The organism is Phycicoccus sp. M110.8, assembly GCF_032464895.1.
GTDB lineage: Bacteria > Actinomycetota > Actinomycetes > Actinomycetales > Dermatophilaceae > Pedococcus.
Window position 1 is genome coordinate 1,925,356 of sequence record NZ_JAWDIC010000001.1, and the last position, 57,378, is coordinate 1,982,733.

46 protein-coding genes and 4 tRNA genes (1 of these 50 only partly in view) are annotated in these 57,378 nt (G+C 73.4%); 24 read left to right on the forward strand and 26 right to left on the reverse strand.

The features are described 5' to 3' along the window. Nucleotides 1-87: 87 nt before the first annotated feature. Complete coding sequence (locus tag RKE38_RS09195; protein ID WP_316007133.1) at nt 88-927, reverse strand: hypothetical protein; 840 nt, start codon at nt 925-927, stop codon at nt 88-90. A gap of 327 nt (nt 928-1,254) precedes the next feature. On the opposite strand from RKE38_RS09195, the gene RKE38_RS09200 reads away from it, so the two are divergent. Then, nucleotides 1,255-1,605, forward strand: a complete 351-nt coding sequence (locus RKE38_RS09200) for a VOC family protein (RefSeq protein WP_316007134.1) — start codon at nt 1,255-1,257, stop codon at nt 1,603-1,605. 296 nt (nt 1,606-1,901) lie between these two features. Continuing rightward, nucleotides 1,902-2,429, forward strand: coding sequence for a DUF1062 domain-containing protein (locus tag RKE38_RS09205; protein ID WP_316007135.1), 528 nt, complete (start codon nt 1,902-1,904; stop codon nt 2,427-2,429). 237 nt (nt 2,430-2,666) lie between these two features. Here the strand turns inward: RKE38_RS09205 and RKE38_RS09210 are convergent. Then, nucleotides 2,667-2,737, reverse strand: a tRNA-Gly gene (locus tag RKE38_RS09210). Between the two features lie 95 nt (nt 2,738-2,832). On the opposite strand from RKE38_RS09210, the gene dcd reads away from it, so the two are divergent. Further along, complete coding sequence (dcd, locus tag RKE38_RS09215) at nt 2,833-3,408, forward strand: dCTP deaminase (protein ID WP_316007136.1); 576 nt, start codon at nt 2,833-2,835, stop codon at nt 3,406-3,408. Between the two features lie 76 nt (nt 3,409-3,484). Then, nucleotides 3,485-4,123 carry an alpha/beta hydrolase gene (locus RKE38_RS09220; protein WP_316007137.1) on the forward strand — a complete coding sequence of 213 codons (639 nt, stop codon included), beginning with the start codon at nt 3,485-3,487 and terminating at the stop codon, nt 4,121-4,123. On the opposite strand, the gene RKE38_RS09225 is transcribed toward RKE38_RS09220, so the two are convergent. Continuing rightward, a complete protein-coding gene (locus RKE38_RS09225) occupies nt 4,120-5,592 on the reverse strand; it encodes an aromatic amino acid ammonia-lyase (protein ID WP_316007138.1) in 1,473 nt (490 codons plus the stop codon). The two genes, RKE38_RS09220 and RKE38_RS09225, sit on opposite strands and share 4 nt — an antisense overlap. Nucleotides 5,593-5,721: 129 nt before the next feature. On the opposite strand from RKE38_RS09225, the gene RKE38_RS09230 reads away from it, so the two are divergent. The 6 genes from RKE38_RS09230 to RKE38_RS09255 all read left to right on the forward strand — a co-directional run bounded on the left by RKE38_RS09230 (nt 5,722) and on the right by RKE38_RS09255 (nt 12,770). After that, nucleotides 5,722-6,840: an ABC transporter ATP-binding protein gene (locus RKE38_RS09230; RefSeq protein ID WP_316007139.1), complete on the forward strand. Its 1,119-nt coding sequence runs from the start codon at nt 5,722-5,724 to the stop codon at nt 6,838-6,840. Next, nucleotides 6,837-7,484, forward strand: a complete 648-nt coding sequence (locus RKE38_RS09235; protein WP_316007140.1) for an ABC transporter permease — start codon at nt 6,837-6,839, stop codon at nt 7,482-7,484. Before RKE38_RS09230 ends, RKE38_RS09235 begins: the two co-directional genes overlap by 4 nt. Further along, complete coding sequence (locus RKE38_RS09240) at nt 7,481-8,266, forward strand: ABC transporter permease (RefSeq protein ID WP_316007141.1); 786 nt, start codon at nt 7,481-7,483, stop codon at nt 8,264-8,266. Before RKE38_RS09235 ends, RKE38_RS09240 begins: the two co-directional genes overlap by 4 nt. Nucleotides 8,267-8,299: 33 nt before the next feature. Next, nucleotides 8,300-9,229, forward strand: coding sequence for an ABC transporter substrate-binding protein (locus RKE38_RS09245; protein ID WP_316007142.1), 930 nt, complete (start codon nt 8,300-8,302; stop codon nt 9,227-9,229). Between the two features lie 257 nt (nt 9,230-9,486). Further along, nucleotides 9,487-11,913, forward strand: a complete 2,427-nt coding sequence (locus tag RKE38_RS09250) for a LuxR C-terminal-related transcriptional regulator (RefSeq protein ID WP_316007143.1) — start codon at nt 9,487-9,489, stop codon at nt 11,911-11,913. An 86-nt stretch (nt 11,914-11,999) separates the two neighbouring features. Beyond that, a complete protein-coding gene (locus tag RKE38_RS09255; RefSeq protein WP_316007144.1) occupies nt 12,000-12,770 on the forward strand; it encodes a lysophospholipid acyltransferase family protein in 771 nt (256 codons plus the stop codon). A gap of 18 nt (nt 12,771-12,788) precedes the next feature. On the opposite strand, the gene RKE38_RS09260 is transcribed toward RKE38_RS09255, so the two are convergent. Genes RKE38_RS09260 through RKE38_RS09270 form a run of 3 tightly spaced genes read right to left on the reverse strand, consistent with a single transcriptional unit; the run spans nt 12,789 to nt 16,508 of the window. After that, on the reverse strand, nt 12,789-15,164 hold the full coding sequence (locus RKE38_RS09260; protein ID WP_316007145.1) for a (Fe-S)-binding protein: 2,376 nt from the start codon (nt 15,162-15,164) through the stop codon (nt 12,789-12,791). Between the two features lie 10 nt (nt 15,165-15,174). Continuing rightward, nucleotides 15,175-15,795: a sigma-70 family RNA polymerase sigma factor gene (locus tag RKE38_RS09265; RefSeq protein ID WP_316007146.1), complete on the reverse strand. Its 621-nt coding sequence runs from the start codon at nt 15,793-15,795 to the stop codon at nt 15,175-15,177. After that, the gene (locus RKE38_RS09270; RefSeq protein WP_316007147.1) at nt 15,792-16,508 is read right to left on the reverse strand and encodes a hypothetical protein; all 717 of its coding nucleotides are present in this window, start codon (nt 16,506-16,508) and stop codon (nt 15,792-15,794) included. The genes RKE38_RS09265 and RKE38_RS09270 overlap by 4 nt, the downstream gene beginning before the upstream one ends. A gap of 196 nt (nt 16,509-16,704) precedes the next feature. On the opposite strand from RKE38_RS09270, the gene cysK reads away from it, so the two are divergent. Further along, the gene (cysK, locus tag RKE38_RS09275) at nt 16,705-17,631 is read left to right on the forward strand and encodes a cysteine synthase A (RefSeq protein ID WP_316007148.1); all 927 of its coding nucleotides are present in this window, start codon (nt 16,705-16,707) and stop codon (nt 17,629-17,631) included. 17 nt (nt 17,632-17,648) lie between these two features. Continuing rightward, entirely contained in the window at nt 17,649-18,251 is a 603-nt protein-coding gene (gene cysE / locus RKE38_RS09280; protein WP_316007149.1) for a serine O-acetyltransferase, read from the forward strand. Here the strand turns inward: cysE and RKE38_RS09285 are convergent. The 6 genes from RKE38_RS09285 to RKE38_RS09310 form a co-directional block, all read right to left on the reverse strand. Further along, the gene (locus RKE38_RS09285) at nt 18,212-20,863 is read right to left on the reverse strand and encodes a CHAT domain-containing protein (protein ID WP_316007150.1); all 2,652 of its coding nucleotides are present in this window, start codon (nt 20,861-20,863) and stop codon (nt 18,212-18,214) included. The genes cysE and RKE38_RS09285 overlap by 40 nt on opposite strands. 29 nt (nt 20,864-20,892) lie before the next feature. After that, nucleotides 20,893-21,411, reverse strand: coding sequence for a hypothetical protein (locus RKE38_RS09290; RefSeq protein ID WP_316007151.1), 519 nt, complete (start codon nt 21,409-21,411; stop codon nt 20,893-20,895). Beyond that, entirely contained in the window at nt 21,411-22,001 is a 591-nt protein-coding gene (locus RKE38_RS09295; protein ID WP_316007622.1) for a sigma-70 family RNA polymerase sigma factor, read from the reverse strand. The genes RKE38_RS09290 and RKE38_RS09295 overlap by 1 nt, the downstream gene beginning before the upstream one ends. Beyond that, the gene (locus RKE38_RS09300) at nt 22,001-23,614 is read right to left on the reverse strand and encodes a S8/S53 family peptidase (protein ID WP_316007152.1); all 1,614 of its coding nucleotides are present in this window, start codon (nt 23,612-23,614) and stop codon (nt 22,001-22,003) included. Before RKE38_RS09300 ends, RKE38_RS09295 begins: the two co-directional genes overlap by 1 nt. 610 nt (nt 23,615-24,224) lie before the next feature. Then, nucleotides 24,225-24,557, reverse strand: a complete 333-nt coding sequence (locus tag RKE38_RS09305; protein WP_316007153.1) for a YtxH domain-containing protein — start codon at nt 24,555-24,557, stop codon at nt 24,225-24,227. Nucleotides 24,558-24,604: 47 nt separating this feature from the next. Further along, nucleotides 24,605-25,516, reverse strand: coding sequence for a DMT family transporter (locus RKE38_RS09310; protein ID WP_316007154.1), 912 nt, complete (start codon nt 25,514-25,516; stop codon nt 24,605-24,607). An 88-nt stretch (nt 25,517-25,604) separates the two neighbouring features. Here RKE38_RS09310 and RKE38_RS09315 point away from each other — a divergent pair. Then, a tRNA-Ser gene (locus RKE38_RS09315) sits at nt 25,605-25,691 on the forward strand. 492 nt (nt 25,692-26,183) lie between these two features. Here the strand turns inward: RKE38_RS09315 and RKE38_RS09320 are convergent. Next, entirely contained in the window at nt 26,184-27,530 is a 1,347-nt protein-coding gene (locus RKE38_RS09320; protein ID WP_316007155.1) for an aminotransferase class I/II-fold pyridoxal phosphate-dependent enzyme, read from the reverse strand. A 61-nt stretch (nt 27,531-27,591) separates the two neighbouring features. On the opposite strand from RKE38_RS09320, the gene RKE38_RS09325 reads away from it, so the two are divergent. The 3 genes from RKE38_RS09325 (at nt 27,592) to RKE38_RS09335 (ending at nt 31,966) form a co-directional block, all read left to right on the forward strand. Continuing rightward, a complete protein-coding gene (locus RKE38_RS09325) occupies nt 27,592-29,082 on the forward strand; it encodes a CoA-acylating methylmalonate-semialdehyde dehydrogenase (protein WP_316007156.1) in 1,491 nt (496 codons plus the stop codon). Beyond that, on the forward strand, nt 29,082-30,452 hold the full coding sequence (locus tag RKE38_RS09330; RefSeq protein ID WP_316007157.1) for an aspartate aminotransferase family protein: 1,371 nt from the start codon (nt 29,082-29,084) through the stop codon (nt 30,450-30,452). Before RKE38_RS09325 ends, RKE38_RS09330 begins: the two co-directional genes overlap by 1 nt. Nucleotides 30,453-30,529: 77 nt before the next feature. Then, nucleotides 30,530-31,966 carry an NAD(P)/FAD-dependent oxidoreductase gene (locus RKE38_RS09335; protein WP_410055438.1) on the forward strand — a complete coding sequence of 479 codons (1,437 nt, stop codon included), beginning with the start codon at nt 30,530-30,532 and terminating at the stop codon, nt 31,964-31,966. A 109-nt stretch (nt 31,967-32,075) separates the two neighbouring features. On the opposite strand, the gene RKE38_RS09340 is transcribed toward RKE38_RS09335, so the two are convergent. Then, nucleotides 32,076-33,113 carry a phosphotransferase family protein gene (locus RKE38_RS09340; protein WP_316007158.1) on the reverse strand — a complete coding sequence of 346 codons (1,038 nt, stop codon included), beginning with the start codon at nt 33,111-33,113 and terminating at the stop codon, nt 32,076-32,078. After that, nucleotides 33,110-34,381, reverse strand: coding sequence for an acyl-CoA dehydrogenase family protein (locus RKE38_RS09345; protein ID WP_316007159.1), 1,272 nt, complete (start codon nt 34,379-34,381; stop codon nt 33,110-33,112). The genes RKE38_RS09340 and RKE38_RS09345 overlap by 4 nt, the downstream gene beginning before the upstream one ends. 114 nt (nt 34,382-34,495) lie before the next feature. On the opposite strand from RKE38_RS09345, the gene folP reads away from it, so the two are divergent. Then, nucleotides 34,496-35,389, forward strand: coding sequence for a dihydropteroate synthase (gene folP / locus RKE38_RS09350; protein WP_410055456.1), 894 nt, complete (start codon nt 34,496-34,498; stop codon nt 35,387-35,389). A gap of 89 nt (nt 35,390-35,478) precedes the next feature. Here the strand turns inward: folP and RKE38_RS09355 are convergent, their stop codons facing one another. Continuing rightward, nucleotides 35,479-38,421 (reverse strand): HYR domain-containing protein, encoded by a 2,943-nt coding sequence (locus RKE38_RS09355; RefSeq protein ID WP_316007160.1) that lies wholly within the window; start codon nt 38,419-38,421, stop codon nt 35,479-35,481. A 424-nt stretch (nt 38,422-38,845) separates the two neighbouring features. On the opposite strand from RKE38_RS09355, the gene RKE38_RS09360 reads away from it, so the two are divergent. Further along, the gene (locus RKE38_RS09360; RefSeq protein WP_056915917.1) at nt 38,846-39,049 is read left to right on the forward strand and encodes a cold-shock protein; all 204 of its coding nucleotides are present in this window, start codon (nt 38,846-38,848) and stop codon (nt 39,047-39,049) included. 104 nt (nt 39,050-39,153) lie between these two features. On the opposite strand, the gene RKE38_RS09365 is transcribed toward RKE38_RS09360, so the two are convergent. Continuing rightward, on the reverse strand, nt 39,154-41,076 hold the full coding sequence (locus RKE38_RS09365; RefSeq protein WP_316007161.1) for a penicillin-binding transpeptidase domain-containing protein: 1,923 nt from the start codon (nt 41,074-41,076) through the stop codon (nt 39,154-39,156). Nucleotides 41,077-41,271: 195 nt separating this feature from the next. Between RKE38_RS09365 and RKE38_RS09370 the strand changes: the two genes are divergently transcribed. After that, nucleotides 41,272-42,861: an LCP family protein gene (locus tag RKE38_RS09370; protein WP_316007162.1), complete on the forward strand. Its 1,590-nt coding sequence runs from the start codon at nt 41,272-41,274 to the stop codon at nt 42,859-42,861. Nucleotides 42,862-42,950: 89 nt separating this feature from the next. Continuing rightward, nucleotides 42,951-43,043: transfer RNA gene (locus RKE38_RS09375), tRNA-Ser, on the forward strand. Between the two features lie 325 nt (nt 43,044-43,368). Here RKE38_RS09375 and RKE38_RS09380 read toward each other — a convergent pair. After that, nucleotides 43,369-44,739, reverse strand: a complete 1,371-nt coding sequence (locus tag RKE38_RS09380) for a bifunctional glycosyltransferase family 2/GtrA family protein (protein ID WP_316007625.1) — start codon at nt 44,737-44,739, stop codon at nt 43,369-43,371. Next, complete coding sequence (locus tag RKE38_RS09385) at nt 44,739-46,847, reverse strand: glycosyltransferase family 39 protein (protein WP_316007163.1); 2,109 nt, start codon at nt 46,845-46,847, stop codon at nt 44,739-44,741. The genes RKE38_RS09380 and RKE38_RS09385 overlap by 1 nt, the downstream gene beginning before the upstream one ends. A gap of 117 nt (nt 46,848-46,964) precedes the next feature. Between RKE38_RS09385 and RKE38_RS09390 the strand changes: the two genes are divergently transcribed. After that, nucleotides 46,965-47,777 (forward strand): maleylpyruvate isomerase family mycothiol-dependent enzyme, encoded by an 813-nt coding sequence (locus tag RKE38_RS09390; RefSeq protein ID WP_316007164.1) that lies wholly within the window; start codon nt 46,965-46,967, stop codon nt 47,775-47,777. A gap of 54 nt (nt 47,778-47,831) precedes the next feature. Here the strand turns inward: RKE38_RS09390 and RKE38_RS09395 are convergent, their stop codons facing one another. Beyond that, nucleotides 47,832-49,298: a HAMP domain-containing sensor histidine kinase gene (locus RKE38_RS09395; RefSeq protein WP_316007165.1), complete on the reverse strand. Its 1,467-nt coding sequence runs from the start codon at nt 49,296-49,298 to the stop codon at nt 47,832-47,834. Next, the gene (locus tag RKE38_RS09400; RefSeq protein ID WP_316007166.1) at nt 49,295-50,029 is read right to left on the reverse strand and encodes a response regulator transcription factor; all 735 of its coding nucleotides are present in this window, start codon (nt 50,027-50,029) and stop codon (nt 49,295-49,297) included. Before RKE38_RS09400 ends, RKE38_RS09395 begins: the two co-directional genes overlap by 4 nt. Before the next feature lie 163 nt (nt 50,030-50,192). Between RKE38_RS09400 and RKE38_RS09405 the strand changes: the two genes are divergently transcribed. Then, nucleotides 50,193-50,846 (forward strand): hypothetical protein, encoded by a 654-nt coding sequence (locus tag RKE38_RS09405; RefSeq protein WP_316007167.1) that lies wholly within the window; start codon nt 50,193-50,195, stop codon nt 50,844-50,846. Continuing rightward, nucleotides 50,843-50,992 (forward strand): hypothetical protein, encoded by a 150-nt coding sequence (locus tag RKE38_RS09410; protein ID WP_316007168.1) that lies wholly within the window; start codon nt 50,843-50,845, stop codon nt 50,990-50,992. Before RKE38_RS09405 ends, RKE38_RS09410 begins: the two co-directional genes overlap by 4 nt. Nucleotides 50,993-50,997: 5 nt before the next feature. Here the strand turns inward: RKE38_RS09410 and RKE38_RS09415 are convergent, their stop codons facing one another. Further along, entirely contained in the window at nt 50,998-52,464 is a 1,467-nt protein-coding gene (locus RKE38_RS09415) for a hypothetical protein (RefSeq protein WP_316007169.1), read from the reverse strand. Between the two features lie 75 nt (nt 52,465-52,539). Further along, entirely contained in the window at nt 52,540-54,372 is a 1,833-nt protein-coding gene (locus RKE38_RS09420) for a phosphoenolpyruvate carboxykinase (GTP) (RefSeq protein ID WP_316007170.1), read from the reverse strand. Nucleotides 54,373-54,757: 385 nt separating this feature from the next. Between RKE38_RS09420 and RKE38_RS09425 the strand changes: the two genes are divergently transcribed. Next, nucleotides 54,758-54,830: transfer RNA gene (locus RKE38_RS09425), tRNA-Arg, on the forward strand. Between the two features lie 114 nt (nt 54,831-54,944). On the opposite strand, the gene RKE38_RS09430 is transcribed toward RKE38_RS09425, so the two are convergent. The 3 genes from RKE38_RS09430 to RKE38_RS09440 form a co-directional block, all read right to left on the reverse strand. Continuing rightward, complete coding sequence (locus RKE38_RS09430) at nt 54,945-56,426, reverse strand: DUF2252 domain-containing protein (protein WP_316007171.1); 1,482 nt, start codon at nt 56,424-56,426, stop codon at nt 54,945-54,947. A 322-nt stretch (nt 56,427-56,748) separates the two neighbouring features. Further along, nucleotides 56,749-57,033 (reverse strand): SHOCT domain-containing protein, encoded by a 285-nt coding sequence (locus RKE38_RS09435; RefSeq protein ID WP_316007172.1) that lies wholly within the window; start codon nt 57,031-57,033, stop codon nt 56,749-56,751. A gap of 97 nt (nt 57,034-57,130) precedes the next feature. Continuing rightward, a protein-coding gene (locus tag RKE38_RS09440; RefSeq protein WP_316007173.1) for an SDR family oxidoreductase crosses the window boundary here: on the reverse strand, nt 57,131-57,378 show its end. Its footprint extends 616 nt past the window's final position; 248 of the gene's 864 nt are visible here — the last part of the coding sequence; the start codon falls outside the window, past its right edge — the gene reads right to left on this strand; it ends in the stop codon at nt 57,131-57,133.

The following is a 57,378-nucleotide window of genomic DNA, read 5'->3' on the forward strand; positions in this document are numbered from 1 at the left end:
CCGCCCCACACCGGACACGGCAAGGCCGAGGGGGCCGGTGGGGAAGCCGGCCCCCTCGGGTGGGGGTGCGTGTCGTGCGGGGAGCGGTCAGTCGGCCGCGATGGAGACCGACGCGGTCGACGGGCTGCCGCCGAGGATGCCGGTGTACGCCGAGGAGCAGGACGGCCGGTTGGCGGTGACGTTCGGGATGGCGGCCGGGGAGTTGCACTGGGGCAGGTTGACGGTCAGCGTCGCGTTCGCGAAGCCCGTCTTCCCGGTGATGCGCCAGGCGTCGCCGAGGAGCCCGACCAGCACGATGCTGCCCGAGGGCCGCGCCAGGGTGACGTTGCAGGACGCCGTGCCCAGGGTGACGACCCCACCCGGCCAGTGCGAGTCGAAGTCGTTGTCCTTGATGCTCGTGATGGTGTTGGTCAGCGTCGTCGCCGAGCACATGGGCGGCGGGGGCGTGGTCCCGCTGCAGACGAGCGCACCCGCGGCCGAGAAGCCGGTCACGTACTGCCCGGCCGGGCACGACTTTCCGGCCAGTCCGCTGATCCCGGAGGGACCTTGCGGGCCCTGCGGTCCGGTCGCGCCGGTGTCGCCCTTGGGTCCGGCAGGTCCGACGGGTCCGACTGGTCCGGCCGGCCCGGTGGCGCCCGTGGCACCGGTCGCACCGGTGTCACCCTTGGGTCCGGCCGGTCCCTGGGGACCGGCGGGGCCCTGGATGCCCTGCTGGTTCCAGCTGATCGCGACCTCGGACGGACGGCACCGCTCGCTGCCGACCAGCAGCCGCAGCATCCCCTGGTTCTTCTGGTAACAGGCGTTGATGACGGTCGGGGCGGTGGCCGAGACCGCCGACGGCTGCGCCGCGACGACCTGGGCGCCGGTGACCAGCAGGACGGTCGAGCCGAGTACCACCAGGGGTGCTCGCCAGTTGGGTCGTGACATCGTGCTCCCTTTCTGTCCCGGGCCCGTGTGGCGGCGCCGGCGACGTTGCCGGATGCGTTCCGATGCCCGCGTTGGACGGTAGGCAGAAGTCATGAGCACGTCTTCGAGCATCTGGGGCGTGACGGCAGCCTTCGCCCGCTGCTAACTTGTGATGGCCTGCGAATGCCGTTGGGTAACGCAATCGTCAAGGCGATGTGGGTGGTTTCGCCCGGTCGTCGCCGGTTCGCGCACGTGCAGGTACCGGCCCTCCCCGGAGCCCCTGGCCCTCCCGGCGCCGGGCTCGTCGAGTCCGCCCTCCAGCCCCGTCGTGTGCGTAAGGTCCGGATCGTGGACCTCCCCAAGCTGACGCACGTGCGCGTGAACGTACGGCACCTCGCGGCATCCATCGACTGGTACGAGCGTCTCCTAGGAGTGCCTGCTCGTGGCCACTGGCCGCCGCAGGCCCCGACATATGTCCACTTCGACCTCGGGCCGACCCAGTTCGCGCTCGGCCAGTACGAGCCCGCGCCGGCAACGGGAGCTCGATTCAACGTCGAGGTGGACGACGTCGACGGGTGGTGGCGGAGGCTGGGGGAGGACGTCGATGTCCTCGAACCCCTGATGAACACGCCCTACGGAACGCGCAAGTTCACGATCCGTGACCCCGACGGCAACGAGCTGGGGTTCGTCCAGGCGTAGTGGGGCGTGGCGAGCCGGGTCTGGGTGCCCGGGAGCTCCATGGATGGCGTGGTGATCTCCACGACGCCCGGCCGCCTTCGCCTCTTCGAAAACCGGTGGAGCCCGAAGTCCGTGGGTCGTTACCGTGCTCTCGGCCCTGTCCCCGGGTGAGAGCCGTTGAGGATCTGTCCTTGTACACCACGTGAGAACCGTCGAGCGCTGATTTCGTCGCGCGTTGCGCCTGTGCGCCGCGCTCTTCTCCGCTGTGAACTTCTCACTGGGACCGGTGTATCTCTGTGCCACAACCCTGGGCCGTCGTGCCCACCTGCCTGCCTGTCATCCTCCGCCGTTGCCACGCCTGTAGCTCGGGGCGCTTCCGGGCGAGCGGCACGTTCCGTGTCAACGCACACCACAAGCTCCTCGACGCATGGCTGCTCGCGCTGTGCACCAGGTGCGGGGACACCACCAAGCTCACGGTCGTCGAGCGGATGAACGTGCGCGTGTTTCCCCCTGACCTGCTGGACCGGCTGCACCGCAACGACCCCGGCCTGGTGGCCGAGCTGCTCCAGGACCCGGTCGTTCTACGCCGCAATCGGCTCGCCCTCGACTGGGACGATGCCTGGCGCCTCGACACCGGCGACCCCATTGCGCTGGGACACGAGGCGATCGACATCTCGGTCCACTTCGCGGCGCGGATCCCTGTCCGACCCGTGCGACTGATAGCCGAAGGCTTCGGCCTCTCACGAGCCGAGGTCGAGAGGCTGCTTGCGGAGGGGAACCTCGTATCGGGGGTGCGCCTGACGGGAAGGCGCTCGAGTGACTTCGCGTTCACGCTCAAGCGTTGAACCCGCAGGTTCGTCGCGTCTGCGCGGGGACGGGAGCCGTCGCGCGGGGACGCCGCGCGCCGGCGCCGCGCGCTCCGCCGTGGTGGGCAGCGTGCGCTCGTCGCGGGCGCCGATGCCGGGAGCCGTCGCGATGGGGGCGCTTCGCGCCGAGGGGGCTCCTCCCGATTCCCGCCGTGCCTCCAAGTCAAAAGAAGGAATGCCCCGACGAAAAAGCGTGTCGGGGCATTCCTTCTTTTGAGCCGATGACGGGAATCGAACCCGCGTGTCCAGCTTGGGAAGCTGGCGCTCTACCATTGAGCTACATCGGCGTGCACCGCCGGAACCGGCGGTGCGGCAGGAGTCTAACCGACGCCGCGGGCCGGACCGACCGCCCCCGCCACAGCCCTCGCGTTACTCTTCCCCCGTGCTGCTGAGCGACCGCGACATCATCGCCGAGATCGACGCCGGGCGGGTCGTCCTCGACCCCTGGGACCCCGAGATGGTCCAGCCGAGCAGCATCGACGTGCGCCTCGACAAGTACTTCCGGCTGTTCGACAACCACAAGTACCCCTACATCGACCCGGCCGAGGACCAGCCCGACCTCACCCGCCTCGTCGAGGTCAGCGACGGCGAGCCGTTCGTCCTGCACCCGGGCGAGTTCGTCCTCGGCTCCATCTACGAGACCGTGACGCTGCCCGACGACGTCGCCGCCCGGGTCGAGGGCAAGTCGAGCCTGGGCCGCCTCGGGCTGCTCACCCACGCGACCGCCGGCTTCGTCGACCCCGGCTTCACCGGCCACGTCACCCTCGAGCTGAGCAACGTCGCGACCCTGCCGATCAAGCTGTGGCCCGGCATGAAGATCGGCCAGCTCTGCTTCTTCCGCCTCTCCAGCCCGGTCGACAACCCCTACGGCTCGGCCAAGTACGGCTCGCACTACCAGGGCCAGCGCGGCCCCACGGCCAGCCGCTCGTTCAAGAACTTCCACACCAGCAAGGTCTGACCGGTCGGCCCAGGCCGACCAATCCAGCGGGAGGCCGACGGCGAATCCGTCGTGCCCGTCCCGACCCAGGAGTTCCATGCCCGCCTCCCGCCTGCTGTGGCCCACCGAGCTCGCCCAGCCCGACGCCGTCGTCCTCGTCCTGCACGGAGGCCGTGAGCACGGCCACGACGCCGTGCGCGACTGGCAGGCCGCCGTGTGGCGGATGCGGCCGTTCGAACGGGCCGTCGCGCGCGCCGGCCGGGGCCGCGTGGCGGTGGCGTCGATCCGGTATGCCGTGCGCGGCTGGAACGCGGACGAGGCGAGCCCGCTCGTGGACACCCTGCTGGCGCTCGAGCAGATCGAGGCCCGGCACCCCGGCGTGCCCGTGGGCCTCCTCGGCCACTCGATGGGCGGCCGGGTCGCCCTCCACCTCGCCGGCGACGAACGGGTCCGCGCCATCGCGGCCCTCGCGCCCTGGGTCGAGGCGCAGGACCGTGCCCGCTGGCACCGCGGCCTGCACGTCCTGTTCATGCACGGCACCCGCGACCGGATCACCTCCCCCCGGCGCTCACGAGCGATGGCCGACGCCATGGCCGCCATGGGGGCCGACGTCACCTACCGCGACGTGCACGGCGACGTCCACGGGATGCTGCGCCAGCCGGGCCGCTGGCACCGCGAGTCCGCCGAGTTCCTCGCCACCCACCTGACCGGGCCGCAGGCCCGGGCCCAGGCCTAGGAGGCCGGACCGCCGCCCGCGCTCGGCACGGGCTCCGCGGCATACGCCTCGAGCACCCGCTCGGCCACCTCGAAGTCGCCGGCCAGGTCGCGGTCGGCGAGGTCGGCGGGCAGCTGGTCGCACCGCGCCAGCGCCTCGGCGAGCGGCCCGACGGGACGCTTGCCCGACTGCCGCACCGCCCGCACGGCGCACACGAGCTCGACCGCCACCAGCCGCCGGTAGGCCTGTGCGGCCCGGGTGAGCCGCTCCGCGGCGGCGGCCGCGAACGACGCATCGTCCTCGATCCCGGCCGAGACCTCGGCGGTCTGCACCGCCGACGGCGCCGCCGCGGACTGGCGCACCACGGAGACCGCCGACGCCGCGACGTACTCGGCGATGAGCAGGCCCGAGGACCCCGAGACCTCGTCGGCGAGGAAGAGGGGCAGCCCCTCCCGGCCGGTGAGCAGGTGGGCCACGCGCGACTGCACGGCGGCGGCGGAGCGCGCGAGGGCCAGCAGCGTGGAGTCCGCCCCGAGGGCGAGGTATGCCGCGTGGAAGCCGCCGTGGTGCGCGACCTGCGGACCGTCCGGGCCGGGGGTGAAGACGGGGTTCTCCGAGGCGGTGTTGACGGCCGTCTCGACGACGGTGCGCAGGTTCGCAGCAAAGTCGAGCAGCGGTCCGTGGACCTGCGGCCAGGTGCGCAGGCCGAAGAAGTCCTGGATGTACGCGGGACGGCCCGGCTGTCCGGTCACGAGGGCGCGGACGTGCCCCGCGACCTCGGCTGCGCCCGGGAACGGGGTGGCGTGCGCTGCTGCCTCGCTGAACGCCTCGGGGTTGCCCCGCAGGGCGACGAACGTGAGGGCACAGACGGTGCTGGCGGCTCGGGCCGTCCGCGCCACCGAGCGGGTCGCCAGGGCGGACTCCCCGAGCGCGAACGCGTTCGAGGACAGCAGGGGGAGGGCGTCGCCGGCGTCGAGGTGCAGCACCCGCCGGCGGGGGCCGCGCGCACGGTCCCGCTCGCCGATCAGGGTGAGGCCCACCTCGGCCAGGGCGGTCAGGTCCGCGGTGCCGAGCGACCCGTGACGGTGCACGACGGGCAGGTCGTCGGCCGGCATCCCCGCGAGGTCGGCCAGCGCCACCGCGAGCTCGGGCCGCGCGCCAGAACCGCCCACCAGCAGCTGGTTCGCGCGGATCGCCAGGGCCGCGCGCACGACCGGCTCCGGCAGCGGGTCGCCCCACCCCGCGGCGTGCGTGCGCAGCAGCCGCCGGCCGTGCTCCTCGTCCGTACCGGTCAGCTCCTCCCGCGCGGCGCCGACGCCCGTCGTGTGGCCGTACACCTCGCGCCGCTCGGCGACCACCGCCGCGTCGTGGTGGGCCCGGGCGGCCCGGGCGACGGAGTCCGGGTGCGCTGCCACCGATGCGCCGCGGGCGAGGACGGCGATGGACTCGAGGTCGAGGTCCGCCCCGGTGAGTTCGACGGTCTGTGCCACGGGCCCCAGTATCGCGACCGCCGGCCGGCCCCGGACGCCGGATCCGCGGCCTGCGCACGCTCACGTCGTCACGGGTCGGCGGGCCCAGTGGATCGGCGGCTGTCACCGACAGGGTTTAGGTTGAACGGCATGATCGTCTTCGACGGCGTGACCAAGGAGTACCCCGATGGCACCGTCGCCGTCGACAAGCTGAGCTTCGAGGCGCCCACCGGCAAGATCACCGTGCTGGTCGGGCCGTCCGGCTGCGGCAAGACGACGTCCCTGCGGATGATCAACCGGATGATCCAGCCCACCTCGGGGACCATCTCCCTCGACGGTCGTGACACCGCCCGGATGAAGGAGTCCGAGCTGCGGCGCGGCATCGGGTACGTCATCCAGCACGCGGGCCTGTTCCCGCACCGCACCGTCCTGGACAACGTCGGCACCGTCCCGCGACTGCTCGGGCGCGACAAGCGCGAGACGGAGAAGCGCTCCATGGAGCTGCTCGAGCGGGTCGGGCTCGACCCGGCCTTCGCCAAGCGGTACCCCGCCCAGCTCTCCGGTGGCCAGCAGCAGCGCGTCGGCGTCGCCCGGGCGCTCGCGGCCGACCCGCCCGTCATGCTCATGGACGAGCCGTTCAGCGCCGTCGACCCCGTCGTGCGCGAGCAGCTGCAGGACGAGTTCCTGCGGCTGCAGGGCGAGCTCGGCAAGACCATCGTCTTCGTCACCCACGACATCGACGAGGCGATCAAGCTCGGCGACCAGGTGGCCGTGCTCCAGGTGGGCGGCCACCTCGCCCAGATCGCAGAACCCGCCTACCTGCTGGCCCACCCGGTCAACGACTTCGTCGCGGACTTCGTGGGCCGTGACCGCGGCTACCGTGCGCTGTCGTTCCAGCCCACGCCCAAGCTGCCGCTGCGCCCCGAGCGCACCATCACCGTCGGGGAGTCGACCAAGGACATCGACGCCGACTGGCTGCTCGTCGTCGACGAGCAGAACCACCCGCTCGGCTGGGTCGAGCCCCGGCGCGTCGACGGCGAGGTCGCCAGCGAGCACCTGCACCGCGGCGGCACGGTGGCCCGTGCCAGCGGCCCGCTGCGCTCGTCCCTCGACGCAGCCCTGTCCAGCCCCAGCCGCCGCGGCGTCATCGTCGACGACTCCGGCTCCCTCGTCGGCACGGTGCGGGCGCACGAGGTGCTCACCGCGATCGAGGACGCCGACCGGCCCGAGCTGGAGGACCGCGACCGCCCCGGGGCCCCGGTCGCATGACCTGGTTCCTCGACCACGTCGGCGACGTCCTCGACCTGGCCGTGCAGCACGCCTACCTCGCCGGCATACCGCTCGTCGTGGGACTGGTCCTCGCGCTCCCCCTCGGCTGGCTGGCGCGGCGCTACTCGTGGCTCTACGCGCCGTTCACCGCGGGCTTCGGCCTGCTCTACACGATCCCCAGCCTCGCGCTCTTCGTGATCCTTCCGCTCGTGACCGGCTACGGCATCCTCAGCCCGGTCAACGTCATCGTCGCCCTGTCGCTCTACACGGTGGCGCTGCTCGTGCGCACGGTCGCCGACGGGCTGGGTGCCGTGCCCGAGGCGGTCGAGAACGCCGCCACCGCGATGGGCTACACCCGCGGCAAGCGGTTCTTCGCGGTCGAGCTGCCGCTGGCCGTGCCGGTCATTGCGGCCGGCCTGCGCGTGGCGGCGGTGAGCAACGTCAGCATCGTCAGCGTCGCGACCGTGATCGGGGTGCAGCAGCTCGGCCTGCTCTTCAGCGACGGCTTCAACCGCGACTTCTACGACCCGCTCGTCGTCGGCATCCTCGGGTGCGTCGCGCTCGCCCTCCTCTTCGACGGCATCATCATCACGGCCGCCAGGGCGCTGACCCCGTGGACCCGCGCGACGGGGGCACGGGCATGAACGGCGTCCTCACCTGGCTCACCGACCCGATGAACTGGTCGGGCCCGGCCGGCATACCCGCCCAGACGGTCTCCCACCTCTGGTACTCCGGGCTGTCCCTGCTCGTCGCCGCCCTCATCGCGATCCCGGCCGGGCTCGCCGTCGGGCACACGGGCCGCGGCCGCTTCCTCGTCGTCGGCCTCGCCGGTGCCGCGCGCGCCATCCCCAGCCTGGGCCTGCTCTACCTCATGGTGCTGTGGCTGTTCCCCCGGCTCACGGGCGACTCGGCGTTCCTCGTGCCGTGCCTGGTCGTGCTCGTGGTCCTGGCGATCCCCCCGATCATGGCCGGGGCGTATGCCGGTGTGGAGGGTGTCGACCCGGCGGCCCGGGACGCTGCGCGCGGCATGGGCATGACGGGCGGCCAGGTCCTGGCCAAGGTCGAGGTCCCCAACGCGATGCCGCTGATCTTCTCCGGCTTCCGCTCGGCCACCCTGCAGGTGATCGCCACCGCGACCCTGGCCGCCGTGGCGGGCACGGGTGGGCTGGGCCGGTTCCTCATCGACGGCCAGAAGGTCCGCGACTACCCGCAGATGGCGGGCGGGGCGCTCCTCGTGGCCGTCCTCGCCCTGGTGGTCGACCTGGTCCTCGCCGTCGTGCAGCGCTACGTCGTGTCGCCGGGACTGACCGGCCGCGGGACGGGCGGGGGCCGACGCGGGCGGCGCCGGCTCGCCCGCCGAGCAAATACCCCACAGGATGTAGAGATTCGCGAGCCGCGGCGTACCGTGGACGCCCAAGCCAGTTGACGACCTGTCGACCGAACCGAGAGGCACGACCAAGTGAAGCTGACCAGAATGACCGTGACCGTGGCCACCGTGGCCGCGCTGCTGGGGACGGCCGCCTGTGGCAGCTCCGGTGGGGACCCGCTCGCGACCAAGACCAGCAGCAGCTCAGCCGGGGGCTCGAGCAGCGGCATCACCGTCGGCTCGGCCGACTTCCCGGAGAGCGCCCTGCTCGCCGAGATCTACGCCGGTGCCCTCGAGGCCAAGGGCATCAAGGTGACCAAGCGGCTCAACATCGGTGCGCGTGAGGCGTACATCCCGGCCCTGCAGGACGGGTCGATCGACCTCATCCCGGAGTACACCGGGGTCCTGACCCAGTACTTCAACAAGAACGCCAAGGCGACCGACGCCGACGGCGTCTACTCCGAGCTCAAGTCCTCCCTGCCGGCGACGCTGACCGTGCTCGACAAGTCGGCGGCCGAGGACAAGGACGCCCTGGTGATGAAGAAGTCCAAGGCCGACCAGCTCGGGGTGAAGTCGATCGCCGACCTCAAGGGCAAGAGCCAGGACCTCACCGTCGGCGGCCCGCCGGAGTGGAAGACCCGCCTCACGGGCCTGCCCGGGTTCAAGAAGATCTACGGCCTGGAGTTCAAGACGTTCCGGCCGCTCGACGCCGGTGGCCCGCTCACCCTGGCTGCCCTGAAGAACGGCCAGATCGACGCCGGTGACCTCTTCACCACCGACCCCAACATCGCGGCCAACGACCTCGTCGCGCTCGAGGACCCCAAGAGCATGTACGCGGCGCAGAACGTCGTCCCGCTCATCACCAAGAGCAAGAGCAACGACACCATCGCCGGCGCGCTCAACGCCGTCTCGGCCAAGCTCGACACGCAGACCCTGGCGGCCCTGCTCAAGGAGGTCGTCGTCGACAAGAAGGACGCGTCGGCGGTGGCCAAGGAGTTCCTCGGCAAGAACGGCCTCGGCTGACCTGACCCCACCTGACCTGACCGGCCAGGACACCGGCGCACACGACGAGGCCGGGTGCGGACTCCCCCCGAGTCCGCACCCGGCCTCTGTGCGGCGGGGCCCCGTCCCGCCTGCGCCGAACGGACCTGGGATGCGCCCCTCCACGCATCCCAGGCCCGTCCCGCGAGCTGTGTGCGGGACCAGACTGCCGGGACCGGCGCACCGGGGGCATCGGTGAAACCACCGATACCGCGAAACGCTGTGGGTAGCCTGAACGGGTGCTGACTCCGTGCGTGGGCCGTGACGAGGTCATCGACCGCGTCCGACAGCTCGTCGAGGAGCACCGCTGGGTGACCCTCACGGGCGCTCCCGGCTGCGGCAAGACGCTCGTCGCGCGGCACGCAGCCGCCGCCGTGCCGGCGTCCCTCTGGGTGAGCGCGCACGCCCACAGCTCGCGTGCCAGCCTCGTCACCGCGTGCCTGGGCGCGCTGAACGCGGAGGTGGCGCCCGGCGACTCCGAGACCATGGCCCTCAAGCGGGCCCTCGACGGCCGGGACGTCCTGCTCGTGCTCGACGGCGTCGACTCGGTCGACGGGCTGGGCGCGCTGCTGCAGGACCTGGTCGAGGAGACCGACACCTGGCGGCTGCTGTGCACCGCCCAGACCGTCGCGGGGCGCCCCCACGAGCGGGTGCTACGGCTGCAGCCGCTGCCGGCGCCGAAGGCGTCCGGGGAGCTCGAGGGCCCGGCGGTGGAGCTGCTGCTGGCCCGCGTGGCGGCGGCCGGCGGCCACCTCGTCGACCTCGACACCCACGGGCCGACCATCCGCCGGCTCATCACCGCCAGCGGTGGCCTGCCCCTCCTCCTGGAGCAGCTCGCGGTGCAGATCGCCCTCGTCGGTGTCAGTGACGTCGCGCCCGTCGGCTCGATGGACGAGGCGGTCCGGGCCTCCTACGCCCTGCTCGACGAGGAGCAGCAGCGGTGCTTCCGACGGCTGGCCGTGATCGGCCAGCCCGTGGGGCTCGACGTCATCGCCCACGGCTGCGGCGTCTCCCGGGCGCAGGCCGTCCAGCTCGCCTCGGCCCTGTCCCGCCGCAGCCTCGTCGAGGTCCACGCCGACGGCCGGTTCGCGATGCTGGCCCCGCTGCGCGAGGTCGGGCGGGCCCTGGCCGCCGAGACCGACGACGAGGTGGGCGCGTTCCAGGGCCTCGTGGCCTGGGCCGACGCCGTGCTCCCGCGCGACTTCTTCTCCGGGGCGGCGAACGAGCCGTGGCTCGCCGAGCTCGACCTGCTCGCCATGGCCGTCCGGTACGCCTGCGCGCAGGACGCGACCCGTCCGCTCGGGTACGAGCTCGCCAACCGCGCGTTCTCCACGCTGTACACGGCCATGCGGGTCCGCGAGGCCGTCGACCTGCTCGAGTCGGTCCTCGACAGCGGTGACGGGCCGCCGCTCGTGGGCTCCCAGCTCGCCCGCCGCGCCGGCATCTGCGCCTCCGAGGCCCGCGGAACGTACGAGGGCCTGCGCCTGCTGGAACGCGCCGAGCAGCACGCCCAGGCCCTGGACCCCCAGGAGCGCGACCTCGAGGTCGCCCGCACCGCCGCGATCCGCGCGGAGATGCACCTCGACGCGGGCAAGCTCGCCGAGGCCCGGGCCGACGCCGAGCGCACGCTCGAGCTGGGCCAGGGGGACCCGTACGTCGTCCGCCAGGTCCGCCGCACCCTGATGGACGTCTGCGTGTCGACCGGCGACTGGGACGAGGCCGAGCGGCTCGCCGCGCTGGTCGTCGACGCGCCGCCGCCCGACGAGCTGTGGATCGCGCTGGCGGCTCGGGTGCTCCAGGCGAAGGTCGCCTGGGAGCAGGGGCGCCTGGTCGAGGCCGAGTCCCTGGCCCGGGTGGCCCGCGAGCAGGCCCGTGAGATCCACGAGGACCGGATCGCCCTGCTCGCCGACACGGTCCACCGGCTGGTGACCGGCGAGCCCGGCGCCGAGGTCGAGCCGGACGGGCTGCCCTGGGCCGTGCGCCTCGTCGTGCAGCTGCAGGAGGTGCGCGAGCTGCTCGCCGCCGGCGAGACGGCCCGGGCCGCGGGCCTGGCTGCCGACATCGTGGTCCTCGCCGACAGCAGCAACCTCGGTCGCGACGCGGTCGAGGCGCGACTGCTCGTGGGGGACGCCCTCGTCGAGCTGGGCGAGCCCGGCCAGGCCCAGGCGTCGTACCTGTCGGCCCTGCGGCGCGCCGCCCAGGTGCCGTTGCCGCTCCGGGCGGCCGACGCCCTCGACGGGCTCGCCGGCCTGCTGCGGCGCAACGCCAACCCCGCCCACCGGCACGTCGCCGGCGCCGCCGCGGCCCTGCGGGTGACGCGCCAGGCGGTGGGCCGGGACCGGCCAGGCGTGGCGTATACCGCGGGCGCCGTCCGCGACTGCCCCTCCGGCTGGGTGGTGGACCAGCAGCTCACGGCGGACGGCGTGGCCGCGGTCACCGCCCTCTTCGCCGCGTCCACGGCCGAGGTCGTGACCCCGCTGGACGCCCTCACCAAGGCCGAGCGGGCGGTGGCCGAGCTGGTCGCGGAGGGGCTGACGAGCCGGCAGATCGCCACCCGGCTCTTCGTGTCGCCGCGCACGGTGGACGCCCACCTGTCGCACATCTACCGCAAGCTCGAGATCGCCTCGCGGGCCAAGCTCGCGGCGCTCATGGCCGAGGTCGCCTGAGCCGCTCGCGTCATCGAGCCGAAGGCATCCCGCGGGGGCACGGTACATCGGGCAGGCCGGGCAGCCGCCCGCTCCGAATGCCGGGTGTGCGCGACCTGACCTACCGCCTCGTCATCGGGGCGTGCCGTGCGCTGTTCCGGGCGCTCGGCCTGCGGATCGACGTGCGCGGCGCCGAGCGGCTCCCAGCCACCGGGCCGGTCGTCGTGGCCGCCAACCACAGCAGCTTCATCGACTTCATGGTGGTCGGGCTCGCGGCGACCCTGCGCGGCCGGCTCGTGCGCTTCATGGCGAAGCAGTCGGTCTTCGCGGCCCCGGTCTCAGGGCAGCTCATGCGCGGCATGCACCACATCGCCGTCGACCGGGCGCACGGCGCGGTCGCGGCCCGCCACGCCCTGCGCGCGCTGCGCCGGGGCGAGGTCGTCGGCATCTACCCCGAGGCGACCATCGGCCGGGCCTTCGTCGTCAAGGACCGCGCCGACGTCAGGCGGGGCGCGGCATACCTCGCGCTCGCGACCGGCGCGCCGCTGGTGCCGGTCGCGCACTGGGGCGTGCACCGCGTGTTCACGGTCGGCGGCCGCTGGAGCCTGCGCCGCGGCACCGCGGTCACCGTCCTCGTCGGCGAGCCGCTCGTGCCACGTCCCGGCGAGGACGCCGAGGCTCTCACCGACCGGCTGCACGCGACGCTGGTCGAGATGGTCGACCACCTCCTCGACACCTACCCGCAGCCCCCGACCGAGCCCGCCACCGCGTGGTGGTGGCCGGCCTCCCGGGGAGGGGACGCACCGGCAACGCAGGAGGCGCGCCTCCTCGACGAGGAAGCGCGCCTCCGGGCGGACGCGGGCCGGGTCCGTCGCTGACGGCGGGTCCGAGGAGCCTCAGACCGGCTGGGGCTCCGGCTCGGGCTCGGGGTCCGGGGTGGGCTCCTGTGCCTCGGCGTCGGCGGGCTGGCCGCCGTCGCCGCGCTTGACCGCGGCGAGCAGCATCTGCGCGACGTCGACGACCTCGACGTCCTCGCCCCGGCCCTCGGACTGGGCGGCGGTGAGCCCGTCGGACATCATCACGCGGCAGAACGGGCAGCCGATCGCGATGCGCTGGGCTCCGGTGCCGAGGGCCTCCTCGGTGCGGTTGGTGTTGATCCGCGTGCCGAGCTTCTCCTCCATCCACATGCGGGCACCGCCGGCGCCGCAGCAGAACGACTTCTCCTTGCTGCGCTCCATCTCGGTGAGCTCGACGCCGGGCAGGGCGCCGATGAGCTCGCGCGGCGGGGCGTAGACGCCGTTGTGGCGGCCGAGGTAGCACGGGTCGTGGTAGGTCACCGTGGCCGCGGTGGAGGCGACGTCCTTGGTGGACGACTTGGCGGGCGCCTCGGCCGGACGGGCGACCGGGACGAGCTTCTTCTCGCGGACGAGCCGGTTGAGCAGCTGGGTGTGGTGGACGACCTCGTACTTGCCGCCGAGCTGCGGGTACTCGTTCTTGATCGTGTTGAAGCAGTGGGCGCAGGTGACGACGATCTTGGTCGCGCCGACCTCGTTGAGGGTCTCGACGTTCTGCTGGGCGAGCATCTGGAACAGGAACTCGTTGCCGGCCCGGCGCGCGGAGTCACCGGTGCAGGACTCGCCGTCGCCGAGGATCGCGAAGGTGACCCCGGCCTGGTCGAGCAGCTCGGCCACCGCGCGGGTCGTCTTCTTGGCCCGGTCCTCGTACGCGCCGGCGCAGCCCACCCAGAACAGGTAGTCGACGTCGTCGGCGGACTCGACGTCCTGGCCGAGGATCTTGACCTCGAACGGCAGGTCCTTGGCCCAGTCGAGCCGGGCCCGGGCAGCCATGCCCCACGGGTTGCCCTTGTTCTCGAGGTTCTTGAACAGGCCGCCGAGCTCGTTCGGGAACGCGCTCTCGATCAGGTTCTGGTAGCGGCGCATGTCGACGATCGCGTCGACGTGCTCGATGTCGACGGGGCACTGCTCGACGCAGGCACCGCAGGTGGTGCACGACCACAGGACGTCCTGGTCGATGACCGCGTCCGGCCCGTGCGGGTTGTATGCCGCGAGCGCGCCGACGCCGCCACCCACGCCGTGGGTGCCCAGCGCGCCGTCGCCGGCCTTCTCGGCATACCCGGTGTCGCCGATGAGCGGCACCTCGGCGAGGGCCGACAGGGACTCCGGCAGCTCGCCGCGGGCGTCCTCGGACGCGAGCAGCCACGGTGCCTTGGCGTGCGCGTGGTCGCGCAGCGTCATCACGAGCAGCTTGGGGGAGAGGGGCTTGTCGGTGTTCCAGGCGGGGCACTGCGACTGGCAGCGGCCGCACTCGGTGCAGGTCGTGAAGTCGAGCAGGCCCTTCCAGGTGAAGTCCTCGACCTTGCCGACGCCGAGCGCGGCGTCCTCGTCGAGCTCCTCGATGTTCTCGAAGTCGACCGGCTCGCCCTTGACCAGCAGCGGCTGGAGCTCACCGAGCGAGGTGCGGCCGTCGGCGTGCCGCTTGAGGAAGATGTTGAAGAACGCCAGGAAGCGGTGCCAGGCCACGCCCATCGTCGGCTGCAGCGAGATGGTGATCATCCACGCGAACGAGATGAGGATCTTGACGGCCGCGATGACGACGATGAGGTTCTTGACCGTGTCGGTGGACAGGCCGGTGAACGCGCTGCCGATCCAGCCGGTCAGGGGGAAGTGCAGGGCGGTGTCCTGGCCGGTGCCGAGCTGGCGGGCCAGGGTCCACTCCAGCGCGCGGAGCAGGCCGATGCAGATGGTGACGCCGAGGATGGTGAGCTCGACGTAGTAGGCCTGCCAGAACGTCGACCCGAAGAACCGGCTGCGGCGGCCGCCCTCGCCGGCGGCGCTGCGCGGGTGGTTCTTCTGGCGGATCGCCATGAGCACGACGATGCCGATGAAGCCGCCGAACGCGAAGACGTCGGTGACCCACTCGTAGAGGAAGAAGTGCCCGATCAGAGGGAGCGCGAACTCCGGGTCCGCCAGCTGCCCGAACGCGTTGACCAGCGTGAAGAACAGCACGCCGAAGCTGATCATCGTGAACCAGTGCGCCACCGCCACGACCGGCAGCCGCGACATCCTCGTGTGGCCGAGGAACTCGCGCAGCAGGGTGCGGGTGCGGGCGGCCTTGTCGTCGGTGCGGCCGGGAGCCGGCTGGCCGAGGCGGAAGACCGCGAGGAACTGGCCGACCACCCGGGCGAATAGCGCCACCGCGACGAGCGTGACGACCCCGCAGACCACGAGCGCGACGATCTGGAGAGCAGACATGCGCAGCACTCTACTGGCCGGTAAGCGCCCGCTCACCTCGTTGTGACCCGTGCCGCACCGCGGCGCCGGACCCCTCCGGGCCGCCCTCGCCAGACCCATCCGGCACCCGGCGTTCGGGCGACGCGACGGGGTCGGCGTCGAGCACCCGACGCAGCCGCTCCCGGGCGCGTTGCAGCCGCTTGCGGGCCGAGGCGGGGCTGACCGCCAGCACGACGGCGACCTGCTCGCCCGTGAGCCCGTCCCAGTACGCCAGCGCGAGCACCTCCCGGTCGTCGGCGGCCAGGCTCCCCAGGGCCTCGCGCACCCCGTCGACCGCCGGGTCGTCCGCGGGCAGCGGCGTCCGGCCTCCCGCGAGCTCGGCCCGCAGCCGGGCCGTCGCATCGTGCCGGCGTGCCTGGCCGCGACGGTGGTTGGCGAGGGTCCGCCGGGCGATCGCGAGCAGCCAGGCGAGGGCGTGGTCCGGGTCGTCGGGGGCGTCGGAGATCCGGCGCCACGCGGTGGTGAGGACCTCCTGGAGCACGTCGGCGGCGTCCTCGGCCGGGGTGGTGCGGCGGGCGAGGTAGGCCAGCACCCGCGGCCCGTGCGCGGCGGCGAGCTCCTCGAGGCGGCGCTCCGCGGGAGTCCGGGTCATCGCTGGCACCCGACGAACTTCGGGTCGCGGCTGACGGCGAGGAACCGGTCCGGCTCCCAGGTCCCGACGCTCCCCTCCTGCGGGCTGATCCGGTGCGCCTCGGCGTCGAGGCCCTCCATCGCCCGGCGCGCCTCGGCCGTCGCCGCCGGGTCGCGGTCCCGGGTCGCCCGCACGAGGGCGCACCCCCAGTCACCGCTCGCGCTCGACAGCATCCCGACCCGCAGGCTCGTCTCCTGCACCGTGCCCGGTGCCCCGGGCGTGCAGGTGCCGTCCGAAGCGTACGACCGTGCCTGCTGCGCGGCGTAGTCCGACCACCGGTGTCCGGGCGGCGCCGGGAGGTCGGTCGGGGCGAGCGTGACGACGTATGCCGCGAAGTCCCGTGCGCACGTGTCGATCCGCTCCGAGCCGTCCTCCAGGCCCGGGTTCAGCGCGGGGTTGCCGTACGTGCCGGTCTGCGCGAGGAAGTGCTGGGCCGCCCACGCCCCGCTCGGCACGAGGACGATCGCTGCCGCCGTCGCGACGGCGGCCGCGCGGTGTCGGCGCCGCAGGCCGCGGACCCGGCCGCGGAGGGTCCGGTCGGTCTCGACGACCTCGGCCGCGAGGGCTCGGGCCAGACCGGAGGTGCGGTCCGGGTCGAGCACGGGCAGGGGCGGGGCCGTTGCGGTGAGCAGCGCGCCCAGGGCGTCGCCGTCGGCGGGGGTGGGAGTGTCCATGCCCCCGTACTGTCCGCCCACGCCCGAAGTGTGACAGGGGTCCCGGGGCATGGGTTCCACGACGGGCGTCCCGGCGTTGCGGGGCCGGATAACCGTCTGTTGGAATATGCATAACCCCAGATTCGCTGAACCTGGCGAGACAGCGATCGCCGCTCCCGCGCGCCCGGAGCACGCGGCATACCGACAAGGACGGCCCATGCCCATCTACGACGACGTGACCCAGCTCATCGGCAACACCCCGCTGGTGCGGATCAACCGGCTCATCGACAGCGACGCGACCGTCGCGGCGAAGCTGGAGTTCTACAACCCGGCGAGCTCGGTCAAGGACCGCATCGGTGTCTCGATCATCGACGCCGCGGAGGCGGCGGGCGAGCTGAAGCCGGGCGGCACGATCGTCGAGGCCACGTCGGGCAACACCGGCATCGCGCTGGCGATGGTCGGCGCGGCCCGCGGCTACAACGTCGTCCTCACCATGCCGGAGACGATGAGCAAGGAGCGCCGGGCCCTGCTGCGGGCCTACGGCGCCGAGCTCGTCCTTACCGAGGGCGCCCTGGGCATGAAGGGCGCGGTCGCCAAGTCCGAGGAGATCGCCGCCGAGCGCGGTGGCATCCTCGCCCGCCAGTTCGCGAACGCAGCCAACCCGGAGATCCACCGCAAGACCACCGCGGAGGAGATCTGGAAGGACACCGACGGCCAGGTCGACATCGTCGTGGCGGGCATCGGCACCGGCGGCACCATCACTGGCGTCGGGCAGGTGCTCAAGGCCCGCAAGCCCGGGGTGCAGATGATCGCCGTCGAGCCGGCCGAGTCGCCGATCCTCAACGGTGGCGAGCCCGGCCCGCACAAGATCCAGGGCCTCGGCGCCAACTTCGTCCCGGAGATCCTCGACCGCGACATCTACGACGAGGTCATCGACATCAACGCCGAGACCTCCGTCGAGTGGGCGCGTCGCGCCGCCAAGGAGGAGGGCCTGCTCGTCGGCCTCTCGTCCGGTGCTGCGCTCGCCGCCGCCGACCAGGTCGCCCGCCGCCCCGAGAACGCCGGCAAGACGATCGTCGTGATCATCCCCAGCTTCGGCGAGCGGTACCTGTCCACCATCCTCTTCTCCGACCTCCTCGACTGATCGGCGGCGCTTCCTCCGTGACCCTCGCCCTGTACGCCCGCCGCGCCCGCCACCGCGTCGTCGACGACCTCGACGCCGCGGTGGCGCGCGACCCCGCAGCCGCCTCGCGGTTCGACCTCGCGCTGAACTCGCCCGGCCTGCACGCCGTCTGGGCCTACCGACTCGCCCACCGGATGTGGCTGCGCGGCGGCGCCTGGAAGCCCGTCGCCCGGCTGCTCATGACGGCCGTCCGCTCGGTGACGGGCGTCGAGATCCACCCGGCGGCCGTCATCGGCCGGCGCTTCTTCATCGACCACGGCATGGGAGTGGTCATCGGCGAGACCGCCGAGGTCGGCGACGACGTCATGCTCTACCACGGCGTCACCCTGGGCGGCCGGTCGCTGGAGAAGGTCAAGCGCCACCCGACCGTCGGCTCGCGCGTGACGATCGGCGCCGGGGCTCGCGTCCTCGGGCCGGTCTACATCGGCGACGACGTGCAGATCGGCGCGAACTCCGTGGTGGTCAAGGACGTCCCGGCCGGGGCGATCGCGACCGGCGTGCCGGCGACCATCCGCTTCCCGCAGGGCCGCCGCGAGGACCCCTACGAGGCGATGTTCCGCGACCCGGCGATCTGGATCTGACCGCCGACCGGGCGGCCGGCGGCTCCCGGACGCCTCTCCCCGGCCACCGCTGCACGGTCGCGCCGGGCGCGCCCGACGCTCGTCGTGCCGGCGCGGCCGGCAGAGGCCGCGACCGGCGGCTGCCAGTCGGTGCCGTAGAGGCAGAACGCCCCGGCTGCCGGCTCCTGCGCCACCACGGCGGCGAGGGCTGCCGACGCGGACCTGCCTGAGGCGAGCCCGGCGTGGTACGCCTCCATCGCCGTGGCGGCCACCTCGTCGGTGACCGGTGCCACGGCGGCGACCACGCTGCGGACGCCGAGGCCGAGCAGCGCCGCGGTGAGCCCCAGCGGCTCGTCGCCCGGGCGCGGGTCCATGCGGCCGACGTCGCAGGCGGAGAGCACCACGTGCCGTGGTGCCGCCGGGCGCGGGAGCTCGTGCGCGAAGACGGGGCCGTCGGCCATGTGCAGCGAGGAGAACCACGGGCTCTGCGGCTCGTGCGTCCCGTGCGCCGCCACGTGGACGAGGCCGTCGACACCCAGCGCCTCCCGGACGTCGCCGCTGTCCGCCAACAGGGCGACGCGCGCCGCCACCCCCCTCGTGCGCCAGTGGGCGGTCACCCGCTCGGCCTCGACGTCGGCCCGGCGCAGGCGGGGACCGGTGAGCGCGGTGACCGTCAACGGCCGTTCCGCGGCAGGGCCGTCCTCCAGCAGCGGCGCCGACCACCGGGTCATCGACGGGGCGACCGTCACGGCGCGGCCCGCCAGCCGCGGCAGCATCCCCCAGGGCACCGAGCGCAGCGTCAGCCCGGGGACGACCACGACCGGCCCGTCCCCGAGCGGCAGCGGGCCGAGCAGCAGGTCGCCCAGGGCGCCGAGCGACTCCTCGACGGCCCGGCCGACGGCAGCCTGCAGGGCGGGGTGGGGGCCGGCGAACGCGTGTGCCCGCAGGTCGCGGGACAGCCGGTCGGCGAGCTCGACCGCCCGGGCTGCGGGGCCGAGGTGGTGCACCGACGACGTGCGGGCGCCCACCACGAGCGCGTGCTGCTCGCCGTCGTGCGCGAACATCACGACCGCCTGCTCGCCCCGGTCGTGCAGCAGCCGCCGGGCCGTGCCGTATGCCGTGGGTGCGCCCCTGCCGGCGGCCCCACGGTCCTCGGCCGTGGCCCAGTCGAGCTGGCTGACCTGCCACTCGAGGTCCGCCGCCCGCGACCGCAGGCGTGCCGCGTCGCTCCCGTCGGCGCTGTCGGCCGCCTCGCGCCGGGCCTGGCGCAGCTCCGCCAGCAGGGACGCCGCCCGGGAGTCCGTGGGCACCGTCACCGGGGCGAGCCGGTGGGAGACGGCCCGCCAGCGCTCCACCGAGTCGAACACCCGGCCCACGGTGCCGTCGGCGAGGGCGTCGGTGACGTCGAAGTCGGCCAGCCGCTGGCCGTGCAGCGCCAGCGCGGAGCGGATCTCCAGGCTCTGGGTGGGGGCGACCCGGTCGGTGAGGCGCTGCAGGGCGGTGCGGACGGTCCGGCGGGCGCGCGCCCGGTCCCCCTGCGCCACGGCGACCCTCGCGACCAGCAGCCGCTCGTGCATGTCGGCGGCCAGTCCCTGGCGTACCCGACCGCCCAGCCGGCCGACCGCCGTGCCGGCCGCGTCGAGGTCGCCGCGCAGCAGCGCCGCCTCGACCTCGACGCGGGTCGCGAGCCGCTCGTCCGGCAGCACCGGCCGCGCGACCTCGTGCCACGGGGCGACCACCCGGTCCAACCCGCGCGGGACGACGCCTTCGGCGAGGTCGACGGAGGACCGCAGCAGCGCGGCATACCGCTGCCGGTCGGTCGCCCCGCGCGTCCGGTAGGCGGTCGCGGCCGCGCCGAGGTGCTCGCGGGCCGCGGCGGGGTCGTCGCGCAGCAGCGCGCACGTCGCGAGGTCGACGCGCAGGTCCGCCTCCTCGAGCCGGTGCCCCTCGGCCAGCGCCTCCCCGAGCGCCCGCGCGAGGGTCTCGCGCGCCTGGTCGAGCAGGCCCGCCTCGAGCAGGACGAGGGCCAGGTCGTGCTGCGCCCGGACCCGGCCGACCGGCGCCTCCATGGCGTCCGCCTCGCGCATGAGGGTGATGGCCTCGGGCAGCCGACCCGCGTAGAAGGCGAGGCAGCCCAGGTTGTGGCGCGCCTTGAACTCCTGCTCCGGAACCCCCTCGGCGACGGCGATCGCCAGGGCCCGCTCGAGCTCGTCGCGGGCGGGGTCGAGCTCGAGCAGCGACAGGTGGGCCAGGCCGCCGTTGAGCAGGGCCGACACCTGCTCGCGCGGGGTGAGCAGCTCGGTCGGCCGCTCGACCCGCGCCAGGGCGGCGAGGGCGCCTCGCCAGTCCTGGCACGCCACCTGCACCACCGCCTCCTGCACGCCGGCCAGGGCGTGCAGCCGCGGGGAGCCGGTGGAGGTGCGGACGTCCTCGAGCAGCGCGAGCGCGCGGTCGCGGCCGTGCAGTGCGACGGTCGCCCAGGCGAGGGTGATGAGGACCCGGCCACGGGCGAGCTCGCGGGCCTCGCCGGACAGGGCGTCAGCGAGCCGCAGCGCCCGGCGCAGGCAGCGCTCGGCGTCGCGGAACCGGCCGATCGAGTTGAGGTGGCGGCCCTGCTCGAGCAGCTGCAGCACGCGGGGGTCGGCTACCTCGATGGCGGGTCCTAGACCTCGATCGCCGGCGTGATGACCGGCTTGCCGTCGGGCTCGTCGAGGCGCCGCATGACGAGGTGCACCAGTCCCCGCTCGACCGAGGCGAAGGTGAACCGCCCGGCCTCGTCGGTGGTGGTCTCCTGCGTGCCCGAGCGCTCACGCAGCTCGACCGCCGTGGGTCCGGTCGTCACCCAGCCGCTGATCCGGGCCTTCGTGCCGTCGACCACCTCGATGGTGATCATGGCGCTGAGCCGGTCGCTGGAGAACGTCACGGTGCCGGCGCGGTCGTACGCGGTCGTCCGGACGCCGGCGAGCTCTGCGGTCGTCGTGGTGATCTCGGCGACCTCGGCCTCGAGGGCCGCCACGCTCATCGCGAACTTCGCCCGGTCGGCCAGCCCACTGGGCACCGGGTCGCTCGCCTGCCACACGGCCCGCAGCGTCGCGAGCGCCCGCAGGTCGAGGTCGTCGAGCGCGCCGTCCTCCCCGTCGGCCGGTCCGGTCACCGTGTCCCATTCGTTCGGTGCACTCATCACGCCGCCCATCCCGGGTCGCCCACGAGGGCGTTCCGCAGCTTCGCCAGGCACCGACCCCGCGTCGGGCCGATGCTCCCCACCGGCATGCCCAGCGCCTGCGCGACCTGGGCGTAGTCCGGGCGCTCCGCCAGCGCGATGACCCGCAGCAGCGCCTGGCACCGCTCGGGCAGGTCCTTGAAGTGCCGCCACAGCAGGCCCTGGTCCTGGCTGCGCAGCACCACCTCGAGGGTCTCGTCGGACCCGCTGCCGGCCGGCTCGCCCGCGTCCGTCAGGTCCTCGCGGAAGTCCTCGCGGCGCGTCTTGCGGCTGCTCGCCCAGGCCTCGCGGCGGGTGGTCGTGAGGAGCCACTTGAGCACGCCGCCCGGGTCGGTGATGCCCTGGGAGTGCTGGAGCAGCTGGAGCCAGGTGTTCTGCACGACGTCCTCGGCCTGCGCGGCACCGAGGCCCTGGGCGCGCGCGGTGTGCCAGAGCAGCGGGGTGAGCGCGTCGACCAAGGTCCCCATCGCGTCCGGGTGCCCGTCGCGGTATGCCGTGAACGCCGCTGCCGCCTCCTCGGCGAGGCTGCGCGTGCCGCCTTCCGCCTGCATCACCGCTCCATCCCGTGGGTGTCGGCCAGGACCTTCTCGACCACCTCGGCGAGGTGCTTCCTGCGCGCGTCGGGATCGGGAGCCGCCTGCTGGTGCGCGCCGCTCGCGGCGAGCTGCGCGGCATACTCACCGGCCAGGGCGGGCGCGGAGAACGAGGTGCCGCTCCACATGCCGAAGCCCAGCCGGTAGCCGTCGGGCTTGGACGCGCCGCGCGGCGGGTTCGGGCTCGGGTGGTGGTAGAGCGTGCCGCGCAGGCTGCCGTCGAACGTGACCGGCATGGTGCTGACGACTGCCGTGCCACAGCGGTAGGCCCGCACCCACCGGCCGGTGTTCGAGAACACCGCGACGGACCGGGCGTCGGGGTTGAGGGCGCCGACGCTGGCGAGGGGCACCTCGAACCCGTCGGCCAGCGCGAACGCCGCCGGGTAGAACGGGTGGTCCGTGCCGCCGTTGCCCGCGGCCGCGGTGATCGCCACGCCCGTCGCGGCCAGCGCACGCAGGATGGACAGGAACGCCGGCTCGTCGTCGAAGGCGCCGGGGGTCTCGTGGTAGTAGCCGAGCGAGAGCGACAGCACGTCGATGAGCGGGCCCTCGTGCTTCCCGCGGTGCGTGAGCCACTGGCGCACCCACAGCAGCTGCAGCGTCTCGACGAGGAACGCCTCGTCCGCGACACCGTCGCCGTACATGACCGGGACGACCAGCAGCGTGGCCGAGGGGCAGTGCTGCCGGACGACGCCGGCGATGAAGGTGCCGTGCCCGGCGCACCGGTCGAGGACGCCGTTGACGCGGTCGAGCGTGCAGCCCGTGAGCTCCGGGTCGTCCTCGGGCGTGAAGCGCAGGCCGATGGGGATGCCGTCGACCTCGACGTCGCGGACGACGCCGTGGCGGAACCAGGGGTGCTCGCCGATGCCGGTGTCCAGCAGGGCCACGACGGGGCCGTCCTTGACGCGACGGGAGCGCGGGTCGGGGGCCGCCCAGACGACCGGTCGCCGGGCCGAGGGGCCGCCGCCGGGGAGCTGGACGCCGTCGCCGTACCCGACCCCGTCGCCGTAACCCACACCGTCGCCATAGCCGACGCCGTCGCCGTAGCCGACCCCGTCGCCGTAACCCACGCCGTCGCCGTAGCCGACCCCGTCGCCGTACCCGGACGCGGTCATGATGTGGCTGAGGCTGACGCCCTTGGCAGCGGACGGGTCCTCGGCCCGCAGCGTCTGCAGGATCAGCCACGCGTCGGGGGCCTCGACCGGGCGGTCCGGCAGCGGCCGGAACTCCACCACGGTCGCGGCGACGGCGTCCGCCTCGTCGCCGAGCTCGTACCGGTCGAGCAGCGCCTCGAGCTGCTCGTCGCGGCGCGGCACCGCGGCATACCCCAGGCGCTCGGCGATCTGCGTCAGGGCGCCGATGGGGCCCTCGCCCGAGCGGGTGGGCAGGCCGGGCACGATGAGCCGGTTGCCGCTGTAGATCGTCGGGCTGAGCGCGTCGTCCCCGTCGAGGCGGACGGCCTTGGCCGGGTCGAGCACGCGCACGTCGAGGCGGCGCTCGGCCGAGCGGGGCACGGCCACGCGGGGGATGCGCCCGGGGCTCCCCTGCGGGGGCGGGACGTCTGCGGTCATCGGTTCTCCTGGCCTGGTGCGGACCGCGCTGCTGCACGGTCAGCGTAGTGAGCGATCGCGTCACCTGACAGGAGAACGGCGAGGTCCGGGTGATACCCGCGGGAGCTCGGCAACTTTTCTCGGCGCCCGTGTATCAGGGCCGGCTTCCGGTGCTCCTTCCGTCGTCAGCCTGGTCGGGGGACGAGGCGGTGGGAAACACAGGAAGGACACCCGGGATGTCGTGCAGGGGCATGAGGATCGCGGGTGGCCGTCCGACGCTGGAGCGGCGGCAACAGGGGTGCCGCTGCTCCCGGCGGTCGGCGTCGGGAACACGTCGCCGCCACGCCCCTCGGGGCACGTCGTCGGGTGGGTTCGGTCGTGGAAGGTGCTGGTCGGGGGTTCCCAGCACGCGCCCGGTCGGGCCCGCCCGGCGGCGCCGCTGAGGCAGGACGGCGTGCGGGTCGAGGGAACCGCACGGTGAGGGGACGCAGGAGCGGCGCGACTCCAGGGGTGGGTCGCGCCGCTCTCGTCTGCCGTGTTCTTCCCACTTGTTGCCACGTGGTGGTCACGAGCGGGCCGTTTTCCGGTCCCGGTGACCACCGGCTGGCAACAAGTGGGGGACGGGGCGCGGCTAGGGGAGCTTGCCGGGGCCCGGGCCGAAGCCGGTGGTGTCGGTGTGCAGCCGGCCGTCGGTGCCGCGGTGCAGCGTCTCCGGCAGGTGCTCGCCCGTCACGCGCTCGCGTGCGGCCGAGCCGGCGGTCTTCGCCGCGTCGCCGACCTTCGCCGCGACGACCGGTGCCTGGTCCTTGACCGTCTGCACGACCGTGTCGACCTTCGACTGGACCGGGTCGCTGGACCAGACCTGGGTCGCCTTGCCCTTGATCTGCTCGTAGCGCTTCTGGCCGGCCTTGGCACCGAGCACGTAGCCCGCCGCCAGACCAGCGAGGAAGGACAGCTTTGCCATGGTTCGACCTCCTTGAGGGGATCCGTCGACCCTAACAAAGGCGCTGGTCAGGGGCTCGTCGAGCGATCGCCCGGGTGCGTGGTGGGCTCCGGTTCGCCGGTCGGCTCGGGGGCCGACATCCCGCGGGCGAGCTGGACGGTGCCGGCCGCGAGCACGGCCACGCAGAGCAGGTATGCCGCGAGGTGCGCGGGCGAGACCGGGAGCCGTTCGTGCAGCAGGGCGGCCGCGAGGACCACGGCGACCACCGGGGCGGCGACCTCATTGGCAGGGAAGCTCGCGCCGAGGGCGCCGACCTGGAACGAGACCTGGGTCAGGACGAGGGCGGCCGCACCCGTGAGCAGCAGCGCGAGGAGTGGCACCCACCCGTCGGGGTCGGCGAAGCCGGACAGCCCGGCGCGCTGCCAGCGACCCGCGACGGCATCGAGCAGCACGCCGACGAGGCCGAACCCGGCACCGGCCACCGCGCCGTACACCGCCGCCCGGGCCGTCGCGGACCCGCGGCGGACGGCGAGCATCAGCACGGCGCCCACGACCGCGGCGACCACCACCGCCCACGCCGCTTCGGCGGCCGGCAGCGGGCGGGCGTGGCCGGGGTCGCCGACCAGCGCGAAGAAGGCGGCGAGGGCGGCGAGGATCCCGCCGCAGGCGACGTAGTCGCGCCAGCCGGGCGCAGGTCCGCCGAGGAGGCGACCGACCGGCAGGGCCACGGGGACGGCGAGGACGAGCAGCGGCTGCACGACGAGTACCGGGCCGGTCGCGAGGGCGACGACCTGCAGCACGAGGCCGAGGGTGTCGCCGCCGACCGAGGCCAGCCAGCGGGGGTCGCGCAGCAGCCGCAGGACCCCGCGGGCGTCGGCCCGTCCCGTGCCCCGGTGCGCGGCGCGATGCTGTACCGCCGTCGAGGTGCCGTACGCGACGGCCGACAGGACGGCGCAGGGCAGGGCCACGGCCAGGGACACGCGCCGACGCTACCCCGGCGGTGGCTCGGCGGGGTCGGTGGAACCCTCGACGCCTCGTGTGCCGCGGTACGGCACAATCGCTGCCCAAGGAGGGCTCGCATAGTGGCCTAGTGCGGCGGTCTTGAAAACCGCTATGGCGGCAACGTCATCGTGGGTTCGAATCCCACGCCCTCCGCGCGCAGGGTTCGGGCGGGCCGAGGTACGAGGCCCGTCCGGTTCCTGCGCATTGAGCACGCGGGAGCCGTCGCGGCGAGCGAGCCCGCGGAGTCCCACGCCCTCCGCCAGGAACCGCTCGGGCGCGAGGGCGATTCGCGCCGGAAGCGTCAGAAGTCGCCCTCGCTGCGCGGTCGGGAGGGCGATTCGCGCCGGATCCGTCACGAGTCGCCCTCGTGATGGCCGGGCCGAGCACATCCCCCGCTTCACGTGCGTCCGGCCCCTCGTGGGTACAACAATTGTGGGAGTCGTCCGAGTTGGGCGCCCTCTAGCGTTGAGGACCGGGGAACACAGTCGTCCACCTTCGGGTGGATGGCCGAAGGCCGGGCAACCCTGCAGCCCGGCCTTCGTGCCGTCCGGGGGTCGGTGGCACCGTCGCGCCGCCCGGCGCCGGCCCGCGCCGGCCCGCGCCGCACTCGTGGCCGACTGGTGCGCCGCCGCGGGTGCCGCCTGCTCAGCGCCCGCCCCGCCAGCCCGCCGACCGGGCGGCCGCGGCCAGGGCGTCGGCCAGCTCGGGCACGCCCGAGTCGACGAGCCCGACGGTCAGCCGCACGTGCCCGGCCTCGCCGGTCGTCCCCACCCGGAACGGCCGACCCGGCGCGACGCCGATCCCCTGGCTGGCCAGCCGGACGACCGCCGCGGTCTCGTCCCCGACCGGCACCCACACGTTGAGCCCCTCGGACCCGCCGACCTCCACGCCCCGCTCGCCCAGGGCGGCAACGAGCGCTGCCCGCCGCGCGGCATACGTGCTCGCGGCCCGGGCCACCTCCTCGCCGGCACCCGTGAGCAGCTGCACGAGCACCTGCTGGAGCAGCCGGCTGGACCACCCCTGCCCGAGCTGGCGGCGGGCGGTCACGGCACGGTGCACCTCCGGCGGCGCGCTCATCGCGGCGAGCCGCAGGTCCGGACCGTAGGCCTTGGAGAACGAGCGGACGTGGACGGTCGAGCCCGGCAGCCACCGCCCCAGGCTGACGAGGGGCGTGGTGCACAGGCCGTATGCCGAGTCGTCCTCGACGACGAGCGCGTCCGAGCCGTCGAGCAGCCGGGCCAGGGCCCGCGCCCGGCGCTCGCTGGTGCCGACGCCCGTGGGGTTCTGGGCGCGCGGCTGGAGGAAGACGGCCCGCGCGCCGTCGCGCAGGGCGGCGGCCAGCGCGTCGGGGTCGAGCCCCTCGTCCTCGACGGGCACACCGACCACCTGCGCCCCGACCGACTCGAGCAGGTCGAGCAACGGCGGGAAGCCGGGGTCTTCGACGACGACCCGGTCGCCGAAGCGCAAGGTCGTGCGCACCAGGAGGTCGATCGCGTCCATCGCGCCGTCGGCGACGGTGAGCTCGGCGGGGTCGTACGGCCAGTCCGCGCGCAGCGCCTCGGCGAGCTCGGGCAGCACGGGGTCGTCGAGGTAGCTGCCCGTGGCAGGCGCCGCGGGCAGGCTGCGCAGGGCCGCGCCGAGGTCGGGCAGCAGCGCCGGGTCGGGGACGCCGGTGGACAGGTCGAGGGCGAATGCCGTGTGCCGGTCCAGCGCCGTGCGGTACCGGCCGCCGGCGCCCGGGACGCCCTGCTCGAGCACGCGCGTGCCGCGGCGCCCGTCGGTGGACACGGTGCCCGACCGGGTGAGCAGGCCCCACGCGGCGCTGACGGTGGTCGGCGACATCGCCAGCTCGGTGGCGACGACCCGGATCGGTGGCAGCCGGTCGCCGGCGCGCAGGACGCCGTCGCGGACAGCCGCGGAGACGGCGTGCGCCAGCCCCTTGGCGGTGGGGTCCTCGAGGCGTTCCTCGAGGGCGGACAGGACGGCGGTCACGGTTTGTACCGTAGCAATCGACGTATTGTGTGACCAGCGACTGGTTCGTATCGTGGGCGGCATGACCACGCGCATCCCCCACTGGGTCGACGGCCGTCGCCACGAGGGCACCTCCGGCCGGACCTCCCCCGTGTACAACCCGGCCACCGGCGAGACGTCCGGCGAGGTCGACCTCGCCTCCGTGGAGGAGGTCGACGCGGCGGTCGCCAGCGCCCGCGCCGCGGCCCGCGAGTGGCGGCACTCCTCGCTGTCGCAGCGCGCCGGTGTGCTGTTCGCGATGCGCGAGCTGCTGCACTCTCGCACCGACGAGCTCGCCGCGATCATCACGGCCGAGCACGGCAAGGTGCTCTCCGACGCGGCGGGGGAGATCGCGCGCGGCCTCGAGAACGTCGAGTTCGCCACCGGGGTGCCGAACCTGCTCAAGGGTGGCTACTCCGAGCAGGCGTCGACGGGCGTCGACGTGTACTCGATCCGGCAACCGCTGGGGGTCGTCGCCGGCATCACGCCCTTCAACTTCCCGGCCATGGTGCCGCTGTGGATGTGCGCCAACGCGATCGCGTGCGGCAACGCGTTCGTCCTCAAGCCGAGCGAGAAGGACCCCTCGGCCGCGCTGTTCCTGGCCGAGCTGTGGAAGGAGGCCGGGCTGCCCGACGGCGTCTTCACCGTCGTCCAGGGCGACAAGCTCGCCGTCGACGCCCTGCTCGACCACCCGGACGTGGCGGCCGTGTCGTTCGTCGGCTCGACCCCCATCGCCAAGTACATCTACGAGCGCGGTACGGCCAACGGCAAGCGGGTGCAGGCCCTCGGCGGCGCCAAGAACCACGCCCTCGTCCTGCCTGACGCCGACGTCGACATGGCGGCCGACGCGGTCGTCTCCGCGGCATACGGCGCTGCCGGCGAGCGGTGCATGGCGCTGTCGGTCGCCGTCGCGGTCGGCGACGTCGCGCAGCCGCTGGTCGACGCGATCGCCGCCCGGCTCCCCAAGCTGACCGTGGGCGACGGCGCCGACCCCGACACGGACATGGGGCCGCTCATCACCGCCGAGCACCGCGACAAGGTGGCCGGCTACGTCGACGCGGGCGAGGCCGCGGGGGCGAGCGTCGTCGTCGACGGCCGCACCGGCGAGCACCCGCAGGAGGGCTTCTTCCTCGGCACCACGCTGCTCGACCACGTGCAGCCGGAGATGACCGTCTACACCGACGAGATCTTCGGGCCGGTGCTGTCGGTCGTACGCGTGGACACCTACGAGGAGGGCCTCGAGCTCATCAACGCCAACCAGTACGCCAACGGCACCGCCATCTTCACCCGCGACGGCGGCGTGGCCCGGCAGTTCCAGTACGACGTGCAGGTCGGCATGGTCGGCATCAACGTGCCGATCCCCGTGCCCGTCGCGTACTACTCCTTCGGCGGCTGGAAGGACTCGCTCTTCGGCGACACCCACATGTACGGGCCCGAGGGCATCAGCTTTTACACCCGCGGCAAGGTCGTCACCTCGCGCTGGCCCGACCCGGCCACGTCGTCGGTCGACCTCGGCTTCCCCAGGACCCGCTGATGAGCCTCGACGTCGTGACCACCGCCTCGGAGGAGCGGGTCCGGCGCGACGACCGCGCGCACGTCTTCCACTCCTGGTCGGCGCAGGCGCTCATCGACCCGCTGCCGATCGCCTCGGCGCAGGGCTCGTACTTCACCGACTACTCCGGCAAGCGCTACCTCGACTTCTCCAGCCAGCTCGTCAACGTGAACATCGGCTACCAGCACCCCAAGCTCGTCGCCGCGATCCAGGAGCAGGCGGCACGCCTCACGACGATCAGCCCGGCCTTCGCCAACGACGCCCGCTCCGAGGCGGCCCGCCTCATCGCGGAGATCGCGCCGGGTGACCTCAACCGGGTGTTCTTCACCAACGGCGGGGCCGAGGCCAACGAGAACGCGATCCGCATGGCTCGTCTGCACACCGGCCGGCACAAGGTGCTCGCTGCCTACCGCAGCTACCACGGCGCGACCGCGGGTTCCATTGCCCTGACCGGTGATCCGCGACGCTGGCCCTCCGAGCCCGGTATGCCGGGTGTGGTGCGCCACTGGGGCCCGTACCTCTACCGCTCGGCGTTCCACGCGACCACCGAGGAGGAGGAGTCGCAGCGGGCGCTGCAGCACCTGCGCGACCTGCTCATGGTCGAGGGACCGCACACGGTCGCCGCGATCATCCTGGAGACGGTCGTCGGCACCAACGGCATCCTCGTGCCGCCGCCCGGCTACCTCGCCGGCGTGCGCGAGATCTGCGACGAGCACGGGGTCGTGATGATCGCCGACGAGGTCATGGCCGGGTTCGCCCGCTGCGGCGAGTGGTTCGCCGTCGACCACTGGGGCGTCACGCCGGACCTCATCACCTTCGCCAAGGGGGTCAACAGCGGCTACGTCCCGCTGGGCGGCGTCGTCATCTCGGAGCGCGTGGCCCAGACGTTCGACTCCCGCCCGTTCCCCGGCGGCCTCACCTACTCGGGCCACCCGCTGGCCTGCGCGTCCGCGGTCGCCTCGATCGAGGTGTTCCGCGAGGAGGGCATCGTCGAGCACGCCCGCTCCCTGGGCGCCGACGTCATCGGCCCCGGGCTGCGCGAGCTCGCCGAGCGGCACCCGTCGGTCGGCGAGGTCCGCGGCCTCGGCGCGTTCTGGGCTGTGGAGCTCGTGCGCGACCGCGCCACCCGGGAGCCGCTCGTGCCCTTCAACGCCGGTGGGGCAGACGCCAAGCCGATGAACGACTTCGCCGCTGCCTGCAAGGAGCGCGGGCTGTGGCCGTTCACCCACTTCAACCGGACCCACGTCGTCCCGCCGTGCACCACGACGGCGGACGAGGTGCGTGAGGGCCTGGCGATCCTCGACGAGGCGCTCGCGGTGGCAGACCGGCACTACACCGGCGCCGACGCCTGACGCGGCGGAGCTGGGTGATGCGGGGGACGACGCCCGAGTCCAGGTTCGGGCGGGTGGCTGGCCGGACGTCGAGCAGGGTGTCCAGCAGGGCATCCACCCGGACGTCTGGCCAGGCAGCCGGGCAGGCGAGCGCGCCTACTGAACAGCCGCGCCACCCGGCCCTCGCCGACGCCGCGCCGTCGGTGTTCTGGCTCGACCGCCCGGACCGGCCGGCGCCACGGCCGCCGCTGGACCGGTCCGTCGACACCGACCTGCTCGTCGTCGGCGGCGGCTACAGCGGCCTCTGGACGGCCCTGCTGGCGAAGGAGACCGACCCCTCCCGGGACGTCCTCGTTCTCGAGGCCGGGTCGGTCGGCTGGGCCGCCTCGGGTCGCAACGGCGGCTTCTGCGCGGCGAGCCTCACCCACGGCGAGGCCAACGGCAGGGCGCGGTGGCCCCAGGAGATGGACGCGCTGCGCCGCCTCGGCCGGGAGAACCTCGACGGCATCGAGGCCACCGTGCAGCGGTACGGCATCGAGTGCGACTTCCGGCGGTCGGGCGCGCTGACCGTGGCCACCGAGCCGCACCAGGTCGAGTGGCTGGCCGACGAGCCGGGCGAGTTCCTCGACAGGGACGCAGTGCGCGCGCAGCTGGACTCACCGACGTACGTCGCTGGCGTCTGGGACCGCGACGAGACGGCGATGGTCGACCCGGCTCGCCTCGCCTGGGGCCTGGCCCGGGCTGCCGAGTCGCTCGGCGTCCGCATCGTCGAGGGCACCAGGGCGACCGGGCTGCGACGCCACGGTGCCGGTGTCGAGGTCAGCGCCTCGACCGGGCACGTCGTCCGCGCCGACCGGGTCGCATTGGGTACCAACGCCTTTCCGTCGCTGCTGCGCCGGGTCCGGCTGCACACCGTGCCCGTCTACGACTACGTCCTCATGACCGAGCCGCTGAGCGACGCCCAGCTCGCCTCGCTCGGCTGGGCCAGCCGGGCCGGTGTCGGCGACATGACGAACCAGTTCCACTACTACCGGCTGACCGACGACAACCGCATCCTGTGGGGCGGCTACGACGCGATCTACCACTACGGCCGCCGGCTGGCGCCCTCCCTCGACCAGCGGCCCGAGACGTTCGACCGCCTCGCCGGCCACTTCTTCGAGACCTTCCCCCAGCTCGAGGGGCTGCGCTTCACCCACCGGTGGGGCGGGGCCATCGACACGTGCACCCGGTTCTGCGCGTTCTACGGCGAGGCCCTCGACGGCCGGGTCGCCTACGCCCTCGGCTACACCGGGCTCGGCGTGGGCGCGACCCGCTTCGGCGCGCAGGTCATGCTCGACCTGCTCGACGCCCGCAGCACCGAGCGCACGCGGCTGCAGATGGTGCGCGAGATGCCGATGCCGTTCCCGCCGGAGCCGCTGGCCTGGGCCGGGATCGAGCTCACCCGGTGGTCTCTCGCCCGCGCCGACGAGCGGCAGGGCCGGCGCAACCTGTGGCTGCGCGCCCTCGACGCCGCCGGCCTCGGCTTCGACTCCTGACCCCTCTCTCCCGGGATCGGGTGCCCAAGTGGTCGGTTGTCCGACCCTCTGGGCACCCAAACGCCGACCCGAGGTGAGGCCGAGCAGGGTCGGTCAGAGCCGCCCGGTGTCAGGCCAGATGGGACAGGGCGCGCTCGACGATCAGCGGCACCGAGGCGCCGGCGCGGTCGTACCCGGGACCGCTCGCCGCACCCGCCAGGTAGCGGGCGTGCACGCCCTCGGCGATGACGGCGAGGCGGAAGTCGGTGAAGGCGCGGTACCAGTCCAGGTGCGACACGTCGCGGCCGGTGGCCACGGCATACCGGCGGGCGAGCTCCTCCGCGGACGGGAAGCCGGGCATCGCCGGCACCCCCGCCCCGACGATGAGCGGCCGGCCCTCGGTGTCGCGCCCGGTCCAGTAGGTGAGCCACGTGGCGAGGTCGGCGAGCGGGTCGCCGAGCGTGCTCAGCTCCCAGTCGACGACCGCGGCGACCTCGGGCCGTCCCTCGGGGCCGACCCGCACGAGGGTGTTGTCGTGCCGGTAGTCGCCGTGGACGAGCGTGACCTCGCCCTCCTGCGGCCGCCCGGCCTCGAGCCGTCGCACGAGCTCGTCCATCGCGGGCAGTTCGCGCGTGCGGCTGGCCTCCCACTGCCCGGACCAGCGGCGAAGCTGGCGCTCGAGGTAGCCCGACGGGCGGCCGAAGTCGCGCAGGCCGGTCGCGTCGAGGTCGACCGCGTGGATCGCGGCCAGGACGGCCACGAGCGCGTCGCTCCACGCGTCGCGCTGCGCCTCGGTGAGTCCGGCGGCCTCCTCCGGCTCGCGGTGCACGTCACCGGTGACCTCGGCCATGACGTAGAACGGTGCCCCGACGACCTCCGGGTCCTCGCACAGCGCGAGCACCTCGGGCACGGGGACGGTGGTGCCCTGCAGGGCGGCCAGCACCCGGTGCTCGCGCGCCATGTCGTGCGCGCTCGGCAGCAGCTTGCCCATCGGGGGGCGGCGCACGATGACGGTCCGCTCGGCCCCGGTGACGCGGTAGGTGATGTTCGACAGGCCGCCCGAGATGACCTCCGCGTGCCAGTCCTCGCCGAGGCCCGGCACCGCCTCGGCCGCCCAGGCCGTGAACGAGGCGCGGGGTATGCCGCGGACCTCCTCGTGTGCGCTCACTCGCCGGAGCCCTCGCTGCGGGAGCCGTCCCGGCCGGAGCCGTCACCGTCGGCGGCCCGGTGGCCGAGCACCTCGCCGCGGGCGGCGAGCCGCTCGGCGGCCCGCTTCGCCGCACGCCGGGCGATCGACATCTTGTGCACCTCGGTGGCGCCGTCGTAGATCCGGAACGAGCGGATGTCGCGGTAGATCCGGCCGAGCACGAGCTCCTCTGAGGTGCCCATGCCGCCGGCGAGCTGGACCGAGCGGTCGACGACGCGGCACACCGCCTCGCTCACGAACACCTTGGCGCGCGAGGACTCCTCGCTGCTGCGCGACCCCTCCGCGATCTGCCAGGCCGCGTGGCGGACGACGGTGCGGGCGGCGTCGAGGTCGATCTCGTTCTCCGCGATGAGCGCCTGGGCCATCCCCAGGTCGGCCAGCCGCGACCCGAACAGCTCGCGGCCCACCGCGCGCTCGAGCGCGATGTCGTGGGCCCGCCGGGCGGCGCCCAGCCAGCGCATGCAGTGGGTCAGGCGCGCGGGGGCGAGCCGCACCTGGGCGCTCTGGAAGCCGCGTCCGGGCTCGCCCAGCACTCGGTCGTCGGGGACGAAGCAGTCGCGGATCGTCACGCGGCAGTGCCCGCCGACGCCGGTCGCGTCGATCGTGTCGATGTGGTCGCCGACGACGAAGCCGGGGTTGTCGGCGTCGACGAGGAACATCGTGGCGCCCTCGGGGGCGTCGTCACCGGTGTTGCGCGCCATGACGATCGAGAACGCCGCGCCGTCGGCGCCGGTGATGAGCCACTTGTCGCCGTCGAGGACCCACCCGCCGTCGACGCGCCGCGCGGTGGTGCGCAGCGCGGACGGGTCGGACCCCGCCCCGGGCGGCGGCTCGGTCATCGAGAAGCACGAGCGCACCTCCCCGGAGACGAGCGGGCGCAGGTATGCCGCGTGCTGCTCGGGGGTGCCCGTCTGGTGGATCAGGTGGATGTTGCCCTCGTCCGGGGCGGCGCAGTTGAGCGCGAGCGGGCCGAGCAGGGAGTACCCGGCCTCCTCGAGCAGCACCGCCGACTCGTCGAAGCGGAAGCCCCCGCCGCCGTGCTCCCTCGGCGCCTGCGGGGCGAACACCCCGGCCGCCTTGGCCCGTCCCTGCAGGTCGCGCCGCAGCGCGTCGGTCATGCCGTCACGGAACACCCGCTGCTCCAGCGGGACCACCTCGGTCACCACGAACTCGGCGACCCGGCGGCGTTGCTCCTCCAGGGCGGGGCTGATGCTGAAGTCGAAGGCCACGAGCCGACCCTATACACCGCAGGTGTGGGTGCGAGGATGGCCGGCGTGACGCCTCCCGAGCCACGCCAGCCCGAGTCGGACCAGGGCGGTCCGCACCGGCCCGAGCCGCAGCCGCTGGTGCTGCCCCGCACGCCACCGCTCGTCCTGCGGGGTCGCACGTTCGACGCGGGCAGCCCGGCCGTCATGGGCATCATCAACCGCACGAGGGACTCGTTCTTCGCCGGCAACCGGCACGCCGACCTCGACTCGGCGAAGCGCGCCCTCGACGCCCACGTCGCGGCCGGTGCCGACATCGTCGACGTCGGCGGGGTCCGGGCGGGCCAGGAGGGTGAGCACGTCAGCGCGGAGCAGGAGGTCGAGCGGGTCCTGCCCTTCCTCGCCCACGCGCGCGAGACCTACCCCGACCTGATTCTGTCGCTGGACACCTGGCGCTCGGAGGTCGCCCGCGAGGCGGGGACCGTGGGCATCGACCTCGTCAACGACACCTGGGCGGGGCACGACCCCGAGCTGGTCGGCGTCGCCGCGCAGATCGGCGCCGGCGTCGTCGTGTCCCACACCGGTGGCCTCCCGCCGCGGACCGACCCGGTGAAGGTGACCTACGGGCCGGACCCGCTCGATGTCGTCCGGGACGTGCTGCGGACCCTGGCCGCCGGCGCGCGCACCGCCCAGCAGGCCGGCATACCGGCCGAGCGCATCCTCGTGGACCCCACGCTGGACTTCGGGAAGACGACCGCCCACTCGCTGGAGGTGCTGCGGCACACCGCCGACATCGCGGCCCTCGGCTTCCCGATCCTGCAGGCGCTGTCCCGCAAGGACTTCGTGGGGGAGTCGCTCGGGCTCGAGCCCGACGAGCGGCTCGAGGGGACGCTCGCGTCCACGGCCGTCGCGGCGTGGCTGGGCGCCACCGTGTTCCGCGCCCACGACGTCCGCGCCACCCGGCGCGTCGTCGACATGGTGGCCGTCATCCGCGGGGACCGGCCGCCCGTGCTCGCGGTCCGCGGCGTCTGAGGCGCGCCGGGCGCCACCGGGGCGCCACCATCGGGGAACGCAACGCGGCCCGGGACCAGCAGGTCCCGGGCCGCGCTCCACCGAGGGGGTCAGCGCAAGCTGATCGTCACGGTGCGTGCGACGCCGTCACCGAGGTCGACGCGCAGCTCGTAGCTGCCGACCCCGAGCGGCTTGGTGTTGAGGTTGAACAGGTACTGCCCGTCCGTGTACCGGAACAGGTTCCCGGTCGTGGCAGCAGAGGTCGACACGGCCACGGGGTCCGAACCGGTCGTCGCCGACGGCAGCTTCCGCAGCCAGAGGGTGGCCTGCAGGTTCGTCACGCCGGCCGAGGCGCCCGTGAGGGCGAACTTCACCGGAATCGTGCTGCCCTGCTTGTACGACCCGCCCTCGGTGACCGGGGCCAGGAACCCGCTCCACGCCACCGTGACCGTGACCGTGAAGGTCTTCGTCGCCGTGTTGCCGGCCTGGTCCGTCGACGTGCAGATCACCGTCGTGGTGCCGAGCGGGAAGGTGCTGCCGCTCGCCGGGGCGCAGGTGACAGCGGTCGCGCCGTCGACCAGGTCGGTGGCCACCGGGTTGGTGTAGGTGACCTTGGCCCCGCTCGCCGAGGTCGCCACGGCCGTGAGGTTCGGCGCGGCGCCGAACGCCGGAGCGGTGGTGTCCTGGACCGTGACGGTGAAGGAGGACGACCCGACGTTCTTGCTCAGGTCGCTCGCCGAACAGGTCACGACCGTCGTCCCGAGCGGGAAGGTGCTGCCCTGCTCGTGGTCGCAGGTCACCGGACGGTCGCCGTCGACCAGGTCGGTCGCGGTCGGCATCACCCACGTGTATGCCGCGCCGGCGGCCGAGGTGGCCTCGATCGTCTGGCTCGGCGGGGTGCTCACGACTGGCTCCGTGGTGTCGGCGACGTTGACCGTGAAGGTCTGCGCCGACTTGTTGCCCGAGAAGTCCGTCGCCGTGCAGGTGACCTGCGTGGCGCCCAGCGGGAAGGTCGAGCCGGACGCGTGGTCACAGGCGATCGCGGGGGTCGCGTCGACGGTGTCCGTGGCGTGCGGCGCGAACGTCACCGCTGCACCGTCCGGGCCGGTGGCCTCGGCCGTGTCGACCGAGATCGGGTCGAACGTCGGCGGCGTCGTGTCCTGCACCGTCACGGTCAACGTGCCGCTGTCGGCGTTGCCGTGCTTGTCGGTCGCGGTGCACGTGACCGTGGTCGCGCCGAGCTTGAACGTCGAGCCGCTCGCCGGCGAGCAGGTCAGGGCGACGTCGCCGTCGACCAGGTCCTTCGCCGGGTCGACCGAGTACTCGACGGCTGCGCCCTGGGGGCCCGTGGCCTCGGCGGTGACGTCCGTGAAGGACGGCAGCGAGGGTGCGGTGGTGTCCCTCACCGTGACCGTGAAGGAGCCGGTCGCCGGGTTGCCGTGCGAGTCGGTCGCGGTGCAGGTCACCGTCGCGGGTGCGTCGAGCGCGAACTGGGTGCCCGAGGCCGGGTCGCAGCTCAGGTCCACGGCGCCGTCGACGAGGTCGGTGGCCGAGGCCTTCCAGCTCACCACGGCACCGTTGGGGCTGGTCGCCTCCGCAGTGACGGCCTTCGGCAGGTCGAGCGCCGGCGGCGTCGTGTCGGTGACGACGACCGCGAAGGTCGCCGTGCCGGTGTTGCCGTGGGTGTCGTCGGCCGAGCAGGTCACGGTCGTGCTGCCCACCGGGTAGGTGGCGCCGCTGGCGTGGTCGCAGGTGACCGGACGGCTGCCGTCAACGTCGTCGGTGGCCGTCGCAGCCTCCCAGCTGACGACCGCGCCGTCGGGGCCGGTGGCCTCCACGGACTTCGGCTCGTGGACCGTCACGACCGGCGCCGTCTTGTCCTGGACGGTGACGACGAAGGACGCGCTGCTCGTGTTGCCGGCCTTGTCGCCGGCGCTGCAGGTGACCTTGGTGTCACCGAACGCGAAGGTGCTGCCCGAGGCCGGGCTGCAGGAGGGCGTGAGGTCGCCGTCCACGTTGTCCGTCGCGGTCGCGGTGTACGAGTACGCGGCGCCCGCCGGGCTGGTCGCCGCGAGGGTGACGTCCTTGGGCACCGTGACGACGGGGGCGGTGGTGTCTGCGACCTTCACTGCGAAGGTGGTCGTCCCCTTGTTGCCGGTGAGGTCGGTGGCCGAGCAGGTAACCGTGGTGCTGCCGAGCGAGAAGGTCGAGCCCGACGCCGGTGCGCAGGTCACCGGGCGGTCGCCGTCGACCGCGTCGGTCGCGGTCGGCGCGGTGTAGGTCACCGCTGCGCCGCTGGCGTCGACGGCCGAGGCCGAGACGTCCGCCACGGTGCCGAGCACGGGACCGGTCGTGTCGACGATCGAGTAGCTGGCCGAGGCCGTGCCGACGAGGCCGGCCGAGTCGGTCTTGCTGCAGCTGACCGTCTGGGTGCCGAGCTTGCCGCTCGGCCCGCTGACGGTCGGCAGGACCGTGCCCGAGCCGTCGTGGTCGTCGGTCCAGGAACAGCTGGCGGCCGGGACGCTGCCGTACTCGTAAGACGCGCCGTTGGTGACGCCCCCGATGGTGAGGACCGGTGCGGTGTTCGTGCTGCAGCTCCAGCTCACCGCGTAGGTCGCGGCGGTCATGCTGGTGTAGCCCGGCTGGGTCACCTTCACCGAGACGGTCGACTGCCCGGTGCTGGCCGCACTGGCCTTGATGGTCGTGCGGATGCCGACCTGGAAGGAGTCCTGGCCGTTCTGGTCGTAGGTGGCCGGCACCTTCTGCGTGGTGTCCGTGCGCTCGACCGTGACGTTGGTGTCGCTGCTGGACCAGACCAGGCTGAAGTCCGCACCTGGCGTCAGGTGCGCGTTGCCGTTGCGCTTGACCGTGACGAGGCCGTCGCGCTGGACGGGAAGGGTGCAGCCGGAGACTGCGATGTCGGTGGTGGACATGGCGGCGGTGTCCCCGTCCACGACCGGGATGGAGTCGGCGTAGGCCGACCCCGCGGCATACGTCGTGAGGAGGGCGACCGCGAGCGCGGCGACTCCTCGAGAGGCAAGGCGTAGGTGCATGACGTCCCCTGGGCAACCTGAAGAAATGGTGGCCGGAACTGTCGCACCGGGTCAGGGGACGGTAAAGATGCAGGTGAGGGAGCTGTGCCGGATCGATCCGAACGGTTGACGCGTCCGTTGAGGAGGCCTGTGACCACCTCGGTTTGGGTGCGCGTGGAGCCTTTGGGGACCCGGTGTCGGGAGCTTTGCCCGGTTGACGGAAATTTGGTCTGCCGCACCTCCACGCCGCCTGCGTCGCGTGCTAGCGTCTCTCGCGGTTGCACCAAGCAGTTCCTCGCAGGTCGACGAAGTGCCCGCCAGCACCATCGCGCGGGCCTTTCGCTTCTGTGGACGAGCATGATCTCGTCGGGTGGGGTTGTGTACGGCAGCCTGGGGCCCCGCAAAGTGCGGGTTCCCAATGGCTACAAAGGAAAGAGTTAACCCCATGGCACAGGGAACCGTTAAGTGGTTCAACGCTGAGAAGGGCTTCGGCTTCATCGCCCAGGACGGCGGGGGCCCCGACGTGTTCGTCCACTACTCGGCCATCGACTCCTCGGGCTACCGCTCGCTGGACGAGGCTCAGCGTGTGGAGTTCGAGGTCACCCAGGGTCCGAAGGGCCCCCAGGCTGACGCCGTTCGCCCGATCTGATCGAGGACTGCCCAACCACAGTCTTCACGACGAGGCCCCTCACCGACTGGTGAGGGGCCTCGTCGCGTGTCCGGACGCCGTTGTCCCGCAGGCCGATCCGCGGGCTACTGCCGCGACGCGAGGTCGGTGAGGAACGCCTTGGCGACCGGGGCCGCGACCGCGCCGCCGCTGCGTCCCTCCTCGACGAGGACGGCGAACGCGAGGTCGCCCTGGTAGCCGATGAACCACGCGTGCGTCCTCGGCGGGTTCTCGGTGCCGAACTCCGCGGTGCCCGTCTTGCCGCGGACCGTGCCGCCGGGCGTGCCGCGCAGCACCGTCGCCGTCCCGTCGCTGACCACCCGGCCCATGAGGGTGCGGAGCTGGTCCACGACGCCGGCGTCGAGCTGCTGCGGCGAGCGGTCCGCACCCGCGGGGTCGGGGTCGGTCACCAGGGCCGGCGGGACGTAGGCGCCGCGCGCCACGCTGCCGGCCATGACAGCCAGGGCCAGCGGGGAGACCAGGTTGCGCCCCTGCCCGATGGACGCGGACGCCTTGTCGGTCTTGCCGTTGTTCGTCGGGATGCTGCCGTCGAAGGCACCCGCCACGCCGAGCGTCTTCGCCCAGCCGGCGCCGATGCCGAGCGCCTTGCCGGCCGCGGCCATGTCGCCGTCGCCCAGCCGGGAGGAGAGCTGCACGAATGCCGTGTTGCACGAGTGCGCGAAGTCGTCGGCGAAGTTCGGGGTGCCGAGCTCCTCGCCCTCGAAGTTCTTGTACGACCGGCCGTCGACGACGAAGGTCTTCGGGCAGGTGACGGTGGTGCCCGGCGTGACCTTCTTCCCGGTGAGCAGGGCGTAGGTCGTCGCGACCTTGAACGAGGACCCCGGCGGGTAGCGACCCGTGATCGCCCGGTCGAGGCCGAGCTCGGGCGAGTTCGCGGAGGCGAGCACGTCACCGGTCTTGACGTCGACCGCCACCAGTGCCGAGGGCACGTCCTTGGTGCCGGTCAGCGCCTTCTCGGCTGCCGCCTGCACCGTCGGGTCGAGCGTGGTCTTCACGTCCTTGCCGTCGACCGCGGCCTTCTGGAACAGCGGGGTGTCCGGCGCGCCGCTGGAGGTGACCGTGACGCCGGGGGTGCCGCCGAGCGTGGCGTCGTACTGGCCCTGTAGCCCGCTGGTGCCGGCGTAGTCGCCGGCGGTGTAGCGGCCCTTGCCCGCGGCGACCTTCTCGGCACTCACGGGCCCGAACGAGCCGAGCAGCGGCTGGCCGAAGGTGCGCGTCCGCCCGAGCGGCTGCTCCCGGGCCGGGTAGACGACGCCCTTGAGCGCGTCGAGCTTGTCCCGCCGCGCGTCGAAGTCCGACTGCCGGTAGGTGATGACGGGGATGGGCGCCTTCGACCCCGCCTTCTGGGCCGCGGCCAGCTTCGCCACGAGGCTGCCGGACGGCTCGTCGACGATCTTCTCCAGCGCCCTGGCCGTCTCGGCGGTCGCGCGGCCCGGGTCGAGCTGCACCGGGTAGACCTTGCCGAGCGGCATGAGCGCGGTGCCCGACCGGTCCAGCAGGTCGCCGCGGGTGCCCCAGGTCCGGGAGGCGATGAGCCGGTCGGACTTCTTCAGCGTCGGGTGCCACGGCGAGGAGCCGGTGGGCAGGCTGACCGCCCAGGACCCGCCGTCCCGCTTCGCCACCGTCACCGGGACGTCGTAGCTCCACGGCACGCCGCCCGGCAGCGTCCACGTGACGCGCAGGGTCGAGGTCGCCCGGTCGCCCGTGCGGCGGACTGCCCCCGGAGCGACCGTGACCGGGCCGGAGCCGAGCCCCGACGTGGCGCGCGTGAAGTCCGCCTGCACCGTCGCCGTGGGCGAGGTGAAGTCCGTGCCCGTCTTGGCGAAGGAGCGCTGGGACCACCCCGAGGCGTATGCCGTGACCTCGGCGCGGGCGGCCCGGTCCGCCTCCTGCTCGGCCTGGTCGTGCCGCCACCACCAGACCCCGGCGCCGCCGGCCGCCACCACGGCCACCGCTGCCACTGCCCCGACGACCCCTCGTCTGTCCATGGGCCCATCAAACCCCACCGCCGTGGGGCGAACTGCACCCATATGTCCCCCGCGGCCAACCGGCCCGTCCGCTACGGCGTCTGAGGTGGCGGGAGCATCCCGAGAAGGTTCTCAGGTTGCGCCCTTAGACTCCCGGAGGCGATCGGTCGCCTCAGCCGCCCCCGAGGGCGGCTTGTCCTGACCAGAGAGGTGCATGTGAGCGAGCCCACCCACGGCTCCGCCTCGGGCGACCAGCCCGCCGTCGGAGATCACGGTGCCTCGGAGGGCGGCACGGAGCAGGCCCCGGCGGTCACCCGCCGGTCCGACCGGGTCCGCCAGGACCACCGCCACCCCTGGGTGCGCCGCGGCCTCTTCGCGGTCGCCGCGCTGACGGTCGCCGCGCTGGTCCTGGGCATCGCGGCATACGTCAAGCTCAACGGGAACATCCAGCGCGTCGACATCACCAAGGCGCTCGGCGACCGGCCCAAGCAGCAGGCGACGACCGACGCCCAGACGAACTTGAAGCCGCTCAACATCTTCGTGATGGGCTCGGACAGCCGCCAGGGCACGACGCTGGGCAAGCAGCAGACCGAGTACGGCATCTACGGCGCGCGCTCGGACACCAACCTGGTCGTCCACCTGTCCGCCGACCGCAAGTCCGCCATCGTCGTGTCGATCCCGCGTGACTCGATGACCAAGGCGCCGCGCGACTGCAAGAACCCCCGCGACAAGGTCGCCGACGGCGTCATCCGTCAGTGGAACTCGAACTTCACCCTGGGTGGCCCTGCGTGCACGATCCGCACGTTCGAGGGCCTGACCGACATCTACATCGACCACTTCGTCGTCATTGACTTCCGCGGCTTCAAGAAGATGGTCGACGCCCTCGGTGGGGTCACCGTCTGCACCCCGGTGCCGATCAACGACAAGGACAGCCACCTCACCCTGAAGGCGGGTCGGAGCCGGGTCAACGGCACCCAGGCGCTGGGGTACGTGCGCGTGCGCAAGACCCTCGGCGACGGCTCGGACCTCGGCCGCATCGACCGGCAGCAGGCGTTCATGTCCTCGGTCGTCCAGGAGGCGACCAAGTCCTCGCTGCTGCTGCGCCCGGACAAGCTGTTCCGGTTCCTCGACGCGGCCACCCAGTCGATGACCACCGACACGGGTCTCGACGTCGGCGAGATGAAGGACATCGCGCAGAGCCTGGCGCGGATCGGCACCGACCAGATCCGGTTCGTCAAACTGCCGACCGAGACCTACCCGGCAGACCCGAACCGGGTGCAGTGGACCCCTGCGGCGGAGACCATCTGGACCGCGATGCGCGACGACAAGCCGCTGCCGGGCACCAAGGTGCCGTCGGGCACGACGTCGGCCACGGCGTCCCCGACGACCCAGCCGGCCCTGACGGTGAGCCCGGGCGACATCCACCTGCGCGTCACCAACGACTCCGGGGTGCCCGGCCTGGCGAAGCAGGCGGCCGCGGAGCTGAGCGTCCAGGGCTTCCACGTCGACACCTACGTCTCCGGCTCGGGCACGCCGACCCGCGGCGTGGTCGTCCGCTACGGGCCCGGGATGAAGGAGGCCGCCCGCACGGTCGCGGCGGCCTACCCGGGCGCGCAGATCCGGGCCGACTCCCTGCTGGGCTCGACGCTCGAGCTGAGCATGGGGCTCGGCGCCCCCAAGGCGGTCGAGGTCCCCAACCGCCTGGGCACCCAGCCGCTGCCCAAGCAGACCATCACGGCCACCCCGCCGAGCTCGTCGACGGAGACGATCAAGGCACGGACGGCGAACCAGGACATCTGCAGCTGAGGCGTCCCACCGCCACCGGTGGGGCCGCTTTGCCCCGCCGCGGGCGGGCCGGATACCCTGTGCGGGCTCGGGTGTCCGCACCCGGGCGTGGAGGCGTCGCCTAGTCCGGTCTATGGCGCCGCACTGCTAATGCGGTTTGGGTTAATCGCCCATCGAGGGTTCAAATCCCTCCGCCTCCGCCAACGCGAAGATGGCCCCGACACGCTTTTCGTCGGGGCCATCTTCGCGTTTTCGAACGCGCGGGATTTGGGAGGAGCGGGCGGCCGGGTGAGGAACGAACCCGTCCGCCCGCGACGGCGTCCCTCCGCCTCCGAGGTGACGTCGCGGGCGGCGGAGACCCAGGGGAGGGCGAGCGACGGCGTCCCTCCGCCTCCGCCGGGTGACGTCGGCACCTGCGTGGGGCTCGTCCGTCCCCGGCCGCGTCTCCCGCCTCCGCCAGATGGGACTGGGACGCGTCCGGCAGTGGGAGCAGGTGTGCGGGTGCTGCGTCACTGATCCGCATCCGGATCAGTGACGCAGTGCCGGCGCGGTGGTCCTCGTGCCGAGGGCCTCGGCCGCGCCCGGGCTGGGAAGGGCCTCCCCGGGAGGGGCCGTGATTCCCGCGGGCCGGAACATCCACGACCGCATCGCCACGAACCGCACCAGCGTCGACAGGCCGGTCGCCACCCCCAGCACCGCCGTGGCGACGGTGGTGGACGGTTGCGCGTCCACGAGGTGGAGCAGGCCCAGCGCGCCCGCCGTCATCGCCCAGGTGAGCCCGAAGACCACCAGCCCCTGGGCCTGGTGGCGCAGCCGGCCGGGACCCTGCACGCCGAACGTCCAGCGCCGGTTGAGGCCGGTGTTGACGAGCGTCGCGAGCAGCAGCGCCACCAGGTTGGCCGTCTGCGTCGAGCCGACGGGGTGGACCAGCGCCGCGAACAGGCCCAGGTGCAGGACGGTGCACAGCAACCCGACGGCGGCGAACCGCCGCGCCTGCTGCCACGTCCCGCCCACGGCCGCGCCGAGCGGCCCGCCCACGGCCGTGCCGGCCGCGCCCGTCCCGTCGTCCGCACTGCCACCGTCGCCCGCACCGCCACCGCCGACCGCGCCCGCCGGCCCAGCCACGGGGAACCGACCCATCCGCCGGGCCACGTCCGCGACGGGGAGGACGCCCCGCCGCAGGTCGCGCCGGACGCGCCGGACGCCCCGCAGGTCGTCCAGTGCCGTGGCCACGACGTCGACCCGCGAGTCCGGGTCGTCGTACCAGTCGACCGGCACCTCGTGGATCCGCAGACCCGACCGCTCCGCGAGCACGAGCAGCTCGGTGTCGAAGAACCACGTCGGGTCCTGCACCATCGGCAGTAGCTCGGCCGCGACGTCCGCGCGGATCGCCTTGAAGCCGCACTGCGCGTCGGAGAACCGTGCGCCGAGCGCACCCCTCAGCACCAGGTTGTAGCAGCGCGAGATGACCTCGCGCTTCACCCCGCGGACCACCCGGGCCCCCCGCGCCAGCCGCGAGCCGATGGCGAGGTCGGAGTGCCCCGACATCAACGGTGCGACCAGCGGCCAGAGGGCGTCGAGGTCGGTCGACAGGTCGACGTCCATGTACGCCAGGATCGGCGCGTCCGACGCCAGCCACACCTGCTTGAGCGCCCGTCCGCGGCCCTTCTGCTCCAGCTCGACCAGCGCCACCCCGGGCAGCCCGGCGACCAGTCCCCGGGCCACCTCGGCGGTGCCGTCGGTGCTGGCGTTGTCCGCCACCGTGATCCGGAAGGGGTACGGGAAGGTCTGCACGAGGTGCGCGTGCAGCCGCCGGACGCACGCGCCCACCGTGTGCTGCTCGTTGTGGACCGGCACGACCACGTCGAGGACGGGGGCCGCCGGCTCCTGGCCGGTCATCACGACGCCTGGGTGGTGGTCGACGCCGTGCCACCGGTGGAGGTCAGCGGCTGGGTCAGGTCGTAGAAGGTCTGGCCGCCGATGCTCACCTGCGTGTAGTTGGCCTGCACCCACTGGGAGATCTGCGACCCGGTGCCCGAGCCACCCATCCCGCCGGGCCCGCCGCCCATGCCGCCGCTGCTTGCGAGGAAGTAGTGGATCTGCCCCGAGGCGACGTACTGCTGGAACTGCGCCAGGGTGGGCGAGGGGTCGCTGCCGTTGAAGCCGCCGATGGCCATGACCGGTAGACCCGTGCCGAGCTGCAGGCCGGCCGCGTTCTGCGACCCGATGGCCGCGGCCACCCAGCGGTAGGACGAGGCGTTCGCTGACAGGGCCGCCACGACCTCGGTCGACGGCGTCGAGGCGTCGAGCAGGCCGCCCATGCCACCACGTGCCTGGCCGGTGGTGCCGCCCGTCGTGCCGCGGGGGACGGTCCCCTGGGTCGTCGTGCCGCCCTGGGTGGTACCGCCCTGCGTGCCGGCGGGGCCGCCGAGGCCCTGCGGCGGGCCGCCGTTGCCGCCGGGCCCGCCCCCTCCGGGACCACCGCGGCCCGTGCTCGGGCCGGCGGTCACGATGGAGCCGGTGTGCGCCGTGCGCACCGTGTCGATGCTGTATGCCGCGGGGCCGGCGAGCGCAGCGACGATCGCCCCGGCCACGACCAGGGGCACCGCCCGGCGGTGCAGCTGGGTGATGGCCAGGAGCAGGAACGCGCTCGCCATCCCGAGCGCCAGGACGCCCACCCGCAGCACGCTGGACCAGTCGGTGCGCGAGAGCAGGATGAAGGACCACGTGGCAGCGGCAGCAGTGGCGACGGCGAGGGTCACCGACCCGACCGGTCGGCGCCGGTGCTCCCAGGCCTCGGCCGCACCCATGCCGACGAGGGCGGCGACGGCGGGCGCCAGGGCCACCGTGTAGTACTCGTGGAAGATGCCCGCCATGAAGGAGAAGGTCACTGCCGTCACGAGCAGCCAGCCGCCCCACACGACGTAGGCCGCGCGGCGCAGGTCCGTGCGCGGGGCCCGGCCGCGCAGCCACAGGCCGACGCCGAGCAGGACGAGCGCGGAGGGGATGAGCCACGAGATCTGCCCGCCGATGGAGCTGGAGAACATCCGCGTGATGCCGGTGGCGCCCCACCCGTTCCCACCGCCGACCGAGCCGGTCTCGTTGCCGCTGATCCGGCCCAGGCCGTTGTAGCCGAAGGTGACCGACAGGAACGAGTTGTCCTGCGAGCCGCCGATGTAGGGCCGCATGCTGGCAGGGACGAGCTGGACGATCGCGACCCACCAGCCGGCCGACAGCACCATGGCGGCGGTCCCGGCGAGGGAGCCGGTGATGCGTCGCCGCAGGGTGGTGTCTGCGAACAGGAGGTAGGCCAGGCCGAACGCCGGGACGACGAGCAGCACCTGCAGCGCCTTGGTCAGGAAGCCCAGGCCGATGAGGACGCCGACGAGGACGAACCACCGCGCCGAGCCGCGCTCGATCGACCGCAGCGTCGCCCAGGCACCGAGCGCCATGAGCAGCACGAGGAGGGCATCCGGGTTGTTGAACCGGAACATCAGTACGGCCACCGGCGTCAGGGCCATCACCGTGCCGGAGAGCAGGCCCGCCGCAGCGCCCCAGTAGCGCTTCACCGTGGCGTACACGACGCCGACGGTGGCCACGCCCATCAGGACCTCGGGGAGCAGGATGCTGAACGAGCTGAGGCCGAGCAGCCGCACGGACAGGGCCATCACCCACAGGGCGGCCGGCGGCTTGTCGACGGTGATCGAGTTGCCGGCATCGGAGGAGCCGTAGAAGAACGCCTTCCAGCTCTCGCTGCCGGCCTGGACGGCCGCGGAGTAGAACGAGTTCGCGTAGCCGTTCGCCGTCAGGCCGTAGAGGTAGAACAGGGCCGTCGCCAGGAGCAGGCCGAGCAGGGCGGGCCGGGCCCACGTCGGGTCGGCCTGGGGACCCCGCCACAGCCGGCGGATCCTCGAGGGCGTGCCGGGCGCGCCGGCCCGGGCTGTCGTGGGCGGCAGCACGGAGGAGGCTCCCGCGTCCGCGGTGCGGTGGAGGGTCATGGTGTCCATGGCTCCACGGTCGGGGCCGGCACTGTGCGGTTGCTGTGGCATCCCTGAGGTGCCCGGATGAGTGCCGGCTGCCGAAATCCGCTGGGCCGCAGGGGTGCCGGGCTGGTAGACAGCACCGTGCGCAACGACCTGCCCTCCGCCGACCTCTCCTCGCGGGACCTCGACTTCGACGACCTGCTGCGGCTGGTCGACGAGCGGTCCGCGGCGTTCCGTGCCGCGGTCGAGGCCGCGCCCGACCTCGGCGCCCAGGTGCCCACGTGCCCGGAGTGGACGCTGCTCGACCTGGCCGAGCACATCGGGACCGGCCGGCGGGCGTGGGCCGCGACCGTGGCAGCCGGCCCGGACGCGACCGGCAAGGCGGCCCCTGCCGACCCCACGCCGGCGCCGCGGGACCGCGCGGCCCTCGTGGAGTGGCTGGCGGAGTCGACCCGGCTGCTGCTCGACGCCCTCGCCGAGGCCGGCCCCGACCGCGGGTGCTGGACCTGGTGGGGCGACTCGCAGTCCCCGAGCACCTGCGGGGCCGTGGCCCGCCACCAGCTGCAGGAGGTGGCGGTCCACACGTACGACGCCGAGCTCACCGTCCACGGCGCGGCGTCGCTGCCCGCCGACGTGGCGCTCGACGGGGTCGAGGAGTTCCTGGCGACCTGCAACGCGACGACGAGCGCGTGGCCGCACGCCGCGGCGACCGTCGACTACGTCGTGACCGAGGGGCGCGCGTGGCGGCTGCACCTGTCCGGCGACGGTGCCCGCGCCGAGCGACTGGCCGCACCGGCCGGACAGGGCGGGCCGCCGGAGCCTGCGGACGTCTCGGCCCACGCCACGGCCTCCGACGTCGTCCTCTTCATGTACGGCCGCAGGAGCGTCGAGCAGATGCCGATCGACGGCAACGTCGAGGTGTTCGACCAGCTGATCGCCTGGGTCCCCGAGTAGGCCGGCGCCGTCCCCGCCGCGGCACAGCCCCACCCGGTCGACGGGCGTGCGGACTCAGCCGGCCGGCAGGAGCACCGAGAACCGGGTCTCGCCCGGGCGGCTGGCGAGCTCGACCCGGCCGCCGTGCGACTTCGCCACGGCGTCGACGATCGACAGGCCAAGGCCCGTCGAGCCGGCGGCGCGGTTGCGGGAGTCGTCACCCCGGGTGAAGCGCTGGAACACGTGCCGCTGCAGCGACTCCGGGATGCCGGGGCCGTCGTCGGCGACGCTGATCCGCACCCACGAGTCGTCGGGCTGCACCGACGTCACGACCTTGGTGCCGGCCGGGGTGTGCGTCCTGGCGTTGGCGAGCAGGTTCGCCACGACCTGGTGCAGCCGCGCCTGGTCGCCGCTCACCTCGATGGGCTCGTCGGGCAGGTCGAGCTCCCACCGGTGGTCCGGGGCCGCCGCGTGCGCGTCGCTCACGGCGTCCATGGCCAGCAGCGACAGGTCCACCGGCTTGCGCTCCAGCGGGCGTCCGGCGTCGAGCCGGGCGAGCAGCAGCAGGTCCTCGACGAGGCCCTGCATCCGCAGCGCCTCGGACTCCACGCGCGCCAGCGCGTGGCTCACCGACGCGGGCACCGGCTCGCGCTCGCGACGGGACAGCTCGGCATACCCGCGGATGGAGGCGAGCGGGGTCCTCAGCTCGTGCGAGGCATCGGCGACGAACTGCCGCACCCTCTGCTCGCTCTCGTGCCGCGCCTGCAGGGCGCCCTCGACGTTGTCGAGCATGCTGTTGAGGGCGAGCCCGACCTGGCCGACCTCCGTGCGCGGGTCGGTGTCGGCGTCGGGCACGCGCTGCGCGAGGGCGACGTCGCCGGAGTCGAGCTTGAGGTGCGAGACGCTCGTCGCGGTGTGGGCGACTCGCTGCAGCGGGGCGAGGTTGCGCCGCACGAGCCACAGCCCGCCGGTGGACACCACGACGAAGCCGATGATGGTGCCGGCCGCGACGAGCGTGACGACCTGGCTGACCGTCTCGGTGACCCCGGACATGGGCAGCCCGGTGATCACGGTGGTGCCGGTGGGGGTCCGGCGGGAGATGAGGCGGTACTCGCCGAGGCCGGTCACGTTGAGGGTCTGCGGGGACGTGCCGATGCCGGCGCCGTCGATCTGGCGGACCTGGGCGTCGGTGAGGGTGCCGTAGGTGTCGCCGGTGACGACGCGGCTGCCGGTGACGGTCCCGCCCGACATGGTCAGGGTCAGGAACCGGCCGCCCCCGCCGGGCGGCGCGCCGGGCGGACGCCCGTGGTTGTCGCCGTCGCCGTCGTCGGGGCCCCCGCCGAGGCGCACCACGCTGGAGCGCAGGTCCTGGTCGAGCCGGCCCTCGAGGTAGCCGCGCAGCAGCAGCACGGTCAGCGCGGACGTCGCCAGCGTGACGACGAGGAAGAGGCCGACGACGGTCGCGACGAGCTTGGTGCTCAGCGACCAGGTCGAGGGGCGGATCCGCTCGCGGGCCAAGCCCACGGCAGCAACAGGGCTCATGACGTGGGCTTGAGGACGTACCCGACGCCGCGCATGGTGTGGATCATGGGCTCGCGACCGGCGTCGATCTTCTTGCGCAGGTAGGAGATGTAGAGCTCGACGACGTTCGCCTGGCCGCCGAAGTCGTAGTTCCAGACGCGGTCGAGGATCTGCGCCTTGGACAGCACCCGCTTGGGGTTGCGCATGAGGTAGCGCAGCAGCTCGAACTCGGTGGCGGTGAGCTGGACCTGCTCGCCGCCACGGGTGACCTCGTGGCTGTCCTCGTCCATGGTGAGGTCGCCGACGACGAGCATCGAGGACGACTCGTCCGCGACGACGGCGGTGCGGCGCATGAGGGCGCGCAGCCGGGCGACGACCTCCTCGAGGCTGAACGGCTTGGTGACGTAGTCGTCGCCGCCGGCGGTCAGCCCCGCGACCCGGTCCTCCACCGCGTCCTTGGCGGTGAGGAACAGGACAGGGATGTTGGCGTTGTCGCCGCGCATCCGGCGCAGCACCTCGAGGCCGTCGAAGTCGGGCAGCATCATGTCGAGGGCGACCGCGTCGGGCTGGAACTCGCGCGCGACCCGCACGGCCTGCTGGCCGTTGGCGGCGGTGCGCACCTCCCACCCCTCGTACCGCAGCGCCATCGAGAGCAGCTCGGTGAGGTTGCTCTCGTCGTCGACGACGAGGACCCGCACCGGTGAGCCGTCGAGGCGCTGGAGGCGCGGGTTCGTCTGCTGCTGCGTGTTCATGGCCCCTAGGAAACACCCGAACCATGTGAGGTCGCGCGGTGGAGCCTGTGCGGATCCTGTGAGGCCTCTGTGCCCAGGACTCAGCACCCCGACACCCCCGTCACAGCACGGGCACAGCACGGCGCCCGACGCTGCGAGCACCGACTACCTCGTGGAGGCACCGATGACCCAGCGCACACCGGCTCCCGACGACACCGCCCCGGTGCCGTGGGCCACCACCTGCACCATGCCGTATGCCGGCGAGCCGGCTCCCGGGCCCACCGCGCCACCCACCGCGCTACCCGGCGCGGCGGCCACGGCGCAGGCCGGGGCGGCGGGGACGCAGTCACCCACCGTGCCGCCCGTCGCTCCCGACGGGACGGCCCCGGAGGCGGCGGCCGCGCCCATCCCGGGAGCGGCCGCGACCACCGCTCCTGCCCTCAACCCGCCCACGTGGTCGGGGCGCAAGACGGCCATCGCCGCCGCGCTCGCCATCGGGATCTCCTCGATGGGCGGGGTGGCGGCCGCGGCGATGCTCCCCGCCGGCAGCTCGGTCCAGGACGGCCGCGGCTTCCAGAACGGCCAGTTCGGCCCGGGTGGTCGCGGCGGCTTCGGCCAGCAGGGACAGGGCGGCTTCGGCCAGCAGGGCACGGGGACCCAGCAGGGGACGGGCGCCGGCCAGGGTGGCCTGACCCAGCAGGGGCAGGGCGGCTTCGGCCAGCAGGGGACCCTCCCCGGCCAGCAGGGGCAGCTCCCCGGCCAGCAGGGCACCCAGCAGGGGTTCCCCGGTGGCCCGCGGGACGACGACGACCAGGGCGCGCCTGCGAGGACGTCGTGACCGCCCTGCTGGCCCGGGTGGGCCTGCTGCGCGTGCACCACGGCCGAGTGGCGCCCCGCGTCGTCCCCGGCACGGGTCCCGCGAAGGACCTCAGCACGTTCCCCGTCTGCGGCGGGGTGCGGCCGCTGGCGTCGCAGCGCCGCTAGCCGGGTCAGCCGCGGGCGCCGCCGAGGCCCAGCACGACCGCGAGGCCGAGCGCGCTGCGCGGGTCGTACGGCGTGCGCCACAGTCCGCCGTGCACGGCGCCCTGGGCCTCCTCCCGCCACGGCGCCTGCGGCGGTGTCGGGGCGGTGCGCAGGTCGTGCACGAGGAGGGCGGCCATGAGCGTGTTGCTCGTGGCGGGCTCGAACACCTCGATGCCGAACCGGTGCGCCCCGGCGTACGCGCTGGCCAGTGCCCTGTTCTTGACCACCGAGCGCGTGCGGGTCGGCGGGGCGACGTTGAGCGACACCGTGAGCCCGTCGCGCCGGGCCGTCGTCGCGCGCCAGCGCTGGAGCCGCTTCGCCAGCGCGTAGTTGGGGCCCTGCTGCGGGATGAAGCTGTCGTTGACCCCCGGGTCCGAGCCGGGGGCGTAGTTGCGGCGCAGGAGCCGCCCGGCGCTCGCCGCCCGCACCGCGGGCCGCACGAGCCGCATGCCGCGCGACGGCTCGCGGTAGGCGCGGGTCGAGTGCTCGACCGCGTCGCGCGGCACTGCGAAGACGTCGGTCGGCGTGGCGAGGAAGGCCAGCGCCGTGTCGGCCCGGTGCCGGACCAGCTCCTGGGTGAGCGCGTCGACCGCGGTGGAGACGCGCACGTTCGTGGCGCCGTCGGCATACACGTAGTTGCCGAGCACCAGGCGTCCCTCCACGCCCTGCAGCCACTGTGCGACCGCCGGCAGCGAGTGCAGGAGGTCCGCGCCGGCGTGCTCGTGCAGGTCGCCGGCCGACCACGCCGTCCCCGTCGCGACCGGCAGGTGCAGCGTGCCGGCCGACTGGCCCGCCACCTCGAGCACCCGCCGCCACAGGTCCGGCCGCGGGAGGTCGACCGCGACGACGTCGCCGCCCCACGACAGGACGCTGCGCAGGGGGCCCATCTCCGCGCCCGCGCCGAGGACCACCAGCCGCAGGTCGGACAGGTCGAGCCAGTCCGGGTTGGCCAGCACCTCGTGGACGGCCTCGGTGGCGGACGGCTCCATGATCCCGCGCCATAGCCAGTCGTCGAGCTGGCGGCGCAGCTCGTCGCCGCCGATACGCCTGCCGTGCAGGGGCAGGGTGAGCTCACGCGCGGGAGCCTGGGTGCCGCGCACGGTGGCGGTCTCGAACGGCACGTCGACCGGCTGGTCGAACACCGCGTCCAGCGCCACCTCGCCACCCGGGCCGGTCGCGCGCATGCGGGCGTGCAGGGACTCGAGCCCGGCGCGGGCGATGTCGACCGCGGCCTCGCCGTCCCGCAGCAGCCCGGCCTCGACCAGCCGGCGGAAGTGGGTGAGGTAGTCCTGGCGCCAGTTCGTCTCGCGCTCGGCCGCGGCCGCGCCCACCGGGTCGACCTCCCGCAGCGCGTCGGCGACGACGCCGCGCCCCAGCGCCGAGGTGCTGCGCCGGCCGTCGACCTCGGGGAACACCACGCCGCTGGAAGCCATGGCGCGAGTATGCCGGGTGCCGCCGCAAACGCCGAGGGGCCCGGAACCGACTCGGTTCCGGCCCCTCGAGGGTTGTCAGAGCCCCAGGCGGGCCTTGAGGCCGTCGAGCTCGACCTGCAGCTGGGTCGGCAGGGTCTCGCCGAACTTGGCGAACCACTCCTCGATCTGCGGGATCTCGGCCTTCCACTCCTCGGCGTCGACCGCGAGCGCCTGCTCGAGCTCGGCGTCGGTCATGTCCAGGCCGTCGGTGTCGAGCGACTCGGGGGTCGGGACGTGGCCGATCGGGGTCTCGACCGCAGCGGCCTTGCCCTCGATCCGCTCGATCGCCCACTTGAGCACGCGGCTGTTCTCGCCGAACCCGGGCCACAGGAAGTTGCCCTCGTCGTCGCGGCGGAACCAGTTGACGTAGAAGATCTTCGGCAGCTTGGCCGCGTCGGCGTCCTTGCCGAGGTTGATCCAGTGCTGGAAGTAGTCACCGGCGTTGTAGCCGATGAACGGCAGCATCGCCATCGGGTCGCGGCGCACGACGCCGACCTGGCCGGTGGCGGCGGCGGTGGTCTCCGAGGAGAGGGTCGCGCCCATGAAGGTGCCGTGCACCCAGTCCCGGGACTCGGTCACCAGCGGCACGGTCGTCTTGCGGCGGCCGCCGAAGAAGATCGCCGAGATCGGCACGCCCTTGGGGTCGTAGTACTCCTCGGCGAGGATGTCGCACTGCTCGATCGGGGTGCAGTACCGGCTGTTCGGGTGGGACGAGAGCTCCTCGGAGTCCGGCGTCCAGTCCTGCTTCTTCCAGCTCGTGGCGTGGGCCGGGGTGTTCTCCAGGCCCTCCCACCACACGTCGCCGTCGTCGGTCAGCGCGACGTTGGTGAAGACCGAGTTGCCCTTGTTGATGGTCTTCATCGCGTTGGGGTTGGTGTGCTCGTTGGTGCCCGGGGCGACGCCGAAGAACCCGAACTCGGGGTTCACGGCATACAGCCGGCCGTCCTCGCCGAAGCGCATCCAGGCGATGTCGTCGCCGAGGGTCTCGACCTTCCACCCGGGGATGGTGGGGGCGAGCATCGCGAGGTTGGTCTTGCCGCAGGCGGACGGGAAGGCCGCCGCGACGTAGTAGACCTGCTGCTCGGGGGAGATCAGCTTGAGGATGAGCATGTGCTCGGCGAGCCAGCCCTCGTCGCGCGCCATGACCGAGGCGATCCGCAGCGAGTAGCACTTCTTGCCCAGCAGGGCGTTGCCGCCGTAGCCGGATCCGTAGGACCAGATCATCCGCTCCTCGGGGAACTGGACGATGTACTTCTCGTCGTTGCACGGCCACGGCACGTCGGCCTGCCCGGGCTCGAGCGGGGCGCCGAGGGAGTGCAGCGCGGGGACGTAGCGGGCGTCCTCGCCCAGCTCCTCGATGCGGCGCAGCACGTTGACGCCGCAGCGGGCCATGACCCGCATCGACACCACGACGTACTCCGAGTCGGTGATCTCGACGCCGAACATCGGGTTCTCGGCGTTGAGGTGACCCATGACGAAGGGGATGACGTACATCGTCCGGCCCTTCATGCTGCCCTTGTACAGGCCCCGCATGAGGTCCTTCATCTCCTCCGGGTCCATCCAGTTGTTGGTGGGGCCGGAGTCCTTCTCCTCGCGGGAGCAGATGAAGGTGCGGTCCTCGACCCGGGCGACGTCGATCGGGTCGGACGCGGCGTAGAAGCTGTTCGGCTTCTTGGACTCGTCCAGGCGCACGAAGGTGCCGGCCTCGACGAGCTTGTCGGTGAGGCGGGCCCACTCGGCGTCGGAGCCGGTGACCCACTCGATGGAGTCGGGGGTGGTCAGCGCGGCCACCTCGTCGACCCACGCCTGCAGCCTGGCGTGCGTCGTCCCCCCTGCGCGCTGATCGGTCTGAGTCGCCTCGGTCGTCATGTGATCGGCCGTCCCTTTCGTCCCGCAGATCCCTCGCCGCGGTTCGTGCGGTGGTGCGTCCACGCGACATCGGGTGATGTCCACATGGTGAACGCTGCTGATCCGGCCAAGGTACGCCCACGGCGGAGGGGGTCGGTACCACAGATGCACGGCAGCGCTCGTGAAAAGCCTCACAACCGCCGGGGAGTTTGGGGAGGGCTGCCCGGTTCTTGCAGACCTTGCAAGAACCGAGCCGAATTCGCCTGCGGTGCGTGCAGATTCGTCTGCCGACCCCCGCGCCGTGCCGAGGGCGGCTGGACCCCGATTTCGTGCGGGGCGAGGGACCCGGTAGTCTTTCCCGTCGTTGCTCCGCGTACGGACACCAGGATCCGCCGGGGCGACATCTGCGCCCGTAGCTCAACGGATAGAGCATCTGACTACGGATCAGAAGGTTAGGGGTTCGAATCCCTTCGGGCGCGCACTGTGTTGAGACAGTAGGACGGGCCCCGACAGGCGGAGACGCGGTCGGGGCCTTGTGCTGTCCGCCTCCAGGCCGGTCCTGGTGGGTGTGCCCCCCAGCGGTGGGTTCGCCGTCAGCGGCCCAGCTCGACAGCGACCCGTCCGGAGTCGACGGCGGCGACCAGGGCTGCGTGGTCGCGCTCGTTCTGGTCGGCGTAGGCGACGGCGAAGGCCGCGATGGCGCGGTCGAAGGAGTCGCCCGCGCCGAGGTAGGCCGCGATGGCGATGCGGTCGCCGGAGCGTGCGTGGGCCCGCGCCAGGGCGGCACCGCACGCACGCGCGTAGGCCGTCATCAGGCTCGGGGTCATCGCGTCGACGTCGGCCGAGCCCTTCCAGTCGCGCAGCTGCCGTACGTAGAAGTCGTGGTCCTTTCCGTCGAGCCCGGTGACCCGCTGCCAGCCGAGGAAGATGTCGCTCACCGCCTGCATGAGCCGCTGGCCCGCCACGACGCGCTGGCCGTGGTTGGGGTACCTGCTCCTGCCGACGAACCGCTCGAGCACCGACTCCTGCGCCTCCTTGGCCTGGAGGAACAGCGGGTCCCGGCCGTCTCGTCCGAGCAGGAGCAGGATCCACGCGCGGGTGCCGACGCTGCCGACACCGACCACCTTCCGGGCCGCGTGGACGTAGTCGAAGCTGTCGAGGAGCTCGCGGCGGTCGGTCTCCAGGGTGCGGCGGTAGGAGCGGATCAGCGCTCGCAGCTCCTCGTCGAGGTCGTGGCGCTCGGCATCCGCGGGGGCGAGCTCCTCGATGGGGACGACCAGCGGCGGGTCGGAGACGATGCGGCGCTGGCCGTCGACCTCGTGGGTGAGCTTGCTGAACGCCTGGAGGCTGTCGCGCGTCCGGGCCTTGGCCACGTTGGCCGCGGCCCTGGCGCGCTGCTTCCTGGTGGTGACGGTGGAGAGCTCCTCGAAGAGCCGGGTGATCTCGATGTGGGCGTACCAGACGTCGAGGTTGCGGGCGGCGGCCATCTGCCGCATCCGGGTGCGGTACTCGGCCACGCCGGCGGCGACGACGGCCTTGCGGTCCTGGGGGGTGAAGCCGCGGTCCCGTCCGGCGACCTCGAAGCTCGCGCCGAGTCTCTTGACGTCCCACTCCGAGGGTCCGGGCAGGGTCTCGTCGAAGTCGTTGATGTCGAACATCACCTGGCGCTCGGGTGAGGCGAACACGCCGAAGTTCGACAGGTGGGCGTCACCGCAGATCTGCGCCCGCAGACCGGACCGCGGGGTGCGGTCCAGGTCGGATGCCATGAGCAGCGCCGCGCCACGGTAGAAGGTGAACGGGGAGACCAGCATCCGGCCGTATCGCAACGGCACCAGCTCGGGGATCCGGGTCGCGTCCTGGGCCTCGAGCAGGGCGACGGGGTCCGGCCGCCCGGCCGCCGGCTCCCACCGGCCGTGGCTGCTGCGGGGCGCATCCCTGCGTGCGGCCCGGCCTCGCGCCTCCCGCTCCTCCGGCGTGAGCCGCGTCGGCGTCCTCGCGGCGCCCGCGCGGCGGCGGCCGGCAGCACGCCCCGGAACGCCGGGCGCCACGGTCACCGGCTGGTCTCCACTGCTCATCGGCACCCCCGGGCGGTCGCTCGTCGCCGGCGAGTGGCCGCGACGAGAGCAACATCCCACCGACCCGCAGCCGAAGCCACCCCCCGCTGCGGACGAGAGCCGCGGGCAGCCAAAGCCACCCCCCGCTGCGGACGAGAGTCCCGAGCAGCCGAACCCGTCCCGCTGCGGACGCGAGCCGCGGGCAGCCGATGGCTCGTACGCCGATGGTCCCGACGTCGACCCCGGCGCGTCCGCCGGGGGGCGGACGACGCAGCCCCGGTCGCCAGTGGCGGCCGGGGCCTTGTCGTCGCCGGTCAGGGGCCGGCGACGCCTTGGGGCGCGGTCAGCCGGCCGGCGGGTGGGTGAGCAGCTCGCGGGTGCGCCGGTACCCGTCCTCGTCCACCTCGCCGCGGGCGAACCGCAGGTCGAGCTCGCGCAGGGCCTCGTCGGACGGGCTGGGTCCCTGACCCTGCACCGGCGGGGTGCCGGTCGTCAGGTGCGTCTCCCGCGGCGGGCGTGCGGCCACCACGATGGCCACCACGGCGGCCACGAGCACCAGCAGGAGCAGCAGCAGGCCGCCGCCCATCATCCACCAGCCCCAACCCCAGCCGCGGTCGTCGTACATCATCGGGCTCTCAGCTCCTTCGCACCCGGACGCGTCGGTGTCGTCCTGGGTCCACCGTGCGGGGTGGTGGCGCCCCGGGACAGGGCCGAAGGGCCCGGGGTCAGAAGACCGGCTTGCCGCCGGTGACGCCGAGGACGGTCCCGGACACGTAGCTCGCCTCGTCCGAGGCCAGGAAGACGTAGGCCGCGGCCACCTCCACCGGGTGCCCGGCGCGGCCCAGCGGCACGTCCGACCCGAAGCCCTCGACCTTGTCCGCGGACATCGTCGCGGGGATGAGGGGCGTCCAGATCGGCCCGGGAGCGACCGCGTTGACGCGGGTGCCCTGGGTGCCGAGCTCCTGGGCCAGGT

What these genes read in the sequence shown, in the direction of transcription:
- RKE38_RS09195 (WP_316007133.1), bottom strand. Translation starts at nt 927, where the DNA reads ATGTCACGACCCAACTGGCGAGCACCCCTGGTGGTACTCGGCTCGACC.
- RKE38_RS09220 (WP_316007137.1), top strand. Translation starts at nt 3,485, where the DNA reads ATGCCCGCCTCCCGCCTGCTGTGGCCCACCGAGCTCGCCCAGCCCGAC.
- RKE38_RS09230 (WP_316007139.1), top strand. Translation starts at nt 5,722, where the DNA reads ATGATCGTCTTCGACGGCGTGACCAAGGAGTACCCCGATGGCACCGTC.
- RKE38_RS09235 (WP_316007140.1), top strand. Translation starts at nt 6,837, where the DNA reads ATGACCTGGTTCCTCGACCACGTCGGCGACGTCCTCGACCTGGCCGTG.
- RKE38_RS09240 (WP_316007141.1), top strand. Translation starts at nt 7,481, where the DNA reads ATGAACGGCGTCCTCACCTGGCTCACCGACCCGATGAACTGGTCGGGC.
- RKE38_RS09260 (WP_316007145.1), bottom strand. Translation starts at nt 15,164, where the DNA reads ATGTCTGCTCTCCAGATCGTCGCGCTCGTGGTCTGCGGGGTCGTCACG.
- RKE38_RS09265 (WP_316007146.1), bottom strand. Translation starts at nt 15,795, where the DNA reads ATGACCCGGACTCCCGCGGAGCGCCGCCTCGAGGAGCTCGCCGCCGCG.
- RKE38_RS09270 (WP_316007147.1), bottom strand. Translation starts at nt 16,508, where the DNA reads ATGGACACTCCCACCCCCGCCGACGGCGACGCCCTGGGCGCGCTGCTC.
- cysK (WP_316007148.1), top strand. Translation starts at nt 16,705, where the DNA reads ATGCCCATCTACGACGACGTGACCCAGCTCATCGGCAACACCCCGCTG.
- RKE38_RS09290 (WP_316007151.1), bottom strand. Translation starts at nt 21,411, where the DNA reads ATGAGTGCACCGAACGAATGGGACACGGTGACCGGACCGGCCGACGGG.
- RKE38_RS09295 (WP_316007622.1), bottom strand. Translation starts at nt 22,001, where the DNA reads ATGCAGGCGGAAGGCGGCACGCGCAGCCTCGCCGAGGAGGCGGCAGCG.
- RKE38_RS09300 (WP_316007152.1), bottom strand. Translation starts at nt 23,614, where the DNA reads ATGACCGCAGACGTCCCGCCCCCGCAGGGGAGCCCCGGGCGCATCCCC.
- RKE38_RS09305 (WP_316007153.1), bottom strand. Translation starts at nt 24,557, where the DNA reads ATGGCAAAGCTGTCCTTCCTCGCTGGTCTGGCGGCGGGCTACGTGCTC.
- RKE38_RS09325 (WP_316007156.1), top strand. Translation starts at nt 27,592, where the DNA reads ATGACCACGCGCATCCCCCACTGGGTCGACGGCCGTCGCCACGAGGGC.
- RKE38_RS09330 (WP_316007157.1), top strand. Translation starts at nt 29,082, where the DNA reads ATGAGCCTCGACGTCGTGACCACCGCCTCGGAGGAGCGGGTCCGGCGC.
- RKE38_RS09355 (WP_316007160.1), bottom strand. Translation starts at nt 38,421, where the DNA reads ATGCACCTACGCCTTGCCTCTCGAGGAGTCGCCGCGCTCGCGGTCGCC.
- RKE38_RS09360 (WP_056915917.1), top strand. Translation starts at nt 38,846, where the DNA reads ATGGCACAGGGAACCGTTAAGTGGTTCAACGCTGAGAAGGGCTTCGGC.
- RKE38_RS09365 (WP_316007161.1), bottom strand. Translation starts at nt 41,076, where the DNA reads ATGGACAGACGAGGGGTCGTCGGGGCAGTGGCAGCGGTGGCCGTGGTG.
- RKE38_RS09380 (WP_316007625.1), bottom strand. Translation starts at nt 44,739, where the DNA reads ATGACCGGCCAGGAGCCGGCGGCCCCCGTCCTCGACGTGGTCGTGCCG.
- RKE38_RS09385 (WP_316007163.1), bottom strand. Translation starts at nt 46,847, where the DNA reads ATGGACACCATGACCCTCCACCGCACCGCGGACGCGGGAGCCTCCTCC.
- RKE38_RS09395 (WP_316007165.1), bottom strand. Translation starts at nt 49,298, where the DNA reads ATGAGCCCTGTTGCTGCCGTGGGCTTGGCCCGCGAGCGGATCCGCCCC.
- RKE38_RS09400 (WP_316007166.1), bottom strand. Translation starts at nt 50,029, where the DNA reads ATGAACACGCAGCAGCAGACGAACCCGCGCCTCCAGCGCCTCGACGGC.
- RKE38_RS09405 (WP_316007167.1), top strand. Translation starts at nt 50,193, where the DNA reads ATGACCCAGCGCACACCGGCTCCCGACGACACCGCCCCGGTGCCGTGG.
- RKE38_RS09415 (WP_316007169.1), bottom strand. Translation starts at nt 52,464, where the DNA reads ATGGCTTCCAGCGGCGTGGTGTTCCCCGAGGTCGACGGCCGGCGCAGC.
- RKE38_RS09420 (WP_316007170.1), bottom strand. Translation starts at nt 54,372, where the DNA reads ATGACGACCGAGGCGACTCAGACCGATCAGCGCGCAGGGGGGACGACG.
- RKE38_RS09430 (WP_316007171.1), bottom strand. Translation starts at nt 56,426, where the DNA reads ATGAGCAGTGGAGACCAGCCGGTGACCGTGGCGCCCGGCGTTCCGGGG.
- RKE38_RS09435 (WP_316007172.1), bottom strand. Translation starts at nt 57,033, where the DNA reads ATGATGTACGACGACCGCGGCTGGGGTTGGGGCTGGTGGATGATGGGC.